Source organism: Pantoea hericii (assembly GCF_014155795.1).
Classification (GTDB): domain Bacteria; phylum Pseudomonadota; class Gammaproteobacteria; order Enterobacterales; family Enterobacteriaceae; genus Pantoea; species Pantoea eucalypti.
Map to the genome: position 1 here is coordinate 115,171 of NZ_SCKV01000003.1, position 57,671 is coordinate 172,841.

Annotated in this window: 54 protein-coding genes, 1 tRNA gene and 2 pseudogenes (2 of these 57 only partly in view); 28 read left to right on the top strand and 29 right to left on the bottom strand. The window is 54.3% G+C overall.

Annotated elements, in window-relative coordinates:
• A protein-coding gene (locus H7K52_RS07590; RefSeq protein ID WP_008926641.1) for a glycoside hydrolase family 28 protein crosses the window boundary here: on the top strand, positions 1-889 show its 3' portion. 443 nt of this gene lie to the left of the window's left edge; only the last 889 of its 1,332 coding nucleotides appear in the window; the start codon falls outside the window, past its left edge; the stop codon is at positions 887-889.
• A gap of 1 nt (position 890) precedes the next feature.
• Here the strand turns inward: H7K52_RS07590 and H7K52_RS07595 are convergent, their stop codons facing one another.
• Positions 891-1,961, bottom strand: a complete 1,071-nt coding sequence (locus H7K52_RS07595) for a tartrate dehydrogenase (protein ID WP_182629893.1) — start codon at positions 1,959-1,961, stop codon at positions 891-893.
• 64 nt (positions 1,962-2,025) lie between these two features.
• On the opposite strand from H7K52_RS07595, the gene H7K52_RS07600 reads away from it, so the two are divergent.
• Both H7K52_RS07600 and H7K52_RS07605 read left to right on the top strand, forming a co-directional pair.
• Positions 2,026-2,964, top strand: coding sequence for a LysR family transcriptional regulator (locus H7K52_RS07600; protein WP_008926643.1), 939 nt, complete (start codon positions 2,026-2,028; stop codon positions 2,962-2,964).
• 201 nt (positions 2,965-3,165) lie between these two features.
• Positions 3,166-4,260 (top strand): YncE family protein, encoded by a 1,095-nt coding sequence (locus H7K52_RS07605; RefSeq protein ID WP_182629894.1) that lies wholly within the window; start codon positions 3,166-3,168, stop codon positions 4,258-4,260.
• Positions 4,261-4,289: 29 nt separating this feature from the next.
• Here the strand turns inward: H7K52_RS07605 and H7K52_RS07610 are convergent, their stop codons facing one another.
• From H7K52_RS07610 to H7K52_RS07625, 4 genes are all read right to left on the bottom strand, one after another.
• Entirely contained in the window at positions 4,290-4,583 is a 294-nt protein-coding gene (locus H7K52_RS07610) for a DUF1330 domain-containing protein (RefSeq protein WP_003855645.1), read from the bottom strand.
• Positions 4,584-4,593: 10 nt separating this feature from the next.
• A complete protein-coding gene (yghU, locus tag H7K52_RS07615; protein ID WP_039660633.1) occupies positions 4,594-5,457 on the bottom strand; it encodes a glutathione-dependent disulfide-bond oxidoreductase in 864 nt (287 codons plus the stop codon).
• A gap of 217 nt (positions 5,458-5,674) precedes the next feature.
• Positions 5,675-6,553: a sugar phosphate isomerase/epimerase family protein gene (locus H7K52_RS07620; RefSeq protein ID WP_039660632.1), complete on the bottom strand. Its 879-nt coding sequence runs from the start codon at positions 6,551-6,553 to the stop codon at positions 5,675-5,677.
• Between the two features lie 18 nt (positions 6,554-6,571).
• Positions 6,572-7,615: a Gfo/Idh/MocA family protein gene (locus H7K52_RS07625; RefSeq protein WP_182629895.1), complete on the bottom strand. Its 1,044-nt coding sequence runs from the start codon at positions 7,613-7,615 to the stop codon at positions 6,572-6,574.
• Positions 7,616-7,942: 327 nt separating this feature from the next.
• On the opposite strand from H7K52_RS07625, the gene H7K52_RS07630 reads away from it, so the two are divergent.
• The 10 genes and pseudogenes from H7K52_RS07630 (at position 7,943) to H7K52_RS07675 (ending at position 17,152) form a co-directional block, all read left to right on the top strand.
• Positions 7,943-8,968 (top strand): LacI family DNA-binding transcriptional regulator, encoded by a 1,026-nt coding sequence (locus H7K52_RS07630; protein WP_182629896.1) that lies wholly within the window; start codon positions 7,943-7,945, stop codon positions 8,966-8,968.
• Positions 8,969-9,118: 150 nt separating this feature from the next.
• The gene (locus H7K52_RS07635) at positions 9,119-10,036 is read left to right on the top strand and encodes a TIM barrel protein (RefSeq protein ID WP_003855640.1); all 918 of its coding nucleotides are present in this window, start codon (positions 9,119-9,121) and stop codon (positions 10,034-10,036) included.
• Positions 10,037-10,046: 10 nt separating this feature from the next.
• Entirely contained in the window at positions 10,047-11,216 is a 1,170-nt protein-coding gene (locus tag H7K52_RS07640; RefSeq protein WP_182629897.1) for a Gfo/Idh/MocA family protein, read from the top strand.
• Positions 11,217-12,223: 1,007 nt separating this feature from the next.
• Positions 12,224-12,379, top strand: a pseudogene (locus H7K52_RS07645) (type VI secretion system contractile sheath small subunit); the annotation flags it as partial.
• A pseudogene (locus H7K52_RS07650) lies at positions 12,376-13,140 on the top strand (type VI secretion system baseplate subunit TssF); the annotation flags it as partial. The pseudogenes H7K52_RS07645 and H7K52_RS07650, both read left to right, overlap by 4 nt.
• Positions 13,104-14,189 carry a type VI secretion system baseplate subunit TssG gene (gene tssG / locus H7K52_RS07655; protein ID WP_140033730.1) on the top strand — a complete coding sequence of 362 codons (1,086 nt, stop codon included), beginning with the start codon at positions 13,104-13,106 and terminating at the stop codon, positions 14,187-14,189. The pseudogene H7K52_RS07650 and the gene tssG, both read left to right, overlap by 37 nt.
• Positions 14,167-14,712 carry a type VI secretion system lipoprotein TssJ gene (gene tssJ / locus H7K52_RS07660; protein ID WP_182629898.1) on the top strand — a complete coding sequence of 182 codons (546 nt, stop codon included), beginning with the start codon at positions 14,167-14,169 and terminating at the stop codon, positions 14,710-14,712. The genes tssG and tssJ overlap by 23 nt, the downstream gene beginning before the upstream one ends.
• Complete coding sequence (tssE, locus tag H7K52_RS07665; protein WP_039658967.1) at positions 14,712-15,167, top strand: type VI secretion system baseplate subunit TssE; 456 nt, start codon at positions 14,712-14,714, stop codon at positions 15,165-15,167. Before tssJ ends, tssE begins: the two co-directional genes overlap by 1 nt.
• A 14-nt stretch (positions 15,168-15,181) precedes the next feature.
• Positions 15,182-15,652 (top strand): hypothetical protein, encoded by a 471-nt coding sequence (locus H7K52_RS07670; RefSeq protein WP_039658966.1) that lies wholly within the window; start codon positions 15,182-15,184, stop codon positions 15,650-15,652.
• Positions 15,653-15,760: 108 nt separating this feature from the next.
• Positions 15,761-17,152 (top strand): VasL domain-containing protein, encoded by a 1,392-nt coding sequence (locus H7K52_RS07675; protein WP_182629899.1) that lies wholly within the window; start codon positions 15,761-15,763, stop codon positions 17,150-17,152.
• A 214-nt stretch (positions 17,153-17,366) separates the two neighbouring features.
• Here H7K52_RS07675 and H7K52_RS07680 read toward each other — a convergent pair.
• The 6 genes from H7K52_RS07680 to aspA form a co-directional block, all read right to left on the bottom strand.
• Positions 17,367-17,442 (bottom strand) — tRNA-Phe (locus H7K52_RS07680).
• Positions 17,443-17,549: 107 nt separating this feature from the next.
• Positions 17,550-18,128, bottom strand: a complete 579-nt coding sequence (dicD, locus tag H7K52_RS07685; RefSeq protein WP_003848326.1) for a division control transcriptional repressor DicD — start codon at positions 18,126-18,128, stop codon at positions 17,550-17,552.
• Positions 18,129-18,190: 62 nt separating this feature from the next.
• Entirely contained in the window at positions 18,191-19,891 is a 1,701-nt protein-coding gene (locus H7K52_RS07690; protein ID WP_182629900.1) for a protein-disulfide reductase DsbD, read from the bottom strand.
• Entirely contained in the window at positions 19,867-20,181 is a 315-nt protein-coding gene (gene cutA, locus H7K52_RS07695) for a divalent cation tolerance protein CutA (RefSeq protein WP_003848322.1), read from the bottom strand. The genes H7K52_RS07690 and cutA overlap by 25 nt, the downstream gene beginning before the upstream one ends.
• Positions 20,182-20,245: 64 nt before the next feature.
• Positions 20,246-21,547 carry an anaerobic C4-dicarboxylate transporter gene (locus H7K52_RS07700; RefSeq protein ID WP_182629901.1) on the bottom strand — a complete coding sequence of 434 codons (1,302 nt, stop codon included), beginning with the start codon at positions 21,545-21,547 and terminating at the stop codon, positions 20,246-20,248.
• 111 nt (positions 21,548-21,658) lie between these two features.
• On the bottom strand, positions 21,659-23,095 hold the full coding sequence (aspA, locus tag H7K52_RS07705) for an aspartate ammonia-lyase (protein ID WP_003848319.1): 1,437 nt from the start codon (positions 23,093-23,095) through the stop codon (positions 21,659-21,661).
• 328 nt (positions 23,096-23,423) lie between these two features.
• Here aspA and H7K52_RS07710 point away from each other — a divergent pair, with 328 nt between their 5' ends.
• From H7K52_RS07710 to H7K52_RS07725, 4 genes are all read left to right on the top strand, one after another.
• The gene (locus H7K52_RS07710; RefSeq protein WP_181405311.1) at positions 23,424-23,885 is read left to right on the top strand and encodes an FxsA family protein; all 462 of its coding nucleotides are present in this window, start codon (positions 23,424-23,426) and stop codon (positions 23,883-23,885) included.
• A 229-nt stretch (positions 23,886-24,114) separates the two neighbouring features.
• Positions 24,115-24,408, top strand: a complete 294-nt coding sequence (locus H7K52_RS07715) for a co-chaperone GroES (protein WP_003848316.1) — start codon at positions 24,115-24,117, stop codon at positions 24,406-24,408.
• A 49-nt stretch (positions 24,409-24,457) separates the two neighbouring features.
• Positions 24,458-26,107, top strand: a complete 1,650-nt coding sequence (groL, locus tag H7K52_RS07720) for a chaperonin GroEL (protein WP_008925393.1) — start codon at positions 24,458-24,460, stop codon at positions 26,105-26,107.
• Between the two features lie 323 nt (positions 26,108-26,430).
• Complete coding sequence (locus H7K52_RS07725; RefSeq protein ID WP_008925394.1) at positions 26,431-26,778, top strand: DUF4156 domain-containing protein; 348 nt, start codon at positions 26,431-26,433, stop codon at positions 26,776-26,778.
• Positions 26,779-26,831: 53 nt separating this feature from the next.
• On the opposite strand, the gene epmB is transcribed toward H7K52_RS07725, so the two are convergent.
• On the bottom strand, positions 26,832-27,860 hold the full coding sequence (gene epmB, locus H7K52_RS07730) for an EF-P beta-lysylation protein EpmB (protein WP_033743098.1): 1,029 nt from the start codon (positions 27,858-27,860) through the stop codon (positions 26,832-26,834).
• A gap of 43 nt (positions 27,861-27,903) precedes the next feature.
• Here epmB and efp point away from each other — a divergent pair, with 43 nt between their 5' ends.
• The 3 genes from efp to H7K52_RS07745 all read left to right on the top strand — a co-directional run bounded on the left by efp (position 27,904) and on the right by H7K52_RS07745 (position 28,889).
• Positions 27,904-28,470 carry an elongation factor P gene (gene efp, locus H7K52_RS07735; RefSeq protein ID WP_008925396.1) on the top strand — a complete coding sequence of 189 codons (567 nt, stop codon included), beginning with the start codon at positions 27,904-27,906 and terminating at the stop codon, positions 28,468-28,470.
• A 51-nt stretch (positions 28,471-28,521) separates the two neighbouring features.
• The gene (locus H7K52_RS07740; RefSeq protein WP_003848306.1) at positions 28,522-28,653 is read left to right on the top strand and encodes an entericidin A/B family lipoprotein; all 132 of its coding nucleotides are present in this window, start codon (positions 28,522-28,524) and stop codon (positions 28,651-28,653) included.
• Between the two features lie 101 nt (positions 28,654-28,754).
• Positions 28,755-28,889 carry an entericidin A/B family lipoprotein gene (locus H7K52_RS07745; RefSeq protein WP_003848302.1) on the top strand — a complete coding sequence of 45 codons (135 nt, stop codon included), beginning with the start codon at positions 28,755-28,757 and terminating at the stop codon, positions 28,887-28,889.
• A 55-nt stretch (positions 28,890-28,944) separates the two neighbouring features.
• Here H7K52_RS07745 and H7K52_RS07750 read toward each other — a convergent pair whose 3' ends face one another.
• Positions 28,945-29,469: a lipocalin family protein gene (locus H7K52_RS07750; RefSeq protein ID WP_003848298.1), complete on the bottom strand. Its 525-nt coding sequence runs from the start codon at positions 29,467-29,469 to the stop codon at positions 28,945-28,947.
• Between the two features lie 135 nt (positions 29,470-29,604).
• Between H7K52_RS07750 and epmA the strand changes: the two genes are divergently transcribed.
• Positions 29,605-30,582: an elongation factor P--(R)-beta-lysine ligase gene (gene epmA, locus H7K52_RS07755; RefSeq protein ID WP_003848297.1), complete on the top strand. Its 978-nt coding sequence runs from the start codon at positions 29,605-29,607 to the stop codon at positions 30,580-30,582.
• Between the two features lie 151 nt (positions 30,583-30,733).
• Here the strand turns inward: epmA and degS are convergent, their stop codons facing one another.
• From degS to zapG, 3 genes are all read right to left on the bottom strand, one after another.
• A complete protein-coding gene (gene degS, locus H7K52_RS07760; RefSeq protein WP_003848295.1) occupies positions 30,734-31,795 on the bottom strand; it encodes an outer membrane-stress sensor serine endopeptidase DegS in 1,062 nt (353 codons plus the stop codon).
• Between the two features lie 89 nt (positions 31,796-31,884).
• Positions 31,885-33,258 (bottom strand): serine endoprotease DegQ, encoded by a 1,374-nt coding sequence (gene degQ, locus H7K52_RS07765; RefSeq protein WP_008925399.1) that lies wholly within the window; start codon positions 33,256-33,258, stop codon positions 31,885-31,887.
• Between the two features lie 110 nt (positions 33,259-33,368).
• Entirely contained in the window at positions 33,369-33,770 is a 402-nt protein-coding gene (gene zapG / locus H7K52_RS07770; protein ID WP_003848291.1) for a Z-ring associated protein ZapG, read from the bottom strand.
• Positions 33,771-33,948: 178 nt separating this feature from the next.
• On the opposite strand from zapG, the gene zapE reads away from it, so the two are divergent.
• The 5 genes from zapE (at position 33,949) to sspB (ending at position 37,602) form a co-directional block, all read left to right on the top strand.
• Positions 33,949-35,076, top strand: coding sequence for a cell division protein ZapE (zapE, locus tag H7K52_RS07775; RefSeq protein WP_182629902.1), 1,128 nt, complete (start codon positions 33,949-33,951; stop codon positions 35,074-35,076).
• Positions 35,077-35,303: 227 nt separating this feature from the next.
• A complete protein-coding gene (rplM, locus tag H7K52_RS07780; RefSeq protein ID WP_008925400.1) occupies positions 35,304-35,732 on the top strand; it encodes a 50S ribosomal protein L13 in 429 nt (142 codons plus the stop codon).
• Positions 35,733-35,747: 15 nt separating this feature from the next.
• Entirely contained in the window at positions 35,748-36,140 is a 393-nt protein-coding gene (gene rpsI / locus H7K52_RS07785) for a 30S ribosomal protein S9 (RefSeq protein ID WP_008925401.1), read from the top strand.
• Between the two features lie 331 nt (positions 36,141-36,471).
• A complete protein-coding gene (gene sspA / locus H7K52_RS07790; protein WP_003851135.1) occupies positions 36,472-37,113 on the top strand; it encodes a stringent starvation protein SspA in 642 nt (213 codons plus the stop codon).
• A 3-nt stretch (positions 37,114-37,116) separates the two neighbouring features.
• Complete coding sequence (gene sspB, locus H7K52_RS07795) at positions 37,117-37,602, top strand: ClpXP protease specificity-enhancing factor (RefSeq protein WP_003851133.1); 486 nt, start codon at positions 37,117-37,119, stop codon at positions 37,600-37,602.
• A gap of 113 nt (positions 37,603-37,715) precedes the next feature.
• On the opposite strand, the gene H7K52_RS07800 is transcribed toward sspB, so the two are convergent.
• Together H7K52_RS07800 and H7K52_RS07805 are read right to left on the bottom strand one after the other, a co-directional pair.
• A complete protein-coding gene (locus H7K52_RS07800; RefSeq protein WP_182629903.1) occupies positions 37,716-39,473 on the bottom strand; it encodes a sulfite reductase subunit alpha in 1,758 nt (585 codons plus the stop codon).
• Between the two features lie 185 nt (positions 39,474-39,658).
• On the bottom strand, positions 39,659-45,190 hold the full coding sequence (locus H7K52_RS07805; protein WP_105099500.1) for a glutamate synthase-related protein: 5,532 nt from the start codon (positions 45,188-45,190) through the stop codon (positions 39,659-39,661).
• 888 nt (positions 45,191-46,078) lie between these two features.
• Here H7K52_RS07805 and arcB point away from each other — a divergent pair.
• Both arcB and mtgA read left to right on the top strand, forming a co-directional pair.
• Complete coding sequence (gene arcB, locus H7K52_RS07810; protein WP_003851122.1) at positions 46,079-48,412, top strand: aerobic respiration two-component sensor histidine kinase ArcB; 2,334 nt, start codon at positions 46,079-46,081, stop codon at positions 48,410-48,412.
• A gap of 887 nt (positions 48,413-49,299) precedes the next feature.
• Positions 49,300-50,019, top strand: coding sequence for a monofunctional biosynthetic peptidoglycan transglycosylase (gene mtgA / locus H7K52_RS07815; RefSeq protein WP_182629904.1), 720 nt, complete (start codon positions 49,300-49,302; stop codon positions 50,017-50,019).
• Positions 50,020-50,022: 3 nt separating this feature from the next.
• Here mtgA and npr read toward each other — a convergent pair whose 3' ends face one another.
• The 11 genes from npr to H7K52_RS07870 form a co-directional block, all read right to left on the bottom strand.
• Positions 50,023-50,295, bottom strand: coding sequence for a PTS phosphocarrier protein NPr (gene npr, locus H7K52_RS07820; RefSeq protein WP_003851116.1), 273 nt, complete (start codon positions 50,293-50,295; stop codon positions 50,023-50,025).
• Positions 50,292-51,146: an RNase adapter RapZ gene (gene rapZ / locus H7K52_RS07825; RefSeq protein ID WP_003851114.1), complete on the bottom strand. Its 855-nt coding sequence runs from the start codon at positions 51,144-51,146 to the stop codon at positions 50,292-50,294. Before rapZ ends, npr begins: the two co-directional genes overlap by 4 nt.
• Before the next feature lie 47 nt (positions 51,147-51,193).
• Positions 51,194-51,673 carry a PTS IIA-like nitrogen regulatory protein PtsN gene (ptsN, locus tag H7K52_RS07830; protein ID WP_008925405.1) on the bottom strand — a complete coding sequence of 160 codons (480 nt, stop codon included), beginning with the start codon at positions 51,671-51,673 and terminating at the stop codon, positions 51,194-51,196.
• Positions 51,674-51,825: 152 nt separating this feature from the next.
• Positions 51,826-52,113, bottom strand: coding sequence for a ribosome hibernation promoting factor (gene hpf, locus H7K52_RS07835; RefSeq protein ID WP_003851111.1), 288 nt, complete (start codon positions 52,111-52,113; stop codon positions 51,826-51,828).
• 21 nt (positions 52,114-52,134) lie between these two features.
• Positions 52,135-53,568, bottom strand: a complete 1,434-nt coding sequence (gene rpoN / locus H7K52_RS07840) for an RNA polymerase factor sigma-54 (RefSeq protein ID WP_182629905.1) — start codon at positions 53,566-53,568, stop codon at positions 52,135-52,137.
• A 48-nt stretch (positions 53,569-53,616) separates the two neighbouring features.
• The gene (lptB, locus tag H7K52_RS07845) at positions 53,617-54,342 is read right to left on the bottom strand and encodes an LPS export ABC transporter ATP-binding protein (RefSeq protein ID WP_003851107.1); all 726 of its coding nucleotides are present in this window, start codon (positions 54,340-54,342) and stop codon (positions 53,617-53,619) included.
• A 5-nt stretch (positions 54,343-54,347) separates the two neighbouring features.
• Positions 54,348-54,899, bottom strand: a complete 552-nt coding sequence (gene lptA / locus H7K52_RS07850; protein ID WP_033762313.1) for a lipopolysaccharide ABC transporter substrate-binding protein LptA — start codon at positions 54,897-54,899, stop codon at positions 54,348-54,350.
• Positions 54,874-55,446 carry an LPS export ABC transporter periplasmic protein LptC gene (gene lptC, locus H7K52_RS07855; RefSeq protein WP_008925408.1) on the bottom strand — a complete coding sequence of 191 codons (573 nt, stop codon included), beginning with the start codon at positions 55,444-55,446 and terminating at the stop codon, positions 54,874-54,876. Before lptC ends, lptA begins: the two co-directional genes overlap by 26 nt.
• Entirely contained in the window at positions 55,443-56,009 is a 567-nt protein-coding gene (gene kdsC, locus H7K52_RS07860) for a 3-deoxy-manno-octulosonate-8-phosphatase KdsC (RefSeq protein ID WP_182629906.1), read from the bottom strand. Before kdsC ends, lptC begins: the two co-directional genes overlap by 4 nt.
• A 13-nt stretch (positions 56,010-56,022) precedes the next feature.
• On the bottom strand, positions 56,023-57,006 hold the full coding sequence (gene kdsD / locus H7K52_RS07865) for an arabinose-5-phosphate isomerase KdsD (RefSeq protein ID WP_003851102.1): 984 nt from the start codon (positions 57,004-57,006) through the stop codon (positions 56,023-56,025).
• A gap of 16 nt (positions 57,007-57,022) precedes the next feature.
• On the bottom strand, positions 57,023-57,671 hold the 3' portion of the coding sequence (locus H7K52_RS07870; RefSeq protein WP_003851100.1) for a calcium/sodium antiporter. It continues 332 nt past the right edge of the window; only the last 649 of its 981 coding nucleotides appear in the window; the start codon falls outside the window, past its right edge; it ends in the stop codon at positions 57,023-57,025.

A 57,671-nucleotide genomic window follows, 5' to 3' on the forward strand; every position in this document is an offset into this window, starting at 1 on the left:
TACCATCGTGCAGGCGCCAATGTGGACGGTGCATCTGGTGAGCTGTCGCCATGTGCATATCGACCATCTCACTATCGACAACGCGATGACTATGCCGAATACCGATGCGCTGGATATTGACGGATGCGAGGCGGTGTTTGTCAGCAACAGCTACCTCAGTGCCGCTGATGACGCTATCTGCATTAAAACCACCCACAAACCGGCTGCGCTGCGGCGTCCGGCGCGGCAGATTATGATCACCAACTGCCTGCTTCGCAGTTACAGCTGTGCCTTTAAAATCGGCACCGAAACCTGGGATGATGTGGAAGATGTCACGGTGACCGGCTGCACCATTTTTGATTCCAACCGGGGTATCGGCATTCTGTCGCGTGACGGCGGTGCAATGCGGCGTCTGCTGTTCAGTAACCTGACCTTTGCCTGTCACCATGCGCCGCCCTGTCACTGGGGCAAAGCCGATCCGCTGCATATTTCTGTGCGCCATCGCGATCCCGCCATCACGCCTGGCGTCGTGGAGCAGGTGCAGTTCAGCAACATGACGGGCGTGGCGGAAGGGGCGATTAATCTGCATGCGGCAGAACCGGGCTGGATACGCGATGTGGTTATCAGCCAGCTTCAGATGCGGCAGACCGTGTCGCCGATGACGCAGGGACACTATGACGTGCGACCACCCTGTAACCCCGACTCACCGACCGGCATGGGGCTGGATAACGCCTACAAACTTGACCCGAAAACCGGTGAAGCCTTTGGCGTAGAGCGCTATCCCGGCGGTTTGCCGGGCCTGTTTGCGCGCGGGGTAGAGAACCTGCAACTGCACAACCTGGTGATCAACAGGCCCGCGCCGTTACCGCCAGGCTGGCATGCTGAATGCGTGGTGCAGTTGCCGGACTGATTTACAGCGCGGCGGCGATGGCCGCGCCGAGCTCTTCGGTGCTGGCGTTGCCGCCGAGGTCGCGCGTCAGATGCTCTCCCGCCGCCAGCGTACGTTCAATTGCATTTAACACCGCATCACCCGCCGCTTTGTAGCCGAGATGCTCCAGCATCATCGCCCCACACCAGATCTGCCCGATAGGATTGGCGATGCCTTTGCCTGCGATATCCGGCGCAGAACCGTGAACCGGCTCAAACAGGCTGGGAAACAGGCCTTCCGGGTTAATATTGGCGGAGGGCGCAATGCCAATGGTGCCGGTACAGGCCGGGCCGAGATCGGAGAGGATATCCCCAAACAGGTTGCTGGCCACCACTACATCAAACCAGTCCGGGTGCAGCACGAAGTTGGCGGTAAGAATATCAATATGATACTTGTCGACGCGAACCTCGGGGAACTGGCCGGACATCGCTTCGACGCGGCTGTCCCAGTAAGGCATGGTGATAGCGATGCCGTTGGATTTGGTGGCGGAGGTCAGGTGCTTCTTCTGCCGGCTCTGCGCCAGCTGATAAGCAAACTTCAGGATGCGGTCAACACCGGTGCGCGTCATTACCGTCTCCTGAATCACCACTTCACGGTCGGTGCCAGGGAACATGGTGCCACCCACGCTGGAGTATTCACCTTCGGTGTTTTCACGCACCACATAGAAGTCGATGTCGCCAGGCTGACGGTTTGCCAGCGGCGCTTTCACCCCTGGCATCAGTCGCACCGGACGCAGATTGACGTACTGGTCGAACTCACGGCGGAACTGTAGCAGCGAGCCCCACAGTGAAACATGGTCGGGCACCACATCGGGCCAGCCGACCGCGCCAAAATAAATCGCGTCAAAGGCTTTCAGCTGCGGAAACCAGCCGTCAGGCAGCATTTTGCCATGCTGCTGCCAGTAGTCAGCGCTGGCGTAATCGAACCACTCCCAGCGCAGCGGAATATTAAATTTCTCAGCAGCCGCATTCATTACACGGACGCCTTCCGGCATCACTTCTTTGCCGATGCCATCGCCAGGGATCACAGCAATAGAGTAGATTTTATCAGTCACAGGGCACCTTTCCGGTTGATGTTCGAATTGTGTACGCAGTATAACTGTCGATTCCGGGGAAATAATGAGCCTGAAAGGCAATCCATTGTTGAATCAAAGTAGAGAATCCCGCACCTCCACTGATGACTTAGCCTTCTTTGTTCGCCTGGCCGCGCTGGATAGTCTGACTGCGGCGGCGCGCGAACTGGGCCTGTCACTGGCAGCGGTAAGCAAACGTCTGAGCCAGCTGGAGCAGCGCCTTGGTGTGCAATTGCTGCGCCGCACCACACGCCGGCTGGAACTGACGCCGGAAGGCCGCCGTTATCTGGCGGGCGCGCGTCCGCTGCTGGATCAGCTTGCGGCGCTGGAAGAGGCGGTCAGCGGTGAAACAGCCCAGCTGCGCGGCACCCTCAACATCAACGCCTCCTTTGGTTTTGGCCGTCGCCATATCGCGCCCTGCGTCTCGGCTTTTGCCGCGCTGCATCCGCAGCTCTCACTGTCGTTACAACTCAGCAGCCAGCCGCTTAATTTTCTTGATGCGCACATGGATATCGATATCCGCGTTGGGGAGCCGCCTGACTCGCGGCTGGTGGCACGTAAGCTGCGAACCAATCCGCGTATCCTCTGCTGTTCGCCCGCCTATGCTGCCCGGCACGGCCTGCCTGCCACTGTGCGCGATCTGGCGCAGCACAACTGCATTTTACTGCGTCAGCACGACAGCGATTTTACCCTGTGGCGGCTGACCTGCGGTGAACAGAGCATCAGCCAGAAAGTGCGCGGCAGCCTGATCACCAACGATGGTGAAGTAGCGATGCGGCTGGCGATGGATGGACATGGCATTCTGCTGCGTTCCTGGTGGGATGCGCAACACAGCCTGGCTGCGGGCGAATTGTTGCCGGTGCTACCGGACTGGCAGGCACCTGATGGTGATATCTTTGCGGTCTGGCAGGCGCAACGCCAGCTTCCGGCTCGTATTACCGCGTTTGTGGCGTTTTTGCAGAATAATCTTCAGGTTGTTGATTAGTCGAGGTTATAAATTGAGTGACGGGCACAGAAAAGCGCCTGTGGACAATAAATATACCGCATTAAGCTGATTCGGTTGCTTCAGGGTGCCGTTGCGTTTACACCCTTTTTAGTGATGCGTATGATTCTCATTCTTTTTCTTCCCTGCCTGCCCGCTGTGTTGCGGCCTGCCGGGAGCAGCAGATGGATAGGGGAGTTAACTATGAAAGCGTTGTTCAGCTCGCGTAAAGCGGCACTCGCACTGGCGATAGTCACCACCTTCAGCCTGACGGCGTGCCAGATGAGAGCAAAAAAAGTGGATGGCAATGCGCTGATGGTGATGCAGCCCTCCAGCCCCGATAATCTGATTCAGCGCGAGCTGGGCGACGGATTATATGAGATGGCGTATCTGCCCGCCAAAAATACGCTCTATGTGGCCAGTGCGCCCGAGGGCAAGGATATCAGTGGCGGCATGATCTATCGTCTTGATGGCACCACGCTGCAGAGCACCGGGGCGGGGCATTACGATCTGAAAAATGCGGGTCTGAGCAGTGGACAGGATGGCAGCGCGCTTTACACCACCCAATCAGTGGATGGTGGCATCGCTAAGATCGATCCCGATACCGGCAACGTGCTGAAGCGCCTGATGTTTGACGAGAAGAATGAGAAAGGATCGCCGGTGAAAACCCGCGAGATCTTTCTGCATGACGGGCTGCTCTATGTCGGCGGCGCAGACGAACCTGGCGTGATCTGGGTCGTTGATGCGAAAACCCTGACGCTGAAAGCCCGGATTAAAAATGCTGGCAAAGGTGTCACAGGCATTATCTTCTCGCCAGTCAGCGATCGCATTTATGCGGCGAACGGCAGCGGTGAAATCCTGGTGATCAATCCGCGCAATCACAAAATCGAGCAGCGCCTGACGGCAGGTGATGGACAGGACACTCAGTTCCTGAATATGGCAGAAGATCCGGCAACCGGTCGCCTGTTTGTCACGGATAACGCCAAAGAGAAAAATATCCTGGTGTTTGATGAGCGCAGCGGCAAGGTGATTCAGCGTCTTGATCCAGGCGATTCAGTGGGGATTAAGTTTAACGGTAAGCGCAATGAGATTTATATCAGCCAGCGCGAATCGAAGAAGGTGCTGCAGCTGGATGGCACCACGTATGAAGTGAAAAACAGCTGGTCGTTTGAGGGGCATCCAGAAAGCCTGCTGGTCTCACCGGACGGCCAGACACTGTATGTGACTCTGAAGCAGGGCTTCAATGACGACCACAGCCATCAGCTTCTGGATGGCGTGGCGCGTATCACGCTGCAATAAAAAAGGCGGCATCGCTGCCGCCTGAAATCTTACTTAGCCACACCCTCGACCAGCACCACGCGATAGTTCGCGCCTTTCAGACGGTGCGCTTTGGCAGCCTGATATTCCGGGCTGTCATACCATGCATGTGCTTCTTCACGGCTCGCGAATTCCAGAATTACCACACCTTCTGCTTCCTGACCTTCCAGCGTTTCCAGCTCGCCATAAAAGGCGAGAGGGTTAATCTGATGATCGCCGCGCGCCTGGCCCGCTTTCTCGGCGTAGATCGCCATTTCGTCCTGGTTCAGGGTGTTATCACGAATAAATACAACGTATGCACTCACAGGTCTCTCCTTACGCTTTTTTATCCTGGGTTTCGGTATCGAAGTCAGCCGCATCATGACGCTCATGCAGCTGATCGGCCGGGTCGCCCATGACGCGGTTGACCTTGCGGCCACGAATAACGGCAGGACGCTGTGCGATCTCTTTCGCCCAGCGCACCACATTTTTATAGGACTGCACATCCAGGAATTCGGCTGCGCCATACTGGTCATTCAGCACCATGTTGCCGTACCACGGCCAGGTGGCGATGTCAGCGATGGTGTAGTCATCACCCGCCAGATAGCGGTTATCAGCCAGCCGACGATCCAGCACATCAAACTGACGCTTCGCTTCCAGTGTGAAGCGGTTGATGGCGTACTCAATTTTTTCTGGCGCGTAGTGATAGAAATGACCGAAACCGCCGCCGAGATAAGGCGCTGAGCCCTGCAGCCAGAACAGCCAGTTCAGGGTTTCAGTACGGCCAGCGATATCTTTCGGCAGGAAGTAGCCAAACTTTTCCGCCAGATAGAGCAGGATATTGCCGGATTCAAATACCCGAATCGGCGGCGTTGCGGAGTGGTCGCTCAGCGCAGGGATTTTCGAGTTCGGGTTCACATCGACAAAACCGCTGGAGAACTGATCACCTTCGCCGATACGGATCAGCCAGGCATCATATTCAGCATCGTTGACGTTAAGTGCCAGCAGCTCTTCCAGAAGGATGGTGACTTTCTGGCCGTTAGGCGTGCCGAGCGAATAGAGCTGTAAAGGATGTTTACCGACCGGCAACGCTTTTTCATGGGTGGGACCTGCAAACGGACGATTAGTTTTCGCGCCGTTACCTTTGGCTTCAGGGTCCCAGGTCCAGACTTTTGCGGGCTGATATGCATTTTCCGACATAATGAAAGTTCGCCTTATGGTGTGGTATTGGTCTGGAGTGTAGCAGGTGCTGCAAAGGGGGTTTAACTCTGCTGGCTGTGCGAGGGTGTGCTAAAACGGGGCGAGCTCAGGCGGGTCGCGGCATCAGAGAAAAGTGAATAAAAGTGTGTCAGGCGGGGCGTTTGTTGTCCTGAACAGACATTACCGTGCAGCCAGCCATGACTGCACGGCAGGTCGGTTACAGCAGTTCGCGCTCAATCAGTTCGCGGGTTTCAATCGCCTGAACTTTCATCTTTTCCGGATAGCCAAACAGAGACGCTGCGATGATCGGTTCACCGCCGACTTTATGGGTGCGGGTAGCAAAGCCGGTGTCGCGCAGCGTTTTGAACAGGGTATCGAAGTTCACTTCGCCTTCGCCCACGCCAACATGCTGGTGGATGGTGGCATCCACGCCTGGCGGGTTAACGATATAGCGACAGTGTTTTGTATGGTTCATGGTATCGGCGATCAGCATGTGCGACAGATCGTCACCCGCGTACTCCAGCATCGGTTTCACATCCCCTTTGCCTTTGTCATAGAAGAAAGTGTGTGGCGCGCTGTAGATATACTTTACGTTATCGCTGCGGAACGACTTCACGATATCCACGGTTTCGTTGTTCTCTTCGCAGAAATCCCACGGATGCGCCTGAATTTCGACGCGGATGCCTTCACGTTCGATGATCGGCAACAGCTCTTCCATTGAGCGATAGAACATCTCTTCACAGATTTCCGGTTCGTTAGGGGTGCCGGAGAGTTCGGTGTTAATCACCTGCACACCCATCTCAACCGCAATCTCAATCATCCGTTTCCAGTTCTTCACCGCTGCCTGACGGCGCAGTTCATCCGGACCTGACCAGCGGTAAACAACGATAAACGAGGAGATCTCCAGCCCGGTGGCGCTTAACGCATTTTTGTACTCGGTGATGATTTCACGGCTGGCTTTAGGATGTTTATAAAACGGGTTGATCTGCGGATGTGGCGACTGTTCGATATATTTGTATCCCCAGTCGGCCACCTGATGAACCATACGGGTGATGCCTAAATGTTTGATTACATCCACATCAAAAGCGATTTTCATCTTTCTGCTCCGGGCACATTAAAGTTGCTGTTCTTCATTGAAGGTGATGCCAATCTGCTGCCTGACGTTGTCCATCGCAGCCAGGGTGATAATCGCCTGGTCAAGCGAATGGACAGGGGAGTCGGTCAGGTTCTGGCCGATACACCAGGCGAAGTGGTTAATTTCATGGCTGAGCTGTTCATAGCGGTTAGTGGGTTCCTGCCATTGCAGACGGTGACGCCGGTCGCTGGAGGTCAGAGTAAAGTCACCAGGCGCATAGAACTGGCCTGCCAGCTCCAGCGTGGCGTCGCGACCGGCAATCACCGCACCGCCTGGCGTGTTGCTGAACAGGGTGGTATTCAGCACCGATTGCATGCCGTGCCGATGGGTAAACATCATCGACGTCTGACCGTTAACGCGGCCATTCGGGACAGGCTGGCCACGGGCGACGATCGTGTCAGGCGGACCGCCGCCCACAAACACACTCAGCGCCACCAGATAACTGCCGAGGTCAAGCATTGGGCCGCCCGCCAGATCGGCGTTGAAAATGCGATGATCCGGCGTGAAAAACTCCCCGTGATCGGCTATCAGCGTCTGGACGTCACCGGGCACGCCATCCTCCAGCAACTGACGAATAACGTCATACTTCGGCGTGAAGTTGCACCACATCGCCTCCATGCAGAGCAGGTTCGCGGCAGCGGCGGCCTGTTTAAGTTGCGTAGCCTGCTGCGCATTCAGCGCCAGCGGCTTTTCAATCAGCAGAGGCTTTCCGGCGGCAATCGCGCGCAGACCATCGGGGAAATGGTGGTTGTGAGGCGTAGCGATATAGACCGCATCAACATCCTCCCGCGCCAGCAGCGCATCCAGGCTGTCTGTGGCATGGCCGATTGCCCATTTGTCGGCAAAGGCCTGCGCTTTTGCCGGGTCACGTGCGGCGACTGCCGTGATCTGCTGCCGGGTATGCCGACGCAGCGCATGGGCAAAATGATCGGCTATCCAGCCTGGCCCGATAATGCCCCAGCGCAGTCGTGGAACCTGGCTGGCATCCGTTATGCGTGGAGCCGGAAGCGTTGAAGGGAACATAGCTTTTCCTTTTTTACGTACGGGCAGGTGGTGCTCAGGACTCCACTATAGAAAGCCCGCCGTCGTCGCTCTAACCTTTTAATGATGTGATCCCATCAACCGAATCGGTGTGGGATTTTTATCCGTTTTAGCAAATAGATGTTTTGAAGAGAATGCAGAAAGAAATGAATGTTTCATTTTGAGAGGGTGATCAAGGTTAGCACTGATTTTCTATCAAAAAAATGAGAGGAAATGGCCGTGTCACGATAAAGTGTTGATGGCTTATTTAACAGAATCTAAAAGCGTAGCCGTCAGCTAACGCTACCGATAGCAGCAGGGAGAAGGATAATGTCTAAAGTGACGATGACCGCGATCGCGCAGGCGGCGGGCGTGGGTGTGGCGACGGTAGACCGGGTGCTGAACCGCCGTGCGCCGGTTCGCAGCGTGACTGAGCAGAAGGTGCTGGCGGCGGCGCGCGAGCTGGGTTATCGCCTGACGCAGGCACACAGTCAGGCCATCCCGACCCTGGCAGAGACTCCACTGCGCGTGAGCTTTATCCTGCTGCCTGCCCGCTATTCATTTTATCAGCAACTGGGCGAAGCGCTGAAACAGCAGCTTAAGATGCAGCAGCCACAGGGCCGCGAACCTGAATTCTGCTGGCATGATATACACGAAGTGGACGCGGTAGCGCACTCGCTGCGTCAGCTGGCTCAGCGCAGCGATGTGATTGCGCTGGTGGCGCTGGACCATCCGCTGATTCGTCACGCCATTCAGGATGTGTCACGACTGGGTGTACGAGTCTACGCGCTGTTTTCCGATTTCTCGCCCTGTGAGCATGCGGGGTTTATCGGCATTGATAATCAGAAAGCGGGGCGCACTGCCGCATGGATGGCGCAGCATCTGCTGCGTAAGCCGGGATGTGTCGGAGTACTGCTGGGCGATCACCGCTTTACCTGCCAGGAGAGCAGCGAGATCAGTTTTCGCTCCTATCTGCGTGAGTCGGGCATCAGTCAGCGGGTACTGGAACCGTTAAAGACTTATGAGTCGTCAGAGGGTGGCTATCAGGCAACCCGCCAATTGCTGGAGACCCATGATGATCTGGTGATGATTTATGCGCCCTGCGGCGGCATAGAGGGTGTGGTGCGGGCGCTGCGTGAGAGCGGGCGACGGGAGATCGATCTGCTGTGCCACGGTCCGCTGCCGGGTGATGAACTGGCGCTGATTGACGGCACCATCACGCTGATGCTGCGTCATCGCCTTGATGCCATGGCAGAGGCGGTCATACATACCTGTCTCCACAGCCGATCGGAGCAGCACGACCATTTTGCGCAGGTCACCGTTCCGTTTGAGATCGTGACGCGTGAAAACCTGTAAAAAGAGCAGGTTAGCCTATATTTGATAGTAATCTATCATTTATCGCAATTTTTAAACGCGATCTCTATCAAAAAATGAAACTTTTATTGTTGTCCAGGATGAAATTTTTATTTGATACTGCCCGCAGTTCTCACTGCACAGGCAGATATCATGACCTTTCATATTGCTAATGCGCCCTGTAGCTGGGGCGTGGATGATCCCGCTAATCCCTGGCTACCGCCGTTTCACAAAGTCCTGACCGAGGCCGCGCAGGCTGGCTACCCCAGCATCGAACTCGGCCCCTGGGGTTATCTGCCAGTGAATGCCGATGAGCTGACCCGGCAGCTTAATGCCCACTCGCTTTCGCTGGTGGCGGGGACGATTTTTGATGATTTAGTCAGTGAGGCGCATTTTCCGGCGCTGGTAACGCTGACTCACAATTTGTGTCGCACGCTCGCCAGCGTGCCGACAGCCGCCAGAACACCTGGAGCCAGCGCGCCTTATCTGGTGATCATCGACTTCGGCAATCCGGAGCGGGCGAAATATGCGGGTCAGTCAGAAAAAGCGCCACGCCTTTCCGCGGATGACTGGCAGTGCATGATGCAGCACATCACTATTCTGAGCGAGATTGCCTGGCAGGAGTATGGCGTGCGGCCAGTGATCCATCCGCATGCGGGTGGCTGCATAGAGTTTGCCGATGAGCTGGCGCAGCTGGTCTCTGACATTCCGCATGAGGTCGCTGGTTTATGCCTGGATACGGGCCATCTCTATTACGCCGGCATGGATCCGGTGGCGTCGCTGGAACAGTACTGGTCGCGCATCGATTACCTTCATTTTAAAGACGTCAATCAGCAGATCTGGCGTGACGCGCGCTCTCGCGGACTCGACTTTTTCACCGCCTGCGCACAGGGCGTGATGTGTCCGCTCGGGCAGGGCGCAATCGACTATCCGGCGGTGCGTAGGCTGCTGACTGAGCGTAATTATCAGGGCTGGATCACCATCGAACAGGAGCGTGATCCGCGCCATGCCGACACCAGCCTGCGGGATGTTAAAGCCAGCCTGGACTATCTCCGATCAACCGGATTCTGAGGACAACAGCATGATTAACGGTAAAAAAGCGGCTAATCGCTCACTTCGCTGGGGCATGATCGGTGGCGGCGGCACCAGTCAGATTGGATATATCCATCGTTCGGCGGCACAGCGTGACGGTAACTTTGTGCTGCTGGCGGGCGCGTTTGATCTTGATGCGGTACGTGGGCGCGAGTTCGGTCAGGCGCTGGGTGTGGCACCTGAACGCTGTTATCCCGATTATGCCAGCCTGTTCGCCGGGGAAGCAGGGCGCGAAGATGGCATAGAAGCGGTGTCGATCGCCACACCTAACAATACCCATTTCGCCATCTGTCGGGCGGCACTCAATGCCGGGCTACATGTTGTATGCGAGAAGCCGCTCTGTTTTACGGTCGAAGAGGCCGATGAGCTGGAGCAGCTAAGTCGTGAGAAGCAGAAAATTATTGGCGTCACTTATGGTTATGCCGGGCATCAGTTGGTTCATCAGGCCAGAGAGATGATTGCCGAAGGGGCCCTGGGAGAGATCCGCATCGTGAATATGCAGTTTGCTCATGGCTTCCATAATGAAGCGGTGGAGCTACAGAGTGAAAGCACCCGCTGGCGGGTCGATCCGCGTTTTGTTGGCCCGAGTTACGTGTTAGGCGATCTGGCGACGCATCCGCTATTTATCGCTGAAACGATGTTGCCGCAGTTAAAAGTGACGCGTCTGCTCTGTTCCCGCCAGAGCTTTGTCACGTCGCGTGCACCACTGGAGGATAACGCCTTTGTGATGATGGAGTATGACAACGGCGCGGTCGGCACGCTCTGGGCGTCGGCGGTAAATGCCGGATCGATGCATGGGCAGAAGATCCGCGTGGTCGGATCGAAGGCCAGTCTGGAGTGGTGGGATGAGCAGCCAAACCAGCTGCGATACGAAGTGCAGGGCGAACCCGTGCGGATTCTGGAGCGCGGCATGGGCTATCTCAGCCCGCGCGCGCTGGAAGAGGACCGCATTGGCGGAGGGCACACCGAGGGATTATTTGAAGCCTGGTCGAATCTTTATCGTCGCTTCGCACTGGCAATGGATGCGACCGATCGCCACGACTCTGCCTTCCTTGAGGATTTCTGGTATCCCGATGTGCATGCCGGATTAGCGGGCGTGCGCTGGGTGGCGCAGTGCGTGAAATCAGCGGACGCCGGAGCGGTGTGGGTGGCGTGCTGAAGCGAATATAACGTGAGCGAGCAGACTTTACGGCTGCGGTATAAAGTTAAGCGCTATCTCCTGTGACTGAGCATAAACCGGTTGGATCCGGGCCAGACAGCCCGTATTGGCCGGTTAATTTACTTAAAGCCCGGAACGATGGCTGACAGGAAAAGTAAGCAGCAGAGCATGAGGGGTTCCAGAAATCCGATTACCTGTGCAGAGATATAGTACCTGGACGCATGACCGCCGGAGCATTAAATAATTCTGTTAAACGCTGCACATCTCATCATTGTCTGACTCACTCTGTCTGCATCCGAACGATTGTTGTTCCTGCTCATGTTTATTCAGCAGCGGCTAACATGTGCAGGTCGCAGACGTGATTTCTATTTCCCCCTCATTCATATCGTGTCATTGCACGCGTCATTTCACTATTCCGGAAACAATCTGTTAACCAGCGTTGTCATTTTAGTTCAGCAAAATAAATAACACCGATTTAACCAAGCGATTAATTTTTATTGAAACACAGTAAATGCTGTTTGTTTTTTTAAATATTTATCTTCTCCTGCTTCCCGTTTATTGAATAAAGCCATAAATCAGATATTTCGCGCAACTGATGGAAAATCGTACTGCTTAGTGATTAATGTAAATCAGCCGCTTACTGCACACCCTTATTCTGTAAGACCTTATCGGGATTCGCAGGAAAATTCTTATAAATCATCATGATGATTCGGGCTTGTTAAAATCAGCATCGGTAATATTCTGTTACATCTTTCCGTTTACGCTCAGGCATTCAACGTTCCTACACTCCGCCTACTGGGTTTTATCTGAATTTTTTCATTTCAGACAAATGACTCAGAAATACCGTGTCGACATGCTGGTGAAGGGAATACGCCCGCTTTTAATTCCGGATTTCTGATTTACGTCGGATGACGTGAAACGTGAAGCTGTTCTGGCCGGGTCTTACTTTTCCGTTTATTTCTCACTGGCACTGACCGCTTCTGTCAATTCATAGAACAGGGACAACCATGTCTGACTCTTCCTTTCAGTCCGAAATACCCAAAGCGCGCATTAATTTAAAACTTGATTTGCACACGGGAGGCGCAGGCAAAAAAACCGAGCTCCCGCTGAAATTACTGGTGGCGGGCGACTTCAGTAACGGTCAGGCGTCTGCGCCCCTGGCCATACCGAGATATATGCGGTGGATTCGGTGATGTCATCGAGCCAGCATACCTATGTCCCATTTTCCGGGTTTCGCCACAAAGGCGGAATGATGCGGCATGAAGCGCCGGAATATTACTACCATACCCGCGTGCGTCGGGGGCCTTCCGGGCTGCATAACACCTGGCTTATCCTCGGCGGCGAAGCCTTTGATAACCATACGGTCCCGGAAGATGAAAGTCTGTCACTGACGCTCACCGGCACCAACGGCCAGCTGCCACGCCGTGCGCTGCAGAGCACGGTTCTCGATACGGTGATGAAAACCACCTCGGCCAGCATCGCCGTACGTAACCTTTGCGCGCCGACGCTGCCCTGTTATCCCCCGGCACAGGATCGTTTTTACTGGCGCGTGCTGAGCCATCTCGGCAGCGGGTTTCTGTCGATGATGGACAACGCCGACGTGCTGCGCGGCACCCTGGCGCTGTACGAGTGGACTGACAGCGAGATGAACCGCCGCCGCCTGGAAGCCATCATTGACGTGAAGCACAGCGAAACCGAGCGCTTTGAGCAGGGCTACCTGGTGCGTGGTGTGCAGATCGAAGTGACGCTCGACAGCCACGGTTTTGCCGGACGTGGCGACATCTGTTTATTTGGCGAGATGCTGAGTCGCTTCTTCGCGCTCTACACCGATATCTACCTGTTTAACCGCCTGATTATTATCCTGCAACCGACCGGAGAACGCCTGCAATGGGAAGAAAAGCACAACCGCCGCATTCCCGGCTGAGCCCGCGACTGGAAGCTGATCTTCACCGCATTAACTTTTACCGTTTATGTCAGCTGCTGGAGAAGCGTAATCCCGGCGGGCCGCTAATGGGCTCAACCAGTCATCCGGCGGATGACCCGGTGCGATTTGCACCGCATCCGGGAATGGGGTTTCCGGTCAGTGAACTGAAAGCTGTCGACTATGACGAGGCTGATGACAGCAGGCCTCCGCTCATCCGAACAACCTTTATGGGGATGTATGGTGTCGATTCCCCCTTGCCGACCACCTATCTTGATGACATCACTCAGCGCCGTGAAGGGCATGAAGCGCTGCAGGGGTTTCTGGATATCTTCAGCCACCGCATCCTGACGCAGTTTTACCGCATCTGGCGTAAATATTCTTACCCGGCCACATTTGAGCCCGGCGGGACCGACACCATTTCGCAGTCGCTTCTGGGTCTGGTGGGGCTGGGTATTCCCGGCACCGCTAACCATATTGCCACACCCGTCTCCCGCTTTCTGGCGCTGCTGGGTGTGCTGCAACAGCCCGGTAAAACCCAGGAGGGGATGCAGGGACTGGTGACTTTGCTGGCCCCGGATACCACTGTGCAGGTCAGTCCTTACTGTCTTCGGCCTGTGGAGGTCAGTCAGCCTCTGGGGTTTTACGGTGATAACGATTTTCTGCTGGACGGTAACACGCCGCTTGGCGAAGAGGCGATGGATGCCAACAGCCAGTTGCTGATTGCTCTGTCCACAGATAATGAGCAGGAGTCGCAAAGCTGGAAGCCGGATGGCCTGCTGTATCAGGATTTTCTGGTGATGCTGCGCGTTTATCTTGGCTGGCGTTTTAAGGCAAAAATCACCCTGACCACCCGGACTCATCTGCTGGCCGCTCCACCGCTCGGCGACGGTCCTTTCTGGTTGGGTATGAACGGCGTACTGGGTGTGGAGAGAGATAATCTGCCGGACGACATCCCGCAGACTTTTACCACGGAACTGGGCTATTACACCGGCCTGCAGCCCGCTACACCACAACAAGGAAACCGACATGTTACGTACACATTTGATTAATCCCGCGTGCTGGCTACCTGCACTGCTGGCATGCAGTCTGACGGGCTGCGGGGTAACGCAGGGCATCACTGAGGGTACCAAGTCGGCATTTAACGCTCTGTTTTATAAAAAGATTAATGTGCTGCATCTGGATTTCACCGCACGTGAAGCGCTGAACACCGATTCACGGGAAAGTAACTCGCTGTCTGAACCGGTGGTGGTCCGGGTTTACCAGCTGAAAGACCGCAATAACTTTGACAAAACGGTCTACCAACAGCTGCTGAAAGAGGGAGAGGCCATTCTGCAAGCCGACCTGCTTGCCAGCCGTGATGTGGTGGTGAAGCCGGGCGGTGATGTCAGCCTGAATATGCCGATGGAGGCCGACGCGCAGTTTGTGGCGGTGGTGGGATTGTTCCGCCACCCGGATACTGACAACAACACCTGGAAGCGGGTGTTACAGCGTGAAGACCTCGATCCCGATAAGCCGCGCATTCTGGAAGCGGGTAACAATCATCTGACACTACTGCCGTTTAAGCACCGCTGATGACCCAGGGACATAACACACCTTCGCTGTATGAAATGCTCACCGGCCATTTCACCGGTGGCCTTGGTCTCAACCAGGTCAGTGAGGAAAATCAGCTCATCCTGTCAGTACTCGATAATATGCAGCGCATCCTTAACTGCCGTGCCGGCACGCTTGCACATCTGCCGGATTACGGCCTGCCCGATATGACCAGAATTCTGCAGGGGATGCCGGGAACGGCCCATGAGCTGATGGGCACGCTATCGGCCGTGCTGCTCAAATATGAACCCCGATTGAAAAAGATAGATGTTGTTCTTCAGCAGCAGAATATTCCCGGCGAACTGCGCTATGCCATTGACGCTGAACTTAAAGGGGTTGGACTGGTGCGATATGGCACGGAGTTTATGCCCGAAGGGCGTGTTCTCCTGCGCCATCTTAAACAGCAGCAGTATCTCGACTCCGCAATCCGTATGTAAGGTCAGGCAACACCATGACAGTAAAATCGCAGTTCCTCAAAAAACTACGGGCCAGACAACCCGCGCCTGTCTCGTTTACCAGCAAAAATCAGGCCGATATCGCGGAGTTTCGCCTGCGAATGACGCAGCTTCAGGAGCAGATCGGCGTGTGGCTGGTGGATACCGGACTGAAGGTAGAGACGCTCAGTACATCCGTGACGGACCTGCTGGTGGAGGGTGGGGTTTTTGATATTTCTGCTATCGTTCTGCGTCACGACGACAGGATCGTAAAGTTTATGCCGCTATTTCTTTACGGTCAGGGCGTGACCGGATGTGTGGAGGTAACGCTCCATGCAGCAGGCGGCATAACGTTCCTGGGGCGTTTGTGCATGCGGTCAGGTAATTCGGGTGGCTGGTCTTTTATGTCGCCAGATGCTTTATCTCTGCCTGTACAGCATTTCGATGAAAGCACGTTTTTTAATCTGATTCTGGCGCTCCTGCCGTAGCGGTCAGTACCACTATTTCTGCAGAATCACACAATCTGAAAGCGAATCCGCAACTCCTTATACAAACCCTCTTCCACTGTTTCAGATCCGTCAAATGGACAACCTGTCATGAATGACATCACCCAACGTAAAATTAAAACCGGTGGCGATCCGCGTACGCTATCGGATTACGCCGCCCTTCGCGATGAACTGAGTAAGCTGACACATCCGGCGCGTCCTGATGTTAACTGGCATTATGTTGAAAAACTCTGCCTCTCGCTGTTTGAACAAAATGGAGTGGAGCTACAGACAGTGGCCTGGTATACGCTGGCCCGCACGCAGCTGACCGGATTATTCGGTCTCAATGAAGGGCTGGCGATACTGGAAGCGCTGATAAGTCACCAGTGGGGGGCGCTATGGCCTCAGCCTGTCCATGCTCGTATGGAAATTCTCAGCAGTCTGAGTCAGCGTCTGCATCAACTGATGCGTATGATCCCGCTGAATTACAGCGACCTCAGCCAGCTTTATCATGCAGAGCAAAAACTTACCCGGCTGGGAGAAGTATTACAGCGTCTGGAGCTTAAGCATCTGAGCCAGCTTGATACCCTGCGAACACTGCTGCACAACAGTGCTGTCCGGCTGGAAAACAGTGATGATACAACCTGTTCAGGGTTAAAAAATCAGTCTGGTATTGTGTCGCCAGCTTCCGTGACGAATGCGGTTGCCGCATCCACCAGAGAGCTTACGGATGGTTCGCCTGAAGATATCCAGACGCCAGGCGGCACAGTGAAGTGGGTGTACGTTGCGCAGCCGGAACCGCAGCCGAATGTGGATGTGCTGGCGACAGTGCCCACGCCGGTGAAACAGTGGAAATCCTTTATGGCCGGGATGTGTACCATGCTGCTGATAAGCGCTGCCGCATTGTGGAGCTGGCACCTTATTCAACGGCCTTCCCCGTTGAGGGTTCAGCTTGCCGCCTCGCTGGCACCATTACCTGCAGTTCTTGCGCCTGACAAACTGGCGCAATTACGCCAGCAGTCTCCACTACCCGAGGAACTCCTCACTCAGACGCAGCAGCAGCTTGCCCGGCTGGATGAATTACCTGCTGACTGGAATATTGACTATAGCCGTCTGTTGATTGAGCAGGCCAGGGTACTGTGGCCAGAGCAGGCAACATCTATGGCATTGCACTGGCAGCAACAGCTTAATGCTGCAGCAATTCCGACAGATCGCCTGAATGGCTGGCATGAGGGGATGACGACGCTACAGAAATTGAGTGACAGGCTAAACGGGCTGGATGAGAAGAAGGGAAAATATATGACGGTGAGTGAGCTGAAGTCAGTGGTCTTTTCCTCAATGCAGTCATTTAATCGATCCATACCGGCTGAGGAGCAACTGCGCGTGTTGTCCGCAAATCCTGCCGGTTTACCCTTGCCTGTCACGGCCAGAGTTCAACTGGAGATGCACCTGAAACAATTGATAGCCCGCTATGCGGCAATTAAACAGACCGCTAAAGAGTAAGCGCGGGAGAAACTCGTTAATTCATCCGTTTACCCAAAGAAATATGGCGGGCGATCTGACCCATCACCCGAGATCACTGACCATCAAACGGAGTCAGGCACGAAATGCGGATCGGCATTAGCGGAGATGAGTGGCATAAAAAAGTATTGCTGAGGTGTAGAATCTGGCGCTTCAGAACGCAAAAAACCCGCCAGAGGCGGGTTTCTTTAAATTTTGGTGCCCGAACCCGGAATCGAACCAGGGACACGGGGATTTTCAATCCCCTGCTCTACCGACTGAGCTATTCGGGCAACGGGGCGCATTAAACCGTAAAGGCCGCGGGTCGTCAACGGCTTTCACAAAAAAACCCCAGGAAACGTGACTGATTGCCTGAATTTCAGTCAAAGCGGGTAAAACATCAGGCCAGCGCGCCATTTTTGCGGCACAGCGCGATGCTGTAGACATCCTCCGCCAGCCGCTGAGCGGTGGCGACATCCTGCACATTACGCTTCACCAGTAGCCTGCTCAGACAACCTTCAAGGATCAGTTCCATCTGATCGGCCACCATACCTGGGTTATCCAGCTCCTGTTGCACCAGAATGTCATGGGTGAACTGCCATGAGCCACGTTTTTGCTGCTCGGCCAGTTGATGGATGGGCTGATCGGGCTGAGGGTAGAAGCTACAGGCGGCGATAAACAGGCAGCCCGGGAAACGGCCTTTGCTGACCTGCTCACTCAGGACTTCATAGCGTGCCATCAGTTTCTGATCCGGCGACAGAGATTCATCCAGCAGAATCTGACGGCGCCAGGTTTCAATCTGCTGGCCGTGATAGCGGAGCGCATCATAAAGCAGCGCGTCGCGATCGGGCCAGAACTGCTGAAGCCGATCAAGCGTTAATTCAGTCTCTCCCGCCAGGGTTTCCAATGAGAGGGTGGCGGCGAGGCCGTTCTGTTCAAGCACATTCAATGCATGCTCGAGTATCTGTTCACGCTGCAAGTGACTCTCCTCTGGTATGCAGGCCCGGCAATTTCGCCGGGCAATGACCTGTCCAGTGTTGTTTATGGGGTAAGTTTCTGCAAATGCGCCTGGAAATCGGCGGCATTGAGAAACCCGGTGATGCGCGAGTCGGGGATTTCACGGCCCTGCGCATCAAAGAAAAAAATGGTCGGTAAGCCCAGCACCCGAAGGTGCTGCAACAGCGCGTTGTCGCTGGCGCTGTTGGCTGTGACGTTAGCCTGTAGTAGCTGTACCTTGCTCAGGCTATCGCGCACGGCGCTATCACTAAAGGTATATTTTTCAAACTCCTTGCAGGCGACGCACCAGTCTGCGTAGAGATCGACCATAGTGATGCGACCATGTGCCTGCTGCAGCGCGCTAGCGAGTTGTTGCGGCGTCTGGAGGGACTGGAACGGCAGCGGTGCCACAGCATGCTGTACCGCCTGACCGCCAAATGCCCAGTCCTGTAACGGACGTGCGCTGATTAACGCCGCAGCCAGCATGACAATCTGCACCACGCGCCACTTACCGCTGCTGGCACGCAGGCTGACGCTGAACGCCCAGCCAAAGAACGCCACGCCAAGCAGACTCCAGAGTCGCAATCCCCACACGTCGCCCAGTACCCGTTCCAGCAGGAAGACTGGCAACGCCAGGATGACAAAACCAAAGCCCTCTTTGACGGTTTGCATCCACGGACCGCTTTTCGGCAGCAGTCGATTTCCAGACAGGGTTACAGCGATCAGCGGTAATCCCATGCCGACCGCGTAAAGCCACAGCGTCCCGGCACCGGCCCACAGATTTCCGCTCTGCGCGATGTAAAGCAAAATAGCGCTAAGCGGGGCAGTGGTGCAGGGCGAGCAGATCAAGCCGGCCAGCGCGCCCATCAGAAAGACGCCGGGCAGCGATCCCCCCTGCTGACGATTGCTCCACAGCGTCAGACGGGTTTGCAGGCTTGAGGGCAGCTGCAGCGTAAACAGGCCGAACATTGACAGGGCCAGCACGATAAACAGCACAGAGAGCGTCAACAGCACGTATGGGTGCTGCAACGCGGCCTGAAAACGCAGGCCCGCAGCCGCCACCACCAGGCCCAGCAGCGTATAGGTCAGCGCCATTCCCTGAACATAAACCATCGCCAGCGCAAATAGCCGGCCCAGCGAATAGTGGCGATTTCCGCCCAGGATAATGCCGGAGATCAGCGGATACATCGGCAGCACACAGGGCGTAAATGCCACGCCGATGCCGATCAGCAGCGCCCAGAGCGGGGAAAAGGGCAGCGGATTAGCGGGCGCGGGCTGTGCACTGACCGGCGCAGGTACGCTGCTGGCTGCTACCGCACTCACCGGTACGCTGCGCGTCTCGGGGGGATAACAGAACCCGGCGGCGGCACAACCCTGATATGTCACGCTGAGCGTGGCACCGGTGCCCGCCTGTTGCAGTATCACAGGCAGCGTCAGGTCCTGCGGATAGATCTCACTTTTGCCAAAGAATTCATCCTCATGCGGCTGACCAGCCGGTAGCGTCAGCGGCGCGAGGGTCGCGTTCTGCGGCGTGATGTGGATTTGCTGGCGATAGAGGTAATAGCCCGATTTCACTTTCCAGTGCAGATTAAGCTGAGCGCCCTGCTGGTCGAAGTCAAACGTAAACGCCTGATCAACGGGCACAAAGCGGCTGGTCGCCGGATTAGAAAAGAGGGATGCGTGCGCCTGCAGACAGATAAACAGCGTCAGCAGAAGCGTAATTAAGCGAGAGATGCGTGCAGCCATGACAAGTATTCACTATCTCCATGTTGAACCGGCAGCGCCAGCAATTCGGGGACATCGTAAGGGTGTGCTTCTTTAAGCAATTCACACAGCGCCTGCTGATGATCGCTGTCGCACTTCAGCAGCATCTGGATTTCGCTGCTCTTCTCCATTTTGCCCTGCCAGAGATACCAGGATGTGGCACCCGGCAGCAGTGTCACGCAGGCTGCCAGTCTGGCCTCCAGCGCTAAGGCGGCAAGATGGTCTGCCGTGGCCTGATCAGGCGCAGTGCAGAGGATAACGACAGCATTCATCCTGAGACTCCTGTTTAAAAGAGCGGCGATGATAGCACGCTCCATCCGTAACACGATGAGCGGGCTATAACAACAACCCACCGAAGACGAAGCCAGAGAGCACCGACAGCGCAATGGCAATTACCCCTGGAATGATAAAGGCATGGTTAAAGACAAACTTGCCAATCCGGGTTGAGCCCGTGTCATCCATCTCAACGGCGGCCAGCAGGGTCGGGTAGGTCGGCAGCACAAACAGCGCCGAAACGGCGGCGAAGGAGGCGATGGCCGTCAGCGGCGTCACGCCCAGCAGCAGCGCGGCGGGCATCAGGGCTTTGGTGGTGGCGGCCTGCGAATAGAGCAGCATCGAAGCGAAGAAGAGCACCAGTGCCAGCATCCATGGATAGGTTTTTAGCGTATCACCAGCCAGCATCTGAATCTCGGCCAGATGCGCTTTTACAAAGGTATCACCCAGCCAGGCGACGCCCATTACGCAGATGCAGGCGCTCATGCCGGATTTAAAGGTGCTGGCGCTGAGGATCTCACTGGTGTCGAGATTGCAGGTCAGGCTGATGAGTGTGGCGATGGTCAGCATAAACACCACAATCGCTTCATTGCGCGGCAGCGGTGGATTGACGATTAACCCGACGCTGGCGCTGGTTGCGGTGGCATAGAGCACCACAGCCACAATGCCCGTCAGAAACAGCAGCACCGATTTTTTCGCGCCCGGTTTTGCCTGGTAACGGCTGGCGCCACGCAGCGTGACTTCGCCTTTGGCGAGGCGGGCCTGATAAACCTCATCATCTTTCAGCTCACGGCCTAAGAAGTTAGTCACCAGCGCGGCCAGGAAGAGACCCACCATGGTTGAGGGGATGGCAATCGCCAGCAGGGTGATATAGCCGATACCGCGCGGTTCAAGCAGTGTGGCGAAGAAGACCACGGCGGCTGAAATCGGTGACGCAGTAATCGCTATTTGTGAAGCCACTACTGCAATCGATAGCGGCCGGGAAGGGCGTACGCCTTGCTCCTTCGCCACTTCCGCAATCACTGGCAGCGTCGAGAACGCAGTATGACCCGTACCGGCCAGCAGCGTCATCAGGTAGGTGACCAGCGGGGCCAGCAGCGTGACATGGCGCGGATGACGCCGCAGCAGGCGTTCAGCCAGGCTGACGAGATAATCCATGCCGCCGGCCACCTGCATCGCAGCGATAGCCGCGATCACCGCCATGATGATTTCAATCACATCGAACGGGATAGCGCCGGGTGCCATGCCAAATCCCAGCGTCAGGATCAACACGCCCATCCCGCCAGCAAAGCCAATGCCAATGCCGCCAAGACGTGCGCCCAACCAGATCGCCATCAAGACGATAACCAGCTCAACCACAAACATGAATCACTCCTGAACATTAAATCGGTAAAACCGGGGTGTGCTGTGTACCAAAAAAAAAGGCACACCGTTTTGATCGCGGTATGCCTTTGGTTAACCAGCGTCGGTTAAGCCTTACTGTTCGTTTTCATCGGTATAACGTTTGGCTTTATAAACCGGGTACATCAGGTTCTGTACCGAGAAGATATCGTCCAGCTCACTTTCCGTCAGCAGACCACGCTCCAGCACGACCTCTCGCACGCTTTTACCGGTTTCCGCACAGATTTTGCCGACGATGTCGCCATTGTGGTGGCCGATGTAAGGGTTGAGGTAAGTAACGATACCAATCGAGTTAAAGACATAGGCTTCGCACACTGCGCGGTTGGCGGTAATGCCGTTGACGCACTTCTCCAGCAGGTTGTAGCAGGCGTTAGTCAGGATGCTGATTGACTCAAACAGCGCCTGGCCAATGACCGGCTCCATCACGTTGAGCTGTAACTGACCCGCTTCAGAGGCCATCGTGACGGTGATGTCATTGCCAATCACTTTAAAGCAAACCTGGTTTACCACTTCCGGCACCACCGGATTGACCTTGGCTGGCATGATGGAGGAGCCCGCCTGCAGCTCTGGCAGGTTGATTTCGTTCAGACCCGCGCGCGGACCGGAGGAGAGCAGGCGCAGGTCGTTACAGATTTTGGAGAGCTTTACGGCCAGACGTTTGAGTGACGAATGGACCATCACATAAGCGCCGCAGTCAGAAGTGGCTTCAATCAGATCTTCCGCCGGTACTACTGGCAGGTTGCTGACTTCCGCCAGACGCTGTACAGCCAGATGCTGATAGCCATCCGGCGTATTGAGACGGGTACCGATGGCAGTCGCGCCCAGGTTCACTTCCAGCAGCAGTTCAGCGGTGCGCAGAATACTTTTGGTTTCTTCGTTCAGCAGTACGCTGAACGCGTGAAACTCCTGACCGAGAGTCATCGGCACGGCATCCTGTAGCTGGGTGCGGCCCATTTTCAGGATGGTCTGGAATTCATCAGCTTTGTGCTGGAAGCCTTCGGCCAGCTGGCTGATGCCATCAAGCAGTTTCAGCAGAGAGCTGTAGACCGCGATGCGGAAACCGGTTGGATAGGCGTCGTTGGTAGACTGGCATTTGTTCACATGATCGTTGGGGTTGAGGTACTGATATTCCCCTTTCTGGTGGCCCATCAGCTCCAGGCCGATGTTCGCCAGCACCTCATTGGTGTTCATGTTGACCGAGGTTCCGGCACCGCCCTGATAGACATCAACAGGGAACTGGTCCATACAGCGGCCGTTGTTCAGCACTTCGTCGCAGGCCTTAATGATGGTATCGGCAATGTTGCGCGGAATAGTCTGCAGCTCTTTATTGGCCATCGCCGCTGCTTTTTTGACCATCACCATGCCGCGGACAAATTCAGGAATGTCGCTGATTTTGCTGTTGCTGATATAAAAGTTCTCAATCGCACGCAGAGTATGAACGCCATAGTAGGCATCCGCCGGAACTTCGCGCATGCCTAACAGGTCTTCTTCGATACGAATGTTGTTCGCCATGATAACCTTCTTATTGTTGCCGCTAACCATCACAAAGGATGTGTTTATTTTGTCGTGGTGTGCCCGTGCCGACATATTATCCGTCTTCAAAGGGGCGTGTGCGATCATATTCTGATGCTTAAGAAAAGCACGCATGCAGATCACTTAATGCTGCAGTCTGGTTAACGATATGTGAAGTTGGTTACAAAATTAACCCCGCAGGATAAATTTGATACGATCGGTTGAAAATGGCGGCGCGGGTGCCCATCTCTTTTCTTATCATCCTCAGGATGAATGCTTTCTGCTGACCGGCACGCTGCCGTTCAGCCCCTACTTACAGGAGAGTACGGTGCGCTGGATACCGTTATTAGTCTTTTTTATTCTGGCCTGGATTGAGATTTCACTCTTCATTCAGGTGGCACACGTCATGGGCGTGCTGCTTACCATGCTGCTGGTGGTGTTCACCTCGTGCATCGGAGTGTCGCTGGTCAAAAATCAGGGCATGAAGAACTTTATGCTGATGCAGGAGAAGCTGGCGCGTAATGAAAGCCCGGCCAGTGAGATGATAAAAAGCGTGTCACTGATCATCGCGGGCTTCCTGCTGCTGTTGCCTGGCTTCTTCACTGATCTGCTGGGTCTGTTGCTGTTGCTGCCACCGGTGCAGAAGCATCTGACGCTGAAACTGATGCCCCATCTGCGCGTCTGGCGCGGACCGGGTGCTGGCCCTGACAGCGGCTATACCATGGATGGCGAGTTCGAGCGTAAAAATAGCGATCGCCTTGAGCACCATGACGACCACAAGGATCGTTAACCGCAGTTTAAGCCTCTGAAAGCGCAACCTCCGGGTTGCGTTTTTTATTTACCCCATCATCTGTTTAAAAAGTCACCACTTATCACATCCGGATAAAAAAATTTGTTGTCCGCCCCCTTGAAAGTGGGTGGTGGCGGCCCTATCTCTCTGGTCACGAGGCCGGAAGCCATGCAGCCCGGTGTTCAACCCCAAAACTGAATGATTGGACTTCTCAAAGGAGAGCTATCAAATGAAAATTCGTCCATTGCACGATCGCGTCATCGTCAAGCGTAAAGAAGTTGAAGCTAAATCAGCTGGCGGCATCGTGCTGACCGGTTCTGCAGCCGGTAAATCCACCCGTGGTGAAGTTCTGGCTGTCGGCAATGGTCGCATCCTTGAGAGTGGCGACGTTAAGCCGCTGGACGTGAAGGTTGGTGACGTCGTGATCTTCAATGAAGGTTACGGTGCTAAAACCGAGAAAATCGACAACGAAGAGGTGCTTATCATCTCTGAGAGCGACATTCTGGCCGTTGTTGAAGCGTAATTTTTACGCGTAATTCACTGAACGAAACGAATTTAAGGGATATTTAAAGATGGCAGCTAAAGACGTAAAATTCGGTAATGACGCACGCGTAAAAATGCTGCGTGGCGTGAACGTACTGGCAGATGCAGTAAAAGTTACCCTGGGCCCGAAAGGCCGTAACGTGGTTCTGGATAAATCTTTTGGTGCACCGACCATCACTAAAGATGGTGTTTCTGTGGCACGTGAAATCGAGCTGGAAGACAAGTTCGAGAACATGGGCGCGCAGATGGTGAAAGAAGTGGCCTCTAAAGCGAACGACGCTGCAGGCGACGGTACCACCACTGCAACCGTACTGGCTCAGTCTATCATCACCGAAGGCCTGAAAGCGGTCGCAGCGGGTATGAACCCGATGGATCTGAAGCGCGGTATCGACCAGGCGGTTATCGCTGCAGTTGAGAAACTGAAAGCGCTGTCTGTGCCTTGCTCAGACTCTAAAGCCATTGCGCAGGTGGGTACGATCTCTGCTAACTCCGATGAAACCGTAGGCCAGCTGATTGCTCAGGCGATGGAAAAAGTCGGTAAAGAAGGCGTGATCACCGTTGAAGAAGGCACCGGCCTGCAGGATGAGCTGGATGTGGTTGAAGGTATGCAGTTTGATCGCGGCTACCTCTCTCCTTACTTCATCAACAAGCCAGAAACCGGTGCGATTGAACTGGAATCTCCGTTCATCCTGCTGGCTGACAAGAAAATTTCTAACATCCGTGAAATGCTGCCAGTGCTGGAAGCCGTTGCGAAAGCAGGCAAACCACTGCTGATCATCGCGGAAGATGTTGAAGGCGAAGCGCTGGCAACGCTGGTGGTTAACACCATGCGTGGCATCGTGAAAGTGGCTGCTGTGAAAGCACCAGGCTTCGGCGACCGTCGTAAAGCGATGCTGCAGGATATCGCTATCCTGACCGGTGGTACCGTGATCTCTGAAGAAATCGGTATGGAGCTGGAAAAAGCGGCTCTGGAAGATCTGGGCCAGGCTAAACGCGTTGTGATCAACAAAGACACCACCACCATCATCGACGGTGTGGGTGAAGAAGCGACAATCCAGGGCCGTGTCACCCAGATTCGTCAGCAGATCGAAGAAGCAACCTCTGACTACGACAAAGAAAAACTGCAGGAGCGCGTAGCGAAACTGGCAGGCGGCGTAGCCGTTCTGAAAGTAGGCGCAGCAACTGAAGTTGAAATGAAAGAGAAGAAAGCCCGCGTTGAAGATGCGCTGCACGCAACCCGTGCTGCTGTAGAAGAAGGCGTGGTTGCAGGTGGTGGTGTGGCGCTGGTTCGCGTTGCAGCACAGCTGGCGGATCTGCGTGGTCAGAACGAAGATCAGAACGTCGGTATCAAAGTTGCGCTGCGCGCGATGGAATCTCCACTGCGTCAGATCGTGTCTAACGCCGGTGAAGAGCCATCTGTTGTTGCTAACAACGTGAAAGCGGGCGACGGTAACTACGGTTACAACGCGCAGACTGAAGAGTATGGCAACATGATCGACTTCGGTATCCTGGACCCAACCAAAGTGACCCGTTCTGCTCTGCAGTACGCGGCCTCAGTTGCAGGTCTGATGATCACCACCGAATGTATGGTCACTGACATGCCTAAAGGCGACGCACCTGATTTAGGCGGCGGCGCTGGCGGTATGGGTGGCATGGGCGGTATGGGCGGCATGATGTAATCGCCGTTGACTGCTTAAGTCATCACAGAACCCCCGATCGGAAACGGTCGGGGGTTTTTCTTTTGGGCGGGAAAATAGTATAAGTAGTGTCGCAATCGTTCGTCTTTCCTCTTGATATCTTCCGCTGTCTGCATGCTGACTGCTGCCGCCTCGCCGGATGGACTTATTATCGTAAGTTACCGGGACGCGCCACTCTGCTGGCCTGAATACAGTATGAAATATGAAGATGATATAACGGGATTAAGGCAATGAATGTTCAGAAAAAAGAGATCTTTTTCTGCTACGCTGCCACCCGACTCTGATGATAATAAATGGGGATTACAATGCGGATTAACCTCTTGCTCGGACTGACGGCTGGCGCGTTATTGCTGGCGGGCTGCAGCAGCTCTACGCAACTCTCTTCAGCGGGGCAGCGTGTGACGTTTACCGATCAGCAGCCTGGCAATAATTGTCAGCTTCTGGGCAATATCACCGGCTCACAGAGCAACTGGCTGAGCGGTGCAGGCGGTGAAACCAGCGCACTGCGTGGTGCGGCCAATGATCTGCGCAATCGTGCAGCCGAGATGGGCGGCAACGTGATTTATGGTGCCACCAGCCCGACGCAGAATCTGTTGTCCGCGTTCGCGCCACTCGATAGCAAAATGACTGGCCAGGTTTATAAGTGCCCATAGTGTGAGTCGGGCATCCTACCGTATTCAACCGGCCAGCCTTGCGCTGGCCGTTTTTATTCCTGACGTAACTGCAAATCTAACGGTGTTTTACTCGGCTCACCGCCGATTTCACGCGCCAGCTTTGGCACCAGATAGCCGGAGACCTGTGACAACAGGGACCGAACCAGCTGGCGTGCCTCGTCGTCTGAGACAAAGAAATGCGCGGCGCCCTGGACTTTGTCCAGCACGTGCAGATAGTAGGGCAGAATACCGGCATCAAACAGCGCATTGCTCAGGGTAGCCAGCGTCTGGGCATTATCGTTGATGCCACGCAGCAGCACGCTCTGATTCAGCAGGGTCACACCGGCACGCTTCAGCCTGATCATCGACTCACGCAGCGCCTCATCAATCTCCTGCGCATGGTTAATATGCGTCACCATAATCACCTGCAGTCGGGTATCGCTTAGCATCTGACAGAGCTGTTCGGTAATACGCGCCGGTATAACGACCGGTAAGCGGCTGTGAATGCGCAGACGTTTGAGATGCGGGATCTGTTCCAGCGCGGCGATCAGCCAGGCGAGCTCATGATCTTTGGCCATCAGAGGATCGCCGCCGGAAAAAATGATCTCATCCAGCTCGGGATGTTCGGCGATATAGTCCAGTGCAGCCTGCCAGCTACGCTTATTGCCGGGATTATCCTGATAGGGAAAATGACGGCGGAAGCAGTAGCGGCAGTTAACGGCACAACCGCCTTTTACCAGCAATAATGCCCGGTTTCGGTATTTATGCAGCAATCCAGGCACAACGTTGCTTTGTTCATCGAGCGGATCGGTGCTATAACCTGGCGCATCGATGAATTCCTGGCGACGGGTCAGTACCTGAAGCAGCAGTGGGTCGTGCGCATCGCCTTTTTTCATCCGGCGGATGAACGCATGCGGTACCCGTAAGGCGAAAAGACGCCGCGCATCCGCACCTTCAGCCAGCTCGGTGTGCTGATCCAGGGCTAAAATCCGCAGTAATTCATCAGGTTCGGTGACAACATCCGCAAGTTGCTGCAACCAATCTTCTCTGGAAGGTGTTTTTAGGGTTACAATGTGTGCCATTTTTTTGGCTTAGTACCAGTGTCAATTTTCGTAGAGGGCCTTCATGGCGACTTATTCTAGCAACGATTTCCGTCCCGGTCTTAAAATCATGTTCGAAGGCGAGCCGTATGCCATCGAATCCAGTGAGTTCGTTAAACCGGGTAAAGGTCAGGCATTCGCACGCGTTAAAATGCGTCGCCTGCTGACGGGTTCTCGCGTTGAGAAAACTTTTAAATCTACCGACTCCGCCGAAGGCGCAGACGTTGTAGATACCAACCTGAACTACCTGTACAACGACGGTGAGTTCTATCACTTCATGCACCCGGAAAGCTTTGAGCAGTTCCAGGTTGAAGAGAAAACGGTAAACGATGCAGCGAAATGGCTGCAGGATAACGCTGAGTGTATCGTTACGCTGTGGAACGGTCGCCCGATCGCCGTTCAGCCGCCGAACTTTATCGAAGCTGAAGTTATCGAAACCGATCCCGGCCTGAAAGGTGATACTGCGGGTACTGGCGGCAAGCCAGCCAAGCTGTCTACCGGCGCCGTGGTGAAAGTGCCATTGTTCGTGCAAGAGGGCGAAGTGGTCAAAGTTGACACCCGCTCTGGCGAATACGTGTCACGCGTGAAATAAGATTCGCAGGCGCATCTCCGGATGCGCCTTTTTCTTGTCTGAGAGAAAAAAATGATCAAGCTGGCAAAATTAATCGCGTTCGCGTTGCTGGTCTCTTCTGCGTTAAGCGCCTGCAACACATTCCACGGTTTTGGCGAAGACGTCTCCCACTTAGGTGGTGCCATTTCCCGTGCGGCAAAATGACCTAACGGATTGTCTTTTTTAGAGTCGCGCCAGCAGCAACTGCCGTAAATCCGGCTATGCTTAAAGCGCTGTACTTTACATCCATCAAAAAGGACATTGTTATGTTAAAGAAAAGTATTGCCGCAATCTTCTCTGTACTGGTGCTCTCTTCTCTGCTGACGGCGTGTAATACAACACGTGGCGTCGGTGAAGATGTCGAAGCGGGTGGCCAGGCGATTCAGAACAGCACGAAGTAACCTGTTATTCCAACCGGTACGAAATGCTTTTCGTACCGGCTTGCCAGCTTTTGCACTATTTCTGTTTTACCCAGATTAACTCTTCCACCGGGAAACCGTTCTGACGTGCCTGTTCAACCAGTTTCTCTTTAACGCCCGGCTCCAGCTGCGGTGTGCGTGACAGTATCCAGAGATAGTGGCGATTCGGGCCGCACACCATCGCATAGCGATAATCGGGATCCAGTGCGATAACGTTGTAGCCGCCGTAGAAGGGGCCAAAGAAAGAGACCTTCAGGGATGCACGCTGTGGCTCACCAGTGAAATAGGCTTTGCCCACGCTCTCCTGCCAGCGCTGCTTTTTAACGTTGTAGCCACGATTGATCACTTTCAGACCGCCATCTTCACGTGGGCTGTAGTTTGCCGTTACCTGTTCAAGGCCGCGCTCAAAAGGGTGATTAAGGCGGGCAATCTCATACCACTGACCAAGGTAGCGCTGGCTGTCGAAGTTATCTATGACCGTGACGTTTTTTGGCGGCGTAGTACTGCAGGCGACTGAGAGAAAAGCACTCAGGCTGGCAACAACTGTTTTCCATGGAGACATAGTGGGATTCCTTTGTGATTTAACCGCTTAAGTATAGAAGCTGAAACGCTGTTATTGGCAGCATGGGCGCGAGATTGTTTGCCACATGCATTGCAGGTAGACTTCCCACCCTAATTTGTATCAGGAGTCATCACCATGAGCGAAACGGCAAGCTGGCAACCAAGCGCATCCATCGCCAATTTGTTAAAACGCGCCGCTATTTTAGCTGAAGTGCGTCGTTTCTTTGCCGATCGCGGCGTGCTGGAAGTGGATACGCCGGCGATGAGTCAGGCAACGATTACCGATATCCATCTGGTGCCATTCCAGACGCGTTTTGTCGGGCCTGGCGCGGCGCAGGGGCGCGATCTCTGGCTGATGACCAGCCCGGAATATCATATGAAGCGCCTGCTGGCGGCAGGCAGTGGCCCGATTTACCAGATGGCGCGCAGCTTCCGCAATGAAGAGGCGGGACGTCACCACAACCCCGAGTTCACCATGCTGGAGTGGTATCGTCCGCATTACGACATGTACCGCCTGATGAATGAAGTCGACGATCTGATGCAGCAGGTGCTGGAGTGTGACAGCGCAGAGTCGCTCTCTTATCAGCAGGCGTTTATCCGTCATCTGGAGCTGGACCCGCTGTCTGCGGATAAAGCGCAGTTACGTGAAGCGGCTGAGAAGCTGGGTGAAGGCGAGCTGGCGCGCGCAGAAGAAGATCGCGATACCTTACTGATGCTGCTGTTTATGCTGGGCGTGGAACCGAAGATTGGTCAGGATAAACCCTGCTTCGTTTATCATTTCCCGGCCAGCCAGGCAGCACTGGCGGAGATCAGTACTGAAGATCACCGTGTGGCTGAGCGCTTCGAGGTCTATTACAAGGGCATTGAGCTGGCGAACGGTTTTCGTGAACTGACCGATAGCCGTGAGCAGCGTCAGCGCTTCGAACAGGATAACCGGCGTCGAGCGGCGCGTGGCCTGCCTGTACATCCTATTGATACTTATCTGCTGGATGCACTGGCGCATGGTATGCCAGCCTGTTCGGGGGTCGCGCTGGGTATTGATCGCCTGATCATGCTGGCGTTGAAAGCGGAGTCATTGAGTGACGTAATCGCGTTTCCGGTGGATCGCTGCTAATCGGTTATTCACAAATGGTGACGGAATAGTGGGGAAGGGTTGGCCCGGATGAAGAGCAAAGCGTCCGAGCCAGGATGGCGAGGCCGACCGCCATGGATGGCGGCCTTCTTTGCGATCAGCTGGGCCATCCCTGACCTGGCTCCGGTTTTAGCTAGTTACTATTGTCCGGGAATTCCTGAATGGTCACCGGCAGCGTCAGTTTCTGATCGTTGCGCAGCACCTGCACCTCAATCACTGAACCCGGGCGAATTTCTGCCACCTGATCCATCGTCTCCTGTGCGGAAATGGCCGGCTTGCCGTTTACACTGAGCAGCACATCGTTGGCCTGAATCCCGGCTTTATCTGCGGGCCCGTCTGGTGTGACCACACTGACAATGATGCCCTGAACCCGATCCAGATTGCTGCCCTGTCCATGCAGCGGCGGTAACTCACGCCCGGTAATGCCGATATAGCCGCGGATGACCCGACCATCACGAATCAGCTTATCCATGATTTTTGAGGCTAAGACCGTTGGAATGGCGAAACCAATTCCTTCCGGTGTTTCACCATCATTGCTCTTATCAAAGGTCAGGGTATTAATACCCATCAGCTCGCCGAGCGAGTTAATCAGCGCACCGCCGGAGTTACCCTGGTTGATTGAGGCATCGGTCTGCAGGAAGTTCTGTCGGCCTGACGAACTCAGACCTACGCGGCCCGTGGCGCTGATAATGCCCTGCGTCACCGTCTGACCGAGGTTGTAAGGATTGCCGATCGCCATCACCACATCACCAATGTGCGGCTGACGGTTTGGATTAATCGGGATAACCGGCAGGCCGGAGGCCGTAATCTTGAGAACCGCCAGGTCGGTCATTCCATCGGAACCCACCAGCGTCGCTTCAAAGAAGCGGCCATCCTGCAGCGCCACGATGATCTGATCAGCATTGTTGATAACATGCTTGTTGGTAAGGATGTAGCCTTTAACATTCATGATCACCCCTGAACCCAGGGTAGTGATCCCACGATTGTTGTTGGTGTGGGCGCTGCGATTGTAAACGTTCACGACAGCAGGCACGGCGCGTCGCACCCCTTGATTGAAGCTAAAGGGCGTTTCGTCGGTAATATTTTCGTGGTTATAAAGGGCGTCGCTGCCCATACGTAGTGCAGGCAGTGCTGCGAGCAAAATACCCGCCACAATCAGGCCCAGCACCACGGCACGCAAGAGTTTAAGAAACATGGTGTTAAATCACGCCAGGGGAGATCGCAGGGGAGAATAGCATGAGAGCGGCGGACACACACGTGCTTGTGTCCGCCGTAATGCGAGGTTTATCTCAACAACAGATAGATACTTTCATCGCCACGCACTACATTCAGAGCCAGCACCGGCGGTTTACCCTCCAGTATTTTACGCATTTCAGCAATGGTCTGAACCCGGTTGCGGTTAACACCGATAATCACATCATCTTTCTGCAGACCCACCTGCTCAGCGGGTGTGCCTTTCTCGATGGTATCGACCTTCACGCCTTTATCCCCGGTTTTCGTCTGTCCATCACTCAGGGTTGCGCCCTGAAGCGCAGGGGACATCAGCTGTGCGCTCGCGGTAGTCTGGGCGCTCTGCTCCAGCGTGACGGTAACCGTTAACGGTTTCCCTTCACGCAGCAGGCCGAGTTTGACCTGTTCGCCTGGCGGTGTGGTGCCGACTTTTACGCGCAACTCAGCGAAGCTGGTAATCGGCTTATCGTTGATGGACGTAATAATATCGCCTGACTTCACGCCCGCTTTCTGTGCGGCAGACTGCGGTAAGACTTCAGAAACAAAGGCACCGCGCTGCGCATCGACATTAAAGGCCTTAGCCATATCGGCCGTCATTTCAGTGCCTTTAATACCCAGCTGACCACGCTTCACTTCACCGAACTTGATCAGCTGCTGCGCGAGGTTCATCGCCATATCACTGGGAATGGCGAAGCCGATACCGATGTTTCCGCCGCTGGAGGCGAGAATAGCGGTATTGATACCGATCAGCTCGCCGTTAAGATTGACCAGCGCACCGCCTGAGTTACCGCGGTTAATCGCAGCATCGGTCTGAATAAAGTTTTCCAGCCCTTCCAGGTTCAGGCCGCTACGGCCCAGCGCAGAGATAATCCCGGACGTGGCGGTCTGTCCCAGACCAAACGGGTTACCGATTGCCACCGCGAAGTCGCCCACTTTCAGCTGATCAGAATCCGCAACTTTCACCTGCGTAAGGTTTTTCGCGCCCTGAATCTGAATCAGCGCGATATCGGTCTGCTCATCATGGCCGATCAGTTTGGCGTCATATTCGCTGCCGTCGCCAAGCTGTACGCTGATCTTATCAGCACCGTTGACCACATGATTGTTGGTCAGTACGTAACCTTTGGCGGCATCAATAATGACGCCAGATCCCAGACCTTCAAACGGTTGAGGCTGGCTATTCCCGCCAGGCATCTGGCCGAAAAAGCGCTTAAGCGGTTCAGGAATATCCTGAGCCTGTGCACCTGAATCGGTGCCTTCCACGTGAACACTGACCACGGCGGGTAACACTTTCTCCAGCATCGGCGCCAGACTCGGCAGCGGCTGGCCCGCAATTTGTGCTGGCAGCGTTGCCATCGCGTCTGGCGCGGCGGCAAGACTCATCCCAATACTCAGGGCTAATGCGCTAAACAGGCGTGCTTGTTTTTTCATTGCTACAACGCTCTCGCTGCAAAAGGTGGGAGGAATTAATCAATGTGACAGTCGTTTGCGGTCAGGGTTCGCAAATTCAGTGGGCGCAGACAGGCTGCGCCCCAAAAAGATTAGTCGCGGGCAGGGCGCTCGCCACGCAGTAAACCCGATGCGCCTTCAGAGTAGTCGCGCGGCATCTGCACCGGGACCTGATCGTTATCCGCTTCAGCTTCAGTCAGCTGATACGCAAACGGATTTTTCTGCCCAGGCAGATTTGGCAGCAGGTCATTGGAGCCTTTTGCCATGTGCTGATAGAGCTGACGATAATCACGCGCCATGTTGTCCAGCAGCTCCGCGCTCTGCGCGAAGTGGTTGGTCAGTTCTTCGCGATAATCAGCCAGCTCCGCTTTCGATTTTTCCAGCTCATACTGCATGCTGCGCTGCTCACGTAGCTTTTTGTTGCCAAAACGCATGGCGACTGCGCCGACAATAATACCTACCACTAAACCAATTAGCCCGTATTCCCAGGTCATAATGACTCCCGTGTTATTTCCATTGTTCCGTAGGGCATTGCACCATTTCAATAATAGTCACTATACCCGTTAATCTTATGGATGTGGAACTCTGGAGCAGCATGGCTTAGTGTAGAACGGCCTTTTTTTCAGCAACCGTGGTATGAATCAGACACCATTCAGGGACTTTGAAACAACAATGCAAACCTCAACTCCGCTTGCACGCTATGAGCAGGCGCTGTCGCAGGGCGAATTCAGGCCCGATGACGTACAACGCGAAGCAATTACCCGTTTAGACGCGCTGCAGCAGGCGCTGGTTGCCCGGCAACAATCTGCCGCGCCAGCCGCATCTGGCCTGCTGGGTCGCCTGTCAAAATTGATCGGCAAAGAGAAAAACGAGACGCCGCAACCGGTACGTGGACTCTATATGTGGGGCGGTGTCGGGCGCGGTAAGACCTGGGTCATGGATCTCTTTTTTCAGTCTATTCCTGGCGACCGAAAACTGCGCCTGCACTTTCACCGCTTTATGTTGCGGGTGCATGAAGAGCTGACGCAGCTCCAGGGTCAGAGCGATCCCTTGCTGATTATCGCGGACAAATTTAAAGCCGAAACGGACATCCTCTGTTTTGATGAGTTTTTTGTCTCTGATATCACAGATGCGATGCTGCTGGGCACGCTGATGGAAGCGCTGTTTGAACGCGGTATCGCACTGGTGGCCACCTCGAACATTCCGCCCGATGATCTCTATCGCAATGGTCTGCAGCGTGCACGCTTCCTGCCAGCCATTGAGCAGATAAAACGCCACTGTAATGTGATGAACGTGGATGCCGGTATTGACTATCGGTTGCGCACGCTGACCTCCGCACACTTGTGGAACTATCCGCTGAACCCGGAAACGCACGCTGAAATGACGCGGATGTTTAAAGCGCTGTCGGGCAGCCAGCCAGAAGCGGCGCCGGTGCTGGAGATTAATCACCGCCAGATGCCGACACTGGGTGTCAGCGAAGGCGTGCTGGCGATTAACTTCAAAACCCTGTGCGGTGAAGGGCGCAGTCAGCATGACTATATTGCGCTGTCGCGCCGTTTTCACAGCGTGCTGCTGTATGACGTGCCGGTGATGATCTATAAAACCGAAGATCAGGCGCGGCGTTTCCTGGCGCTGGTCGATGAGTTCTATGAACGTCATGTGAAGCTGGTAGTCGCGGCGGAGACGTCACTGACCGAGATTTATCAGGGCACGCGGCTGAAATTCGAATATCAGCGCTGTTTATCACGGCTTCAGGAGATGCAGAGCGAAGAGTATCTGCGTTTGCCGCACCTGCCGTGAGAATAAACAGGATAAATACCGAAATAGGGTTCGATTTTTGTAACCGACTTCTCTATAATCTTGCGACCCCACGTTACAGCAAAGGATTTTTTTCCCAAATCCTCTGTGTTCCAGTAACTCTATCCGAAGGGGTGGCTTGCTGGTCAAAATGGTCGTGTGAGCCTCATTCGTTTACTTAAGCGTTTGGGATTTCACCAACGTGTAACTTAATTTGGGTAAGCTTTTCGATGAAAACTTTTACAGCTAAACCAGAAACCGTCCAACGTGACTGGTTTGTAGTTGACGCAACGGGCAAAACTTTGGGTCGCCTGGCGACTGAACTGGCGCGCCGTCTGCGTGGTAAGCATAAAGCGGAATACACTCCGCACGTTGATACTGGTGATTACATCATCGTTCTGAACGCAGAAAAAGTTGCTGTAACCGGCAACAAGCGTACTGACAAGATCTACTATCACCACACTGGTCACATCGGTGGTATCAAACAGGCGACCTTTGAAGAGATGATTGCTCGCCGTCCTGAGCGTGTGATTGAGATCGCGGTTAAAGGCATGCTGCCGAAGGGCCCGCTGGGTCGTGCTATGTATCGTAAACTGAAAGTTTACGCAGGCAACGAGCACACCCATGCGGCACAGCAACCGCAAGTTCTTGACATTTAATCGGGATTAAAGGCAATGGCTGAAACTCAAAACTACGGCACTGGTCGCCGCAAAAGCTCTACCGCTCGCGTATTCATTAAGCCGGGTAGCGGTAACATCGTAATTAACCAACGTTCTCTGGAACAGTACTTCGGTCGCGAAACTGCCCGCATGGTAGTTCGTCAGCCGCTTGAGCTGCTGGACCTGGTTGGTAAATTCGATCTGTATGTCACTGTTAAAGGTGGCGGTATTTCTGGTCAGGCTGGTGCGATCCGTCACGGTATCACCCGCGCTCTGATGGAATACGACGAATCACTGCGTGGCGAACTGCGTAAAGCAGGCTTCGTTACTCGTGATGCGCGTCAGGTTGAACGTAAGAAAGTCGGCCTGCGTAAAGCACGTCGTCGTCCTCAGTTCTCCAAGCGTTAATTGTTTGCAGCTCCGGCTGCGACAATTGGCTCAAAAAACCCGCTTCGGCGGGTTTTTTATTTGCTGCCGTCCCCTCGACTCCCGGCGAAAACCGTAACGTCGCGCTCAATTTACCTGCAAACATTCATTCCACGCCCACAAGTAGCCTAAAATCTGGTAAACTCTGTGTCACTTTGCGCCCGCAGGCCGGTGCGTTATGCGCCTTCCCACTGTCGGGGCGTCAGTATCTACGGCGCGGCTAACCAGGTTGCGTGCGAGTTCGATAAGCAAGTGAGTCGCCGTGTGGTTGGCTATTTGCAGTATCTTTTTATGAACAAACTTGGAGGTTTTCATGGCTGTCGCTGCCAACAAACGTTCGGTAATGACGCTGTTTTCTGGTCCTACTGACATTTTCAGCCATCAGGTACGTATCGTCCTGGCGGAGAAGGGTGTCAGCGTAGAGATCGAGCAGGTCGAAATGGATAACCTGCCGCAGGATCTGATTGACCTCAATCCGTATCGCACGGTACCGACGCTGGTAGATCGTGAGCTGACGCTGTATGAATCACGCATCATCATGGAATACTTAGATGAGCGCTTCCCGCATCCGCCACTGATGCCGGTTTATCCGGTTGCCCGTGGTGATAGCCGCCTGATGATGCATCGCATCGAGCAGGACTGGTATAGCCTGATGCGGAAAGTTGAGAACAGCACGGGTCAGGAAGCTGAAGCAGCACGCAAGCAACTGCGTGAAGAGCTGCTGGCTATCGCACCCCTGTTTGGTCGTACCCCTTACTTCATGAGCGAAGAGTTCAGTCTGGTCGATTGCTACCTGGCACCGCTGTTATGGCGTTTGCCGTCAATGGGCATCGATTTGATTGGCTCAGGTTCAAAAGAGCTGAAAGGCTACATGAACCGCGTATTTGAGCGTGACTCTTTCCTTGCTTCATTAACTGAAGCTGAACGTGAAATGCGCCTGCAAGCCCGGGCTTAACGTATGGAAATGTCGCAACTTACTGCACGTCGTCCCTACCTGCTTCGCGCCTTCTATGACTGGTTGCTCGACAATCAGCTGACGCCGCACCTCGTGGTCGATATTAATCTGCCCGGTGTGCAGGTGCCGCTGGAGTATGCGCGTGATGGTCAGATTGTCCTGAACATCGCGCCACGCGCGGTGGGTAACCTTGATTTGGCGAATGATCAGGTGTCGTTCAATGCGCGCTTTGGTGGTGTTCCTCGCCAGGTTAATGTGCCGATGGCGGCGATTCTGGCAATCTACGCGCGTGAAAACGGTGCCGGGACGATGTTTGAGCCTGAACCTGCTTACGAGCTGGGTACGCAGGAGACGTCAGAGGGTCAGGAAGAGACCATGATGTCCGTGATTGATGGCGATCGTCCTGACGATGCCCGCGATGACGAGACACCGCCTGACGACGATCCACCGCCTCGTGGCGGACGCCCTTCACTCCGTGTAGTGAAATAGCCGTGAATACCCGTCCATCCGACGGGTATTTTTTTGCCTGTTATTCATAAAAAAGAGATAAAAAAAATCCGGCTGCCTGCGCAAGCCGGATTTCTTTCAGCACACCTTTGCTATCAGTAGACGTCGCGCAGGTAGCGTTTCTCTTTCTTCAGCTGATCCACGTAGTCTGCAGCGCGCTCGGTGGAGAGCCCACCAAACTGGCGAACCACTTCATACAGCGCGTTATCCACATCCTTCGCCATGCGCGATGCATCGCCGCAGACGTAGAAGTAAGCCCCTTCCTGCAGCCAGGCATAGAGTTCTGCACCCTGCTCAAGCATCCGGCTCTGCACGTAGATCTTCTTCTCCTGATCGCGTGAGAACGCCAGATCCAGGCGGGTCAGCAAGCCATTATCCCGCCAGGCAAGTAATTCATCCTGATAGATAAAGTCATGTTCCTGATGCTGATCGCCGAAGAACAGCCAGTTTTTTCCCTGCGCGCCGGTTGCCTGACGCTCCTGCAGGAAGGCCCGGAATGGGGCGATGCCGGTACCGGGTCCCACCATGATCAGCGGTGCGCTGTTGTTAGCCGGCACGCGGAACGATTTATTGGGTGAAATAAAGATGGCGGGTTTCTCGCCACGACGCACACGCTCGGCCAGATAGGTGGAGCAGACGCCACCGCGATTACGGCCGCCGCTGTGATAACGCACTGAGGCAACAGTCAGATGCACCTGGTTAGGATGGGCTTTAGAACTGGACGAAATGGAGTAAGCACGATGCTGCAACGGACGCAGCAGAGCGACGAATTCAGGTACCGCCAGCGAGCGCGTCAGTTCAAGCTGCAGCAGGTCGAGCGTATCTTTGCCCCACAGCCACACGCCCAGCGCATCTTTATCATCATGCTGTAACACATGACGCAGTTCCTGGTTGGTGGTGTTCTGTCCGACCCATTCGATCAACTTGCGCGACGGCTCCGAAATCTCAAACTGGTAGGTCAGCAGGTCGCCGAGGCTGCGGTCGAAGCCGGGCACCGGTGTCTGGTAATCAGCATTAAGCTGAGTCAGGAGCAGGCTGACCAGCGACGGTTCATTGACCGGAATCACGCCCAGCGCATCGCCCGCTTCATACTTCAGACCGCTGTCCGACAGGTCGAATTCGAAATGACGGATATCTTTTGCTGACTGCTCGCCTGACAAACGCTTGTTGGTGATCAGTGCGGCGGCATACGGATTCGATTTATTGCTGCCAGGAATCACAGGCGCTTCAGGTGCACTCTCCAGCACGGTGCCGCTGCTGCCCGCGCTGGCAGCAAACTGTGGCATTGAGCTGTTCAGCCATTCGCTGGAAGGCTCTTCATAATCAATATCACAATCGATACGATCAACCACGCGTTTCGCGCCCAGCTGCTCAAGGCGCATATCAATGAACTTGCCCGCCTGACAGAAGCCGTCGTAACCGGTATCGCCAATCGCCAGCACGGCAAAATGCATCTGCTCCAGACGCGGTGCGGTACTGGCAGAAATCGCATCCCAGAATAGCTGTGCGTTGTCCGGCATTTCCCCTTCGCCATAGGTCGAGGTAACAATCAGCACATGGCGCATGGTGGCGAACACATCAAGATCGACATCGCCCAGCGCCTGAACCACCGGAACCAGCCCTTTCGCGCGGGCAGATTTTGCTGCGGTATGCGCCAGCGCTTCGGCATTGCCGGTCTGCGAGCCATACAGAATGTGCAGTTGCGTGGTCGCGGCTGCACCCGTACCTGCGGCAGGTTGCTGTTTGTCTTCTAACACCAGCAAACGGGAGTGAAGCCCCGCAAGAAAGCCAGCCAGCCAGTACTTCTGATCGCCATTAAAAGGTGCATCTTCTGGAATATAAGGAATTTTCATGGGTACGTTTACTCAATCCCGTTCTCGCCCGATATCAGTGGCGTTGTCCGGTGTGACAGCCGTTCCGCTTTCCCGTGCCGCAGATTTTGCAGCAGGGGAGAGCGGTTTTGCATCTGTCCGGTACAACGATTAATCCGGGCAATGATCAATTAATAATATTCAGTTCAGCCTGATCAGTATCACTGTCAGGAGAGTTTACCCACCGCAGCGGCGATTTCCGGCAATGCCGCACGTGCAAACAGCTCTTCAAAGTCAGGCAGATGACCCAGCACTTCCCGGTTACAGGCATCCTGATACATGATCCAGCCGTAGGTTGCCAGGCTGTCCATGGAGCGGATATTACGTTGCGTCAGCGCCGCTTTGTAATCTGACATGCGTTTGGTCCCAATCAGACTCGCCAGTTCGTCATCGCTGTAACTCTCGATGGCGGAACGGGCATGACGCTGCAGCTTACTGACCAGCGAAAAGTCTTCCGTCATCAGCAGATTACGCACCGCTTTTTCTACCGCCGGATCTTCAACCGGCGTGCCTTTCGGCAATTTTGCCAGTGCCAGTTGCTGGGCAAAGCTGAGCACGGTGTAGTTGTTCAGCAGGACAAACATCTCCTGCGTATCGGTCGCGCCATAGGCTGGTACGGCACCGTTGGCGATGGTTTTACCCTGACGCCACGCGGCTTTAAACTTGGCAACCTGATGGCCTGCCAGCGCCGTTGATAGCTCTTCGAGCAGATCTTTACGGCTCTTGGCTTTCAGGATCTCACCGCCATCCTGATAGAGCAGCAGCGAACGTGGCATCACATAAACAAAGTGATGACACTCTGTTTCCCAGTTTTCCAGCAGCCAGGCAGCACGTGGCGATTTTGTTGCCTCAAGATGCCAGTTGAGCATGGTCAGTACCGCCTGCTTGTGCACCTGCGCCATCTCATCCTGATCGGCAATGGAGCCAAACCGCACAGAGTCCCCGGCAGCGTGGCTTGCCAGCGAACCATAGGGATCGTACTGGTAGGCAAAGCCGCCACTCATGCCGTTGCCAAATCCTTTACCAAAGGTGCCCAGGTTTAGAATGGCGCCGTTGGTCATATATTCACAGCAGAAGTCACCCACGCCTTCAACGACGGCCGTTGCACCTGAGTTACGCACCGCGAAGCGGTCACCGGCCTGGCCCTGTACGAACAGACGTCCGCCAGTTGCACCGAACAGCGCAAAGTTACCAATCAGCACGTTGCCATCGGCATCCTGCGCGCCGCCACCCGGCGACATCACAATCAGTTCGCCGCCACACTGTCCTTTGCCGACACCGTCATTACAGGTGCCATAGTGTGCCAGCTGCATGCCATCGTTGCAGAATGCGCCAAATGACTGGCCGGCAGAGCCGGTTGTGGAAATTTTTACGCTCTCAGGCGCCAGATAGCGGCGACCGCGATCGTCAGTCATGACAGCAGGCATCAGGTTTAACTGCTCCGCGCTCAACTGATGGTTCAGCATGCGTTCGATATCGATAGCCAGCTGACCACCGACACTTTTGTTGCGGTTATTCAGCACGATGCCATCGCCCAGTGCGACGTCAGGATTTCCCTGCTCCACCAGCGACAGTTTCAGCTGCTCAATCCAGCCATCATCCAGTTCAAAATCTTTTTCCAGATAAACCGGCTTGTCGATTTTCAGTTCAGGCACCACGGTGAGCATGGCGCGTAAGTCGAGTTTGCCCACTTCCAGCGGGTGATCCATCAGGTGCAGCAGGTCAGAGCGACCGCGCGCTTCACGCAAAGAACGCAGACCCATACGTGCCAGGATCTCACGCACTTCATGCGCCACGTTGAGGAAGTACTGCGCCAGCTGACGTGGATCGCCATCAAAGGCTTCGGCATTGGTGGTTAAGCCAGCCGGGCACTTCACATTACAGTTCTTCGCCATCACGCATTTCAGCATCATCAGCGCGGTAGTGCCGAACTCGAAACTGTCGCCGCCCAGCAGGGCAGATTTCACGACATCGCTGCCGGTTTGTTGCGCGCCAGAGCAGCGCAGCAGGACTTTATCGCGCAGACCATTGGCGCACAGCGCCTGGTGGACTTCAGCGATGCCGATTTCGGCTACGCGTCCGGTGTATTTCAGACTGGTGACAGACGCTGCGCCGGTACCGCCGGTGTTACCCGCCACGTTAATCACATCTGCACCGGCTTTGGCTACGCCAACCGCGATGGTGCCGATGCCTTCAGACGAGACCAGTTTGACGATAACGCGCACCCGCGCGGCTTTACAGTCGTGGATTAACTGCGCCAGATCTTCGATGGAGTAGGTGTCATGGTGTGGCGGTGGAGAAACCAGCTCAACGCCAGGCGTGCCGCCACGCGCAGCCGCAATCTCTACCGTGACTTTGGCTGCCGGTAACTGTCCGCCTTCGCCAGGCTTCGCACCCTGACCAATTTTGATCTCCAGCTCTTCCAGCATTGGATCTGCCAGATAGGCAGCCCAGACGCCGAAACGACCGGAAGCCAGCTGTTTGATACGGGAGGCACGAATAGTGCCATGGCGGGAGTAGTGCTCACCGCCTTCACCGCAGTTACTCATGCCGCCGACCATATTTGTGCCGTGTGCAACCGCTTCATGAGCAGGCGCGACCAGCGCACCGTGGCTCATCGCGCCGGAGGCAAAGGTACGGGTAATTTCACAGGCTGGCTGTACGTCGCTCAGCGGCAGTGAGGGCAGGGTGGTGAAGATACGTGACAGATAATCAGCCGCTTTACCGTACGCGGTCACTTTCAGACCCCCTTCAACCACTTCGCTGCTCTCAATATCATCGCCGAAGCGGAACTTCAGGGCGCGTGACAGGTTCTGCAGGCGCTCACTCTCAGGCTTCAGCCCTTCAATGGCATCGGTCAGACGCAGCATGAAGTGATTCAGGCTGCCATCCACCGCTTCACACACCATGCCGCGAATCGCAAAGCCGTTGTTGGTCAGTGAGTAGCGTCCCAGTTTGCGACGGAACTCCGCTTCGCTGTCGATGTGTGTCAAATCAGCCGGGAAGGTCAGGATGTCGCGCAGGGCCGCCGGACGACGTTTACGCTCTTCGTACATCAGGCTTGAGAACTGACGATAATCGGCAGTAATGGCAAAATTGTTGATGACGTCATCCGGGATGCGCTCGAAGCTGCTGTCTTTGAACGTTTCGGGCTTGATGCCAAACGCGTTATCCAGTTTTGCCAGCGTCATCAGGCGGATAAAGTTGTCCTCTTCGCGCGCTTTGTCGGCAAAGCGAATCGGCTCTTCAGTCATGTCGATGAAAGTACGTACGGCGATGGTGCCGTAAGAGTGCCCCGCGCCTTCTGCACGCTCTTTAAACAGGCCCAGCAATGGCACTTCAGATTCACCCTGAATCTTCAGTGCGCTCTGGTGCCAGTCTACTGCCATCGCCGCGATTGCTGCGAAGCCTGCGCCGCCCACCGGTGTTCTGATATTCGGGAAATACTTTTTCAACACCGGATCATCGGTGTTGAGGAAGTTTGGCTCAAAGAACTCGCCGCTGCTGTAGCTCTCAACGGTACAGAGGCCCACTTTGCCCATGGTTTTCATCAGCGCTTTTTCAGCCGCTTTGGCATAGCGTTTAAAGGCTTTGTTGCCTTCTTCACCTTCACCAAATTTCTCCTCTGCCCGCATCTGTACGCCCAGTGGGTAGATAGCGGAAGCGCCGAAACCAAGTGTGGCGGCAATGTGGTGCGAAGAGATGCTCTGGCCGCTCTCCACCACCAGAGAAACATCCAGACGCAGGCCTTCCTGCACCAGACGCTGGTTAATGGCGGATACCACCAGCAACATCGGGATTGCAGCGTGTTTCGACGAGATGTGGCGATCGGTCAGTACGGCAATGCCACCCTGAGAGCGGGCAAAATCCACAACCTGTTGCGCCAGGTCATCAATCGCTTTTTCCAGCGCATTCGCGTTAGCCGTGGTGCTCAGCAAATCTTTACCGATCACGGGCTCATAGAGCATCTCAAAGCGGGCATAAGGCGCGATTTTCTGCTCACGTAAACGCAGCATATCAAGGTGGCTGAGGATGGGGCTCGGCACCACAATCTGACGGCCTTTACTGCGGCCCAGATGCGGTTTTGCGCCCAGCGCGACGCGCAGCGTCATACCGTCCACTTCGCGGATAGAGTCCAGCGGTGGGTTGGTTACCTGAGCAAAGCGCTGAGAGAAGTAGTGCGCCATGCCGCCTTCATGATCGGATAAGCCATTAATTGCGTTGCCGTAACCCATCGCAGAGATCTTCTCTGCGCCAGTGTTCAGCATCGGGTCCATCATGAACTTGAAGCTTTCCTGGTTGTAGTAGTAGGCAACAAAGCGCTGATAGGTTTTCAGGTCGCCGCGATAACGTAACGGTGAACCCTGCTGCTCTGCCGGGATCTCAGGCAGATCGTCAAGACCGACGCGCGCTTCGCGAAGCAACGCAGAATAATCTTTCTCTGCAGCCAGTTTTTCCAGCGCCTGCAGCGTGGTGTAGCTGCGTTTTTCACGATGATCGAAATAGAGCATGCCGCCCGCTTCGATTCGGCCACGACGCAACACGCTTTCAGGTGGAAACGCGATCTGCCCGGCTTCTGACATTGCACCGATATACTCAGCCGTTTCGACTGAACGCAGTGGACGCAGGCCAAGACGGTCCAGACGAGCACCAATGACTTCGCCATTGCCAAAGATTAATGCTGCAGGGCCGTCGTTCTTCTCTTCATACAGCGAGAAATACTCCAGCATGTCGCGCACTTCTGTCGGCAGAGAACTGTCATTTTCCCAGGCGGGCGGCATCATCGAGACCACGGCGGTGATCAGATCGAGGTTATCTTCCATCAGACGGCTGTGGATGCTCTGATCCAGACGCGAACTGTCAGACTGGCCTTTTGGCCGGACGATTTTCTTGCCACGCGCCAGCGCCAGCGCCGACTCGGCGATGCGGTTTTTGCGGTCAGTGTTCAGTTCACCGTTATGCGCCATCAGGCGGAACGGTTGTGCCATGGTGGTATGCGGATCGGTGTTAGTGGAGAAGCGGGTATGGAAGAACAGCCCGCGTACCTGATGGTCCGGATCGGTCAGATCTTTGAAGTAAGGGATCACTTCATTGGAATTCAGACGGGCTTTAAACACCTGGGTGCGTGATGACAGCGACAGCGGATAAAGACCGCCAAATTCGCTTTCGGTAAACGCACGGGCTTCAATGGTCAGCAGGGCGCGGTAGATACGTTTTTCGAAGTCGTTCTGGTCGACCACGTCCTCTGGCGCAGTGAAAATCCACTGCAAAATCGGTAGCTGAAACTGCACGGCGGCCGGGCGCGTCACGCTACTGTCGAGCGGCATGTCGCGTTTCATGATCACCGGCAGGCCAAAGCTGCTGAGTGCCTCATCCACCAGACGTTCGGCATTCGCGCGCAGCCCGGCATCTTTTGGCACGAAGAAGTTGCCGACACCAAAGCGACCCGCTTCCAGCGGCTGGCCGGTAATTTTGCGGAAGAAGTGCAGCGACAGATCAACGTTGACCCCCGCACCATCGCCGACGCCTTCCGCGGACATACCGCCGCGGTGAGGCACGGTACACAGAGCGCTGTGTGCCATCTGCAGAATCTCGTGGGTCTGCTCGCCGTCCTTACGCGTAATGAAACCTACACCACAGCTGTCACTGCCTGCTGTCGGATCATACAAGCCATAGGATTGAGGTTTTTTAGTGGACATTGAGGGTCTCCTTAAACTGCTTTGACATTACCTGCACTGATTCAGGGTCTGGGCGCACTGGGGCGCTATCATTTTCATCGCCATGCTCTGTCGAGCGCGCGTCATAGCCCTGAGCATTTCTCTCCAGACATCGGTAAAACGTCCTTAATTGAGCTGCTCTCTGATTTCCGGTCTCTTAAAGGAGATGACTTAAACCACGCGGGAGTCTTCTTGTTGCATAGATATGCCGAGACAATGGCCCGTCTGGAAAGCTTTCAGCGGATTTCCAACTTATCGGGAAAGCGTAATCAGGTCAAATGGCGTGGTCAGACGGGGTAATCAGGTGTTTAATGTATATAACTTTATGAATTAAATGGTTTTTATGGTTTAAAATGTATCACTTTGGCACCCGTCGATCGGCCGATAAATGTGAACTGACTCACTGTAGTGCAGGCATCAGATCTCTGCACCATGCTGGTGACGGGGTGTTAGACAGCATTAAATGCTGTTCAACACCGTTGATGCATAGCATGTATCTGTTTTTCTTATGTCCGACTATTTGAATGAAACAGCCATTGGTTATAAGAAAAATTAATCAGGATGAGCGTGCGTAAAACATCATTAAAGATGAATGGGTATGCATATATGAAAGGTGTGCCTGCGCAGCAGGAGTCTGCCAGGATATTGAAAAAAGCCGGACAGAGAAATCGGTGATTCGCTGGCGGCCTTACAGATTATTCATTTGGCACAGTCAGTCAAGGGTTTTAACCGCTTTGTCCTTAACGTCGCCGATCGGCCGCGCGGATGCACCATAACAGGGCGTTTTATCCCGCTTCTCCCTGCGACGTGCTGCGACGTCAGCAGGGTAACTGCGCTATTATGAGGCTGTTTCTCATCCAGGGAGTTGTTATGAAACAAATTCGTCTGTTGGCGCAGTACTACGTTGATTTAATGGTCAAGCTGGGTTTGGTGAGGTTTTCGCTGCTGCTGGCGTCTGCGCTGGTGGTGCTGGCGATGATTGTCCAGATGGCGGTCACGATGGTGCTGCGGGGCCATGTTGAGAGTATTGACGTGGTGCGTTCGGTCTTCTTCGGGCTGCTGATTACGCCCTGGGCAGTCTATTTCCTGTCCGTCGTGGTCGATCAGCTTGAAGAGTCACGACAACGACTGGCCAGGCTGGTGGACAAGCTGGAAGAGATGCGCACACGTGATCTGGAACTCAATCAGCAGATGAAAGAGACCATTACGCAGCTGAATCAGGAGATCAGCGACCGTAAAAAGGCGGAGCTGGCTCGTGAGCAGGTGATGGACAAGTTGCGTGAAGAGGTGACGCGTCGTGAGCAGGCACAGATTGAGCTGGAGCAGCAATCTTCCTTCCTGCGCTCATTCCTGGATGCTTCGCCAGACCTGGTTTTCTATCGCAACATCGATAAACAGTTCTCCGGCTGTAACCGTGCAATGGAATTACTCACCGGCAAAAGCGAAAAGCAGCTGATCGGCCTGACGCCGCGTGATATCTACGATGATGAAGCGGCAACGAAGGTGCTTGAAACAGACGAAAAAGTGTTCCGCCACAACGTCTCGCTGACCTATGAACAGTGGCTGCAATATCCCGACGGACGCAAAGCCTGTTTCGAGATCCGTAAAGTGCCTTATTACGACCGTGTGGGTAAGCGCAGCGGGCTAATGGGTTTTGGCCGCGATATAACCGAGCGTAAGCGCTATCAGGACGCGTTAGAGAACGCCAGCCGGGAGAAGACCACCTTTATCTCTACGATCAGCCACGAGCTTCGTACGCCGCTTAATGGCATTGTTGGCCTGAGCCGTATTCTGCTGGATACCGACCTTAATCAGGAACAGCTGAAATACCTGAAAACCATCCATGTCTCTGCCATCACGCTGGGCAACATCTTTAATGATGTCATTGAGGTGGACAAAATCGAACGCCGTAAAGTGCAACTGGATAATCAGCCGCTTGATTTCACCGGCTTCCTGGCCGATTTGGAAAATCTTTCCGGCCTGCTGGCACAGCCAAAAGGGCTGAAATTTGTGCTCGCGCCGCAACTGCCACTGCCGCATATGATTTCCACCGACGGGACCCGCTTGCGCCAGATTCTGTGGAACCTGATTGGTAACGCCGTGAAATTTACCCAACAGGGTGAAATTGTCGTGCGGGTCACCTATGAGCAGGACGAGACGCTGCGCTTCGAGGTGCAGGACTCCGGCATGGGGATTCGCCAGGACGAGCAGGACAAGATTTTTGCCATGTACTATCAGGTTAAAGACCAGCATGGCGGCAAACCCGCAACCGGTACCGGTATCGGGCTGGCGGTATCACGCCGACTGGCGCAGGCGATGGGCGGGGATATCCGGGTTCACAGTGCACCAGGACAAGGTTCATGCTTCACCGTTGAAATCAAAGCCCCGCGTATTGCTGAAGAGGTGGAGGACGAAGGTGTGGATGACAGCCTGCCACTGCCTGCACTGCACGTACTGTTAGTCGAAGATATTGAGCTCAACGTGATTGTGGCGCGCTCAGTACTGGAAAAGCTGGGCTGTAGCGTTGAGGTCGCCATGACCGGCAGTGAGGCGCTGGCGATGTTTGACCCGCTGGAGTTTGATCTGGTGCTGCTGGATATTCAATTGCCTGATATGACCGGGCTGGATGTCTCGCGTGCGATTCGCCAGCAGTATCAGGGAACACATCTGCCACCGCTGGTTGCACTTACCGCCAATGTTCTCAAAGACAAAAAAGAGTACTTCGACGCAGGCATGGATGACGTTCTTAGCAAACCTCTTGCGGTGCCAGCACTGACTGCGATGATTAAAAAGTACTGGGATTATCAGGCAGAAGCGGAAGAAGAAACGCTTGATGTCAGCGATGACAAAAGTCGGATGCTGCTGGATGTTGCCATGCTCGAACAGTATATCGAACTGGTCGGCCCCGGTCTGATAACCCAAAGTCTGACGATGTTTGAAAAAATGATGCCAGACTATCTTGCGGTTCTGGAATCCAATCTGATGGCCCGAGATCAGAAAGGGATTGCTGAAGAAGGCCACAAAATTAAAGGTGCGGCGGGTTCAGTAGGGCTGCAGCGTTTGCAGATGCTGGCGAAACAGATTCAGAGTCCGGAGTTACCGGCATGGTGGGACAATGTTGTTGAATGGATCGATGAGCTGAAACAGGAGTGGCGACATGATGTGCAGGTACTGCGTGACTGGGTATCAGAGCAGGAGAAGTGATATCCCGGAAAAAAATGACCCCAGCCGAGGCCGGGGTGCGCGAATACTGCGCCAACACCAGGGAAATCATTGCGACCGCTATGATATGAATAATTAATGCAGCCGCAGGGTATTGGTTAACACTGTTATCACCTTAGCAAATTCATCTTCTCGTGCGACAAGATTCATTAAAATTTGTGATATTGAGCAGCGTTTAAATACAGAAAACATTAATTTGCCAACACAGTCAAGTAAGGAATCATTTTACACGCTGTATTGATGATGTTTTGACCATATTTGCTCTTTTTCGTGTAGTTTTAAGGCTGTCGGACAGGGAGGCAGAGTCTGCGCTGCAGTAAAGTGAAGCCGCGTTAACATTCACCTCTCCAGTGTGGCTAACGCGCTGATATTGCAAGCACACAGCCTGAAATGATACGAATTATCCAAAACGATTTGGAATGATTAAAAAGAATCTAAAACTTTCTCCTTTTCCCTGCTGGACACCTGAGGCTTTAAAGGAAGCTAACAGTGCCATAATGGCCAGGAGGGAGTCAGTTAAGCGCTGTTTATTTGAGCGTTATAACGAAGATTCTGATTAAGGTTTAAACTGCATCTGATTAAGAAAAAAATAATAGTTAAATGTAGCGAATGATTCAATCCGGCGCTTATTACTCTTTATTAACTGTTTATCTGGAAAGCGCCTAAGCAAAGGTAAGCAATGGAACCGATTCCTTTTTTACGGAAGTCCTTGAACTATTTCGAACTGTTGCAGCATTTTGATGCAAAATGATTGAATAAAGTCTGGAAACTGTCGTCCCGTTTTCAGCGATAATCGTAAAAAGCCTGTGTTAGTGGCAGTGATTACATGAGTGATTGATTAACGTCTGGAACAAGTGTGGGAAGATTGCATGAACAAGCATAAAGGAAGCGTCGGACAGCGTATCAGACGGATTGTCGGTCAAATCGTATTGGTATGGCTGGGCGCATGGCTGGCAGGTATTTTACTCTTTTCATTCCTGCCGGTGCCGTTTTCAGCCGTGATGGCTGAACGACAGATTGGTGCCTGGTTACACGGTGATTTTAGTTATGTCGCCCATTCAGACTGGGTCGGCCATGACGAGATGTCGCCCTGGATGGGACTGGCGGTTATCGCCTCAGAAGATCAAAAGTTTCCTGAGCATTGGGGCTTCGATGTTGCGGCAATTGAATCTGTACTGGATAAAAGCGACAGCCGGATGCGCGGGGCGTCCACGCTGTCACAACAGACGGCGAAAAATCTGTTTCTCTGGGATGGCCGCAGCTGGATCCGCAAAGGTCTGGAGGCGGGTTTGACAGTCGGGATTGAGACGGTCTGGACTAAGCGACGCATTCTGACCGTCTATCTCAATATCGCGGAGTTCGGGCCGGGTATCTTTGGCGTTGAAGCGGCTTCACAGCACTATTTCCATAAACCTGCCAGCCGGCTTACGGCAGCAGATGCTGCTTTGCTGGCGGCGGTTTTGCCCAATCCGATACGTTATCGTGCTGCTGCCCCCTCAGGTTATGTCAGAGAGCGGCAACAGTGGATACTGCGTCAGATGCGCCAGCTTGGCGGAGAAGGTTTTTTACAGCGTAACAAACTCGACTAGGCCTTAATCTTCGTCGAAACCCGCTTCAAATAGCTCAATGACCGCAGCCAGCGCCGGAACTTCCTCCGGGCCGCTGGCTTCAATTTCGATGTGTCCGCCTTTGGCTGAGTCGAGCATCAGCAGCGCAATTACGCTGCTGGCTTCAGCTTCCGTGCCCGCTTCATTGCGCAGCAACACTTCGGCATCAAAGCTCTGCACCAGCTCAAATAACTTCATTGCCGGACGGGCGTGCATGCCCAGCTTATTTTTAATTTCTACAGTTTGTCTGACGGTCATGATTTGCGCTTTTCCAGCGTACGATGGCGTGACTGTACATTCTTACCACGCGAACGGAAGTAATCCGCAAGCTGTTCAGCGATATAGACTGAGCGGTGTTTGCCACCAGTGCAGCCAATCGCTACGGTAAGATAGCTACGGTTGTTGGTTTCCAGCATCGGCAACCAGAGTTCAAGGTAGCTGCGCGTCTGGTAGATAAAGTTATGCACTTCCGTATGGCGATCAAGAAAGGCCGCCACCGGGCGATCGAGGCCAGTCATCGGCCGCAGCTTGGGATCCCAATGGGGATTGGGCAGAAAGCGCACGTCAAACACATAGTCAGCGTCAATAGGGATGCCATGTTTGAAGCCAAAGGATTCAAACACCATGGTCAGCTCACGTTCACGTTTACCCAGCAGGCGGGTACGCAGCATCTCGGCCAGCTCGTGCACTGACATCTCTGAGGTGTCGATGATGAGATCGGCCCGCGAACGCAATGGCTCCAGCAGATCGCTCTCTTCGTCAATCGCGCTCTCCAGGGACAGATTCTTGCTGGAAAGGGGATGCAGACGGCGCGTATCGCTGTAGCGACGAATCAGCGTATTACGATCGGCGTCCAGGAACAGCAGCTGAGGTGAAAATGAGTCAGGCAGGTTATTCAGCGCGGTTTCAAAAATTTCCGGAGATTCTGGCATGTTACGCACATCAATGCTGACTGCTGCCGAAATATTACGCTCCGCCAGCGAGTTAGCTAACTCGGGCAGTAGCACGACCGGCAGGTTATCAACACAGTAGAACCCCATATCTTCCAGCGCACGGAGCGCCACTGACTTCCCCGAGCCTGAACGACCGCTAACGATCATCAGCACCATGACCTTTTCTCCCGTTTTAAAACCGGCACCTGGCCGGTAAAGACGTGTTACTGCTCTGTCTGGATTTCCGTAATAATGGCGTAGAGCTCTTCATCACTTTGGGCAGCGCGCAGACGACGGCAGACCGTTTTATCTGCCAGACGTTTCGCCACCAGTGACAGGGTGTGCAGGTGTGTTTTGCACTGGTCGGCCGGGACCAGCAAAGCAAACAACAGATCGACCGGCTGGTTGTCGACGGCATCAAATGCAATCGGCTGTTCGAGGCTGATAAAAACCCCAACCGCGCGCAGCGTATCCTCTTCCAGCTTGCCGTGAGGGATCGCGATCCCATTGCCAATACCGGTACTGCCCATGCGTTCGCGGGTCAGGATCGCTTCGAAAAGCGTCTGGTGCGGCAGGTTGAGCTGCTTAGCGGCCAGTTCGCTGATGATTTCCAGCGCACGTTTTTTGCTCTGGCAGTGTACGCCGCTGCGGGTGCAGTCTGGCGAAAGCACTGTGCTCAATTCCAGTGTAAGATCGTTGTTCATTATCATTTCACTTGCGTGTTCACCAGGCCATTCGCCGCCAGCGCGTCATTACCTCTGAGACAAGCTGCGCTTACTCAGATGACAAAACGGGGCGGATTATCCGCCCCATCCTGTCGGCTCTGCGCGCCAGGCGCGCGTTGCTAGCGTGAAGATTAGTGTTTTTTCAGTTTATCTTTGTGTTTGGTCAGCTGACGGGCCAGCTTGTCGATCAGCCCATCAATTGCCGCATACATATCTTCCGCTTCCGATGTAGCGTGCAGCTCGCCACCATTCACGTGAAGTGTTGCATCAGCCACCTGAGTGACTTTCTCAACTTTCAGGACAATATAGACCTGATTGATATGTTCAAAATAGTGTTCCAGTTTGGCAAATTTCCCGTTGACGAACTCACGCAGAGGCGGTGTGATTTCAACATGTTGCCCGGTCAGGTTCAGCTGCATAGGTCTTCCTTCTCATTTCTTTCAAACCAGTTGTTTACGCTGGTTCGATGGCGGGATGGATAAAGACTCACGATATTTGGCGACGGTACGCCGTGCCACCATAATCCCCTGATCAGATAACATTGAGGTCAGTTTACTGTCGCTCAAGGGTTTGGCTGGATTTTCCGCCGAAATTAATTTTTTCACCAGCGCACGAATCGCGGTTGAGGAGGCTTCGCCTCCACCTTCCGTATTCACATGACTGGAGAAAAAGTACTTTAGTTCAAAAATGCCACGGGGACTGTGCAGATACTTCTGCGTAGTCACGCGAGAAATGGTCGATTCATGCATCTCAACAGCCTGGGCGATATCTGCCAGCACCATCGGACGCATAAATTCTTCACCCTGCTCGAAAAACGCCTGCTGTTGCTCAACAATGCAGCGCGTTACTTTCAGCAGCGTATCATTGCGGCTTTCCAGACTCTTAATCAGCCAGCGGGCTTCCTGCAGATTACTGCGGATAAACTGACTGTCGCTGTCGTTGCGCGCTGAACTGCCCATTGCCGCATAGTGCTGATTGATCTTGAGGCGTGGCAAGCTGTCGGCATTGAGTTCAACCGTCCAGCGACTGCCAACTTTACGCACCAGGACATCGGGAATGACATATTCTGGCTCGCTGGTATTGATCGACTGACCCGGACGCGGGTCCAGCGACTGAATCAGCACCATCGCTTCTTTCAGTACATCCTCTTTGAGGCGCGTCACTCGCATCAGGCTACGGAAATCGTGATTGGCCAGCAGGTCGAGATGCTCGCTGACGATCAGGCGTGCTTCTGCCAGCATCGGTGTGTCGGGCGCAAATTGCGACAGCTGCACCAGCAGACAGTCACGCAGGTCGCGCGCACCAACACCCATCGGGTCAAAACGCTGGATGCGTTTCAGCACCGCCTCAACTTCATCCACTTCGAGATCATCGTTGCCGATACTGTCCAGGATCTCCTCAAGCGAAACGGTGAGATATCCGGTGTCATCGATAGCATCGACGATAGAGGTGGCAATAGCGCGATCGGTATCACTGAAAGGCGTCAATCCAACCTGCCACATCAGGTAGTCCTGCAGTGACTGTGTCGTTTCACCCTGATAAACCGGTAACTCATCATCCTGATAATCGGTGCCAGTGCCGGAAGGCGTGCCCGCCGTGTAGATCTCATCCCAGGTGGCATCCAGCGGCAGTTCATCGGGCATCTCTTTCTGCTCAAGCGCTTCGCGTGTATCCAGCGCCTCAGACTCCGGCGATTCCCTGGAGTCGATCTCTTCATGCAGATCAGTCTGCTCAAGCAGCGGATTGCTTTCGAGTGCAAGCTGTAACTCCTGCTGGAGTTCAAGCGTAGAGAGTTGCAGCAGACGAATCGCCTGTTGCAACTGTGGAGTCATTGCCAGCTGTTGGCTGAACCTGAGTTGTAGACCTTGCTTCATAGACAGGATGGTAGTTCCCAGGTAAACATCGGTATTAACGACACCTTATCAGAGTCTGAACTCTTCACCCAAATAAACCCGCTTAACCTGCTCATCCGCAAGAATTTCATTGGGTGTGCCATGCGCAATCAGGTGTCCCTGGCTGACAATATAAGCCCGCTCACAGACCGCTAAGGTTTCACGCACGTTATGGTCGGTAATCAGCACGCCGAGGCCGCTGTCACGCAGATGCTCAATGATTTTCTTGATGTCGATAACGGAGATCGGGTCAACACCGGCAAAAGGCTCATCCAGCAGGATAAATTTAGGATTAGCAGCCAGTGCGCGTGCGATCTCAACACGACGTCGCTCACCACCCGACAGCGCCTGACCCATGCTGTCGCGCAGGTGCTCGATGTGAAACTCTTCCATCAGCTCACGGGCGCGATCCTGGCGTTGCTCTTCTGTCAGATCATCACGAATCTGCAGTACCGCCATCAGGTTATCGTAGACGCTGAGGCGACGGAAAATGGAGGCCTCCTGCGGCAGATAGCCGATGCCACGACGCGCTCGGGCATGCAGCGGCAGGATACTGATATCTTCATCATCAATAATGATACGGCCAGCGTCACGCGGGACAATACCGACCACCATGTAAAAGGTGGTGGTCTTACCGGCGCCGTTCGGACCCAGCAGGCCGACAATCTCGCCGGACTTTACCTGCAGACTGACATCTTCTACCACGCGACGGCCTTTATATGCCTTCGCCAGGTTTTCTGCGATTAATGTGGCCATAGCTATCAGTTACTCTTCTTTCCGCTGTTGGACGAACCTTTATCCTGAAGTTGCGACGGCACCAGGACGGTAGTGACGCGCTTGTTCTGGCCCTGGCTGTAAGCCTGCATTTTCTGCTCTTTTACCAGATAGGTAATACGATCGCCTTTGATGTTGCTGTCCTGCTGCTCAATGAACGCATTGCCGGTCAGTTCAACGAAGTCGTTAGCCAGTTCGTAGTGCAGCTTTGAGGCATGGCCCTGAACCGGCTTGCCGCTGTCCTGCATCTGATAGAACGTAGCGGGGTTGCCGTAGGCATCAACGATGGTTTTCTTGCTGTCGCCACCGGGACGGGTCACCACGACTTTATCCGCCGTGATTTTGATTGAACCCTGCGTCACGATGACATTGCCGGTAAAGGTCGCGACATTGCCCTGCAAATCGAGTGCCTGATTCTGCGAGTCAATGTTGACGGGCTTATCCGAGTCACCGGTCAGGGCAAGCGCCGGAACGCTGGTTGCCAGCAACATGCTGGCCAGTAAAAGCTTCAGGCTATTTTTGTTCATTTTGAATTTCATATGAGGTTTTGACCTTCTCGATTAACTCGGCGTTTTTTGTCCGTAAATTGCCGCGCATTTTCATGCCGGTGGAGTTAAAACTGCGTCCATACAATGTTACCTGATCATCAGAGGTAACATCCTGAGTGACAAGGTTGATCTGTGCGTTATCAGTTTTAATGCGCTCAAGCTGAGAATCCTGCGTCAGCGTATTCAGCTCAACATGGCCATACAGATAAAGCATACGATCTTTGGTGAGCTTTGCTTTATCGGCGCGTAACGTCCAGGTAGGGATTTTATTCTCATCATAAGTGGTCATCACCGGATTTTCGAACCAGCTCAGCTCGTCATCCGAGAAATAGGTCACTTTGTCTGAGACCAGTTTATATGACAGCGCGCCCTGCGGGTTATAAACCACAGTGTGTGAATCAGCACTGGTGTAGGTCGGCGACTGACTGTCGGGCCCGACGGGTGTGCCATTGTCATCCTGGTTAGTAAGATTCCAGCCGATCAAAACCAGTGCAATCAAGGTCAGAATCAGCGTTATCCAACGCCTGCTTTTACTCATACTGATTGCCCTTTGGCATCCTCAAATTTGTTCTGCGCCATTAATATCAGGTCACATACTTCGCGTACCGCGCCGCGTCCACCGGCGATCCGCGTGACGTAGTGGGCGCGTGGCAACAGGATCGGGTGTGCATCCACCACTGCCACACTTAATCCCACCTTCGCCATAACCGGCCAGTCGATCAGATCGTCACCAATATAGGCGACCTGGTCGTCGGAAAGAGACAGTTTATCCAGAAGTTCACGATAGGCCAAAAGCTTATCCGATTGTCCCTGATAAAGATGACGGATGCCGAGCGTTTTGCAGCGATCTTCCATCAGACGGGCATTACGGCCGGTAATAATAGCCACTTCTACATCAGAGGTCAGCAAACACCGCACACCATAACCGTCCCGCACGTTGAATGCCTTCAGCTCTTCGCCATTATTTCCCATGTAGATCACCCCGTCGGACATCACGCCGTCGACGTCGCAGATCAGCAGACGAATGTTGCTGGCGCGTGCCATAACATCAGCGCTGACCGGGCCATAGCAGGTTTCAATCGGGGGAGTTGCCTGTTGCATTTTCTCTTCCTGTTCAGACTACGCCAGCGCGCAGCATGTCATGCATATGTACCACACCGAGCAGACGGTCGTCATCGGCCACCAGAATCGAGGTAATGTTTTTGGTCTGCATCAGGTTCAGGGCTTCAACCGCCAGCATATTTGGCCGGACGCGGATGCCACCCGGCGTCATCACTTCGCCAATGGTGGCGCGCTGAAAATCGATGCCCATATCAAAAATGCGGCGCAGGTCGCCATCGGTAAAGATGCCTTCAATTTTCATCAGACCGTCGACGATCACCGTCAGTCCCAGGTTTTTGCGCGTAATTTCCAGCAGCGCATCGCGCAGTGAAGCATCCCGCGTGACGTGCGGCAGCTCATCGCCGCTGTGCATGATATCAGCCACATGCAGCAGCAACTTGCGGCCCAGCGCACCGCCAGGATGGGAGAGGGCAAAGTCTTCCGCCGTGAATCCACGCGCTTCCAGCAGCGAAACCGCAAGCGCGTCACCCATCACCAGCGTGGCCGTCGTGCTGGAGGTGGGCGCCAGACCCAGCGGACACGCTTCCTGCGGAACATGAACACAAAGATGCACATCGGCAACCCGTCCCATCGCGCTGTCAGGCCGTCCGGTGATGCAGATCAGCGAAATATGCTGACGTTTTAACACTGGGATCAGCGCAAGAATTTCGCTGGACTCACCGCTGTTAGAGATGGCGATGACCACATCATTTTTGCTCACCATCCCCAGATCGCCATGGCTGGCTTCAGCCGGATGCACAAAAAAGGCGGGCGTGCCGGTACTGGCAAAGGTCGCCGCCATTTTTTTGCCGATATGGCCAGACTTGCCCATGCCCATGACCACCACTTTTCCCTGACAGGCATAAATGAGGGCGCAGGCGCGGGCGAAATCGTCATTGATATATTGATCGAGTTGTTCCAGTCCTTCACGCTCGATGCGCAGGACAGTTTTTCCCGCCTGCTGAAAATCAAATGCTGTTGGTTGCTGATATGACATAGTGAGTCTGTCCTTGTTAACCGTCCATAAATGCTGGCTGCATCCAGAGCAGCGTCACCCAGACGAAGAAACCACAGAGTAAAATTAAGCCTGCCGTGCGACCAACCCGACGGCGACGAAGCAGGCAAAGCAGGGCAAACAGCACGCTGACGCCCAGCATCACCCAATAATCACGGGCAAAAGCGTGATAGTCGATGCTGCCAGGATGAATCAGCGCCGGCAGGCCCAGCACGATGGCAATATTATAAATGTTGGCGCCGATCAGATTGCCGATCGCGATATCATCTTCACCTTTCAGCGCACCCGCAATGACCGTTGCCAGCTCAGGCAGGCTGGTTCCCACGGCGATAAGCGTCAGGCCCATGACCAGTTCACTGACGCCAAAGTAGTCGGCAAAAGCGGTCGCATTATCGATCACCATCCGCGTCGACATCGGCAGTATAATCAGCGCGACGGCCAGCCAGAGAAAGGCCACTGTATTTCCGCTCTCTTCGCGAGGCAGTTCGGCCAGCTGTTCGCGGGTCAGGGTGTCGTTATTGTCCTGTTCCGCTTTCCGTGCAATGCGAATCACCACCATCAGATAAATAGCGGCTATGGCGATCAGGCCAATTCCATCCAGTCGACTAAGCTGATTGTCAAACAGCATGAATCCGCTGAGCAGGGTA

Coding starts and splice junctions, on each gene's coding strand:
- H7K52_RS07745 (WP_003848302.1), top strand. CDS start 28,755: ATGTTAAAGAAAAGTATTGCCGCAATCTTCTCTGTACTGGTGCTCTCT.
- yghU (WP_039660633.1), bottom strand. CDS start 5,457: ATGTCGGAAAATGCATATCAGCCCGCAAAAGTCTGGACCTGGGACCCT.
- H7K52_RS07715 (WP_003848316.1), top strand. CDS start 24,115: ATGAAAATTCGTCCATTGCACGATCGCGTCATCGTCAAGCGTAAAGAA.
- H7K52_RS07625 (WP_182629895.1), bottom strand. CDS start 7,615: ATGTTCCCTTCAACGCTTCCGGCTCCACGCATAACGGATGCCAGCCAG.
- npr (WP_003851116.1), bottom strand. CDS start 50,295: ATGACCGTCAGACAAACTGTAGAAATTAAAAATAAGCTGGGCATGCAC.
- H7K52_RS07605 (WP_182629894.1), top strand. CDS start 3,166: ATGAAAGCGTTGTTCAGCTCGCGTAAAGCGGCACTCGCACTGGCGATA.
- mtgA (WP_182629904.1), top strand. CDS start 49,300: ATGAACAAGCATAAAGGAAGCGTCGGACAGCGTATCAGACGGATTGTC.
- rpoN (WP_182629905.1), bottom strand. CDS start 53,568: ATGAAGCAAGGTCTACAACTCAGGTTCAGCCAACAGCTGGCAATGACT.
- sspB (WP_003851133.1), top strand. CDS start 37,117: ATGGAAATGTCGCAACTTACTGCACGTCGTCCCTACCTGCTTCGCGCC.
- H7K52_RS07690 (WP_182629900.1), bottom strand. CDS start 19,891: ATGGCTGCACGCATCTCTCGCTTAATTACGCTTCTGCTGACGCTGTTT.
- efp (WP_008925396.1), top strand. CDS start 27,904: ATGGCGACTTATTCTAGCAACGATTTCCGTCCCGGTCTTAAAATCATG.
- arcB (WP_003851122.1), top strand. CDS start 46,079: ATGAAACAAATTCGTCTGTTGGCGCAGTACTACGTTGATTTAATGGTC.
- epmA (WP_003848297.1), top strand. CDS start 29,605: ATGAGCGAAACGGCAAGCTGGCAACCAAGCGCATCCATCGCCAATTTG.
- degS (WP_003848295.1), bottom strand. CDS start 31,795: ATGTTTCTTAAACTCTTGCGTGCCGTGGTGCTGGGCCTGATTGTGGCG.
- aspA (WP_003848319.1), bottom strand. CDS start 23,095: ATGGCGAACAACATTCGTATCGAAGAAGACCTGTTAGGCATGCGCGAA.
- degQ (WP_008925399.1), bottom strand. CDS start 33,258: ATGAAAAAACAAGCACGCCTGTTTAGCGCATTAGCCCTGAGTATTGGG.
- hpf (WP_003851111.1), bottom strand. CDS start 52,113: ATGCAGCTGAACCTGACCGGGCAACATGTTGAAATCACACCGCCTCTG.
- H7K52_RS07750 (WP_003848298.1), bottom strand. CDS start 29,469: ATGTCTCCATGGAAAACAGTTGTTGCCAGCCTGAGTGCTTTTCTCTCA.
- lptC (WP_008925408.1), bottom strand. CDS start 55,446: ATGAGTAAAAGCAGGCGTTGGATAACGCTGATTCTGACCTTGATTGCA.
- tssE (WP_039658967.1), top strand. CDS start 14,712: ATGACCCAGGGACATAACACACCTTCGCTGTATGAAATGCTCACCGGC.
- H7K52_RS07700 (WP_182629901.1), bottom strand. CDS start 21,547: ATGTTTGTGGTTGAGCTGGTTATCGTCTTGATGGCGATCTGGTTGGGC.
- tssJ (WP_182629898.1), top strand. CDS start 14,167: ATGTTACGTACACATTTGATTAATCCCGCGTGCTGGCTACCTGCACTG.
- epmB (WP_033743098.1), bottom strand. CDS start 27,860: ATGGCACACATTGTAACCCTAAAAACACCTTCCAGAGAAGATTGGTTG.
- H7K52_RS07620 (WP_039660632.1), bottom strand. CDS start 6,553: ATGAAAATCGCTTTTGATGTGGATGTAATCAAACATTTAGGCATCACC.
- rpsI (WP_008925401.1), top strand. CDS start 35,748: ATGGCTGAAACTCAAAACTACGGCACTGGTCGCCGCAAAAGCTCTACC.
- cutA (WP_003848322.1), bottom strand. CDS start 20,181: ATGAATGCTGTCGTTATCCTCTGCACTGCGCCTGATCAGGCCACGGCA.
- H7K52_RS07805 (WP_105099500.1), bottom strand. CDS start 45,190: ATGTCCACTAAAAAACCTCAATCCTATGGCTTGTATGATCCGACAGCA.
- rapZ (WP_003851114.1), bottom strand. CDS start 51,146: ATGGTGCTGATGATCGTTAGCGGTCGTTCAGGCTCGGGGAAGTCAGTG.
- H7K52_RS07600 (WP_008926643.1), top strand. CDS start 2,026: ATGAGCCTGAAAGGCAATCCATTGTTGAATCAAAGTAGAGAATCCCGC.
- H7K52_RS07740 (WP_003848306.1), top strand. CDS start 28,522: ATGATCAAGCTGGCAAAATTAATCGCGTTCGCGTTGCTGGTCTCTTCT.
- H7K52_RS07635 (WP_003855640.1), top strand. CDS start 9,119: ATGACCTTTCATATTGCTAATGCGCCCTGTAGCTGGGGCGTGGATGAT.
- zapE (WP_182629902.1), top strand. CDS start 33,949: ATGCAAACCTCAACTCCGCTTGCACGCTATGAGCAGGCGCTGTCGCAG.
- ptsN (WP_008925405.1), bottom strand. CDS start 51,673: ATGAACAACGATCTTACACTGGAATTGAGCACAGTGCTTTCGCCAGAC.
- zapG (WP_003848291.1), bottom strand. CDS start 33,770: ATGACCTGGGAATACGGGCTAATTGGTTTAGTGGTAGGTATTATTGTC.
- rplM (WP_008925400.1), top strand. CDS start 35,304: ATGAAAACTTTTACAGCTAAACCAGAAACCGTCCAACGTGACTGGTTT.
- H7K52_RS07675 (WP_182629899.1), top strand. CDS start 15,761: ATGAATGACATCACCCAACGTAAAATTAAAACCGGTGGCGATCCGCGT.
- H7K52_RS07670 (WP_039658966.1), top strand. CDS start 15,182: ATGACAGTAAAATCGCAGTTCCTCAAAAAACTACGGGCCAGACAACCC.
- H7K52_RS07725 (WP_008925394.1), top strand. CDS start 26,431: ATGCGGATTAACCTCTTGCTCGGACTGACGGCTGGCGCGTTATTGCTG.
- kdsD (WP_003851102.1), bottom strand. CDS start 57,006: ATGTCATATCAGCAACCAACAGCATTTGATTTTCAGCAGGCGGGAAAA.
- lptB (WP_003851107.1), bottom strand. CDS start 54,342: ATGGCCACATTAATCGCAGAAAACCTGGCGAAGGCATATAAAGGCCGT.
- sspA (WP_003851135.1), top strand. CDS start 36,472: ATGGCTGTCGCTGCCAACAAACGTTCGGTAATGACGCTGTTTTCTGGT.
- H7K52_RS07800 (WP_182629903.1), bottom strand. CDS start 39,473: ATGAAAATTCCTTATATTCCAGAAGATGCACCTTTTAATGGCGATCAG.
- tssG (WP_140033730.1), top strand. CDS start 13,104: ATGGGAAGAAAAGCACAACCGCCGCATTCCCGGCTGAGCCCGCGACTG.
- kdsC (WP_182629906.1), bottom strand. CDS start 56,009: ATGCAACAGGCAACTCCCCCGATTGAAACCTGCTATGGCCCGGTCAGC.
- groL (WP_008925393.1), top strand. CDS start 24,458: ATGGCAGCTAAAGACGTAAAATTCGGTAATGACGCACGCGTAAAAATG.
- H7K52_RS07640 (WP_182629897.1), top strand. CDS start 10,047: ATGATTAACGGTAAAAAAGCGGCTAATCGCTCACTTCGCTGGGGCATG.
- H7K52_RS07630 (WP_182629896.1), top strand. CDS start 7,943: ATGTCTAAAGTGACGATGACCGCGATCGCGCAGGCGGCGGGCGTGGGT.
- lptA (WP_033762313.1), bottom strand. CDS start 54,899: ATGAAATTCAAAATGAACAAAAATAGCCTGAAGCTTTTACTGGCCAGC.